This window comes from Kingella denitrificans ATCC 33394, assembly GCF_000190695.1.
GTDB lineage: Bacteria > Pseudomonadota > Gammaproteobacteria > Burkholderiales > Neisseriaceae > Kingella_A > Kingella_A denitrificans.
Map to the genome: position 1 here is coordinate 1,599,924 of NZ_GL870929.1, position 41,010 is coordinate 1,640,933.

Here is a 41,010-nt window from a genome sequence, read left to right on the forward strand (position 1 = left end):
GACAATCACTAGCTAATTATCCAGATATACAAGAGGCATTTAGTAAACAAAAACAGAAACTTAAAGAAAAAGCAAAAGCTAATCCAGAACCGAATGTAACAATGGATTATCTGCAAAAGCAAGTTAAGAATTTAAAAGCTCAAGTACAACGTTTGGAAGAAATTAATGAGCGATATAAACAGCAATTTATTGTATGGCAATATAATGCATATATGCATGGTATGACCCAAGTTACTTTAAATAAGCCTCTTATTGCTGTTAACCGTCAACGTAGGTAATTTATAGGATGTAAGGTAAATTATTTTTACTATAGTAGTCTCTACAAAAGATCGTCTGAAAATCAATTTTCAGACAATCTCTTCACACCTATTAAACTTCTTGATGGGTAGATATGCATGGAATGACGGAAGATAAGCTAAATAAGCCACTTATTGCAGTTAATAGACAACATCGGTAAACCGGATTGATTAAACATTTCATATATCATTTCCGCATCGCCCAAGATGAAATTTACAAAGTTTGATTATTGAGGCGTTTACCACCTAAAAACTGCTGATTACAGGTCAGGCATTTATACTACTGTTTCCCTGATTTCTAACCATTCTCTCTAATGTATTTTTTACCACAAAAAGCAGTTTTTTGATTCATCACTTTCAATCCACGCAAATGCATATAGTATATAGTTTTAAGGGATATTCCAGCCTAAATTTTGTCCATATACATCTATAAAAAACATAATCTTGTGAGTTTTTGTTAATCCATTATGCTTATTTAATTTGGGGCTGACGTAGATTAGCCCTAAATTCCACACCAATCCCGCAAGATTTTTAGCTGCCGGGACGGTGTGCCGAAGTTAAACCGAAATTCGCATTCTTTCAAGAACAGCGGGAAAGATTTGCGGTCGATTCCGTTGTATTTGCGCAAGACGCGTTTCGCCTGATTCCAAAAGTTTTCAATGCCGTTAATGTGGTTCTGGCGGTCTGCAAATTCCTTGGAATGGTTTATGCGGTGATAGATGAAACCGCTCATGTCCAACTTGTCGTAGCTGCTCAGACTATCGGTATAAACAATACTGTCCGGCATAATTTTCTGTTTGATAACAGGCATCAGAGTATCGGACTTAGCATTATCTACGACAACGGTATAGACCCGTCCGTTGCGTTTCAGGATGCCAAAGACAACTACTTTTCCTGCTGCACCGCGACCACGTCTGCCTTTACGCCGTCCGCCGAAATAGCTTTCGTCCAGCTCAACAGAGCCCTCAAAAACCTCATCGGCAATCAAGGCCAGATAATGGCTGATAACCATACGAATTTTGCGGTAAAACAGAATAGCGGAGTTGGACTGAATGCCCAAAATATCGGCAGCGGAACGGGCGGTAACTTGGAGTACAAAAAATTCAAGTAGTTTCTTTTGAACTCTCTTGCTTAATTTACAATTGGTTATCTGCATTTTCGTAGCCTAGCATAACCGCTAATCTACGTCAGCCCCTTTAATTTTGTTTGAGATCTTTAAATTGTAACTCCCTCCTAAAATCGCCCCGTACTACAAAACGCAATCATTCCACACAAAACGCCTCAAAATAGCCAATTTTAGAGGGGAGTTACAAAAGCGTTTTAAAGATAGGGTGTATTTAGCCGAGACCTTTGCAATAACATAGGTTACTAAAATTTTATGCTCAATCTCATTTTCAAAATGCAAAACCTTTCTGATTTTTCCTACTTTTTGCTCAATATTAGGAAGGTTTTAGTCAATTGAAGATTTTTTGGCGCATTTTTATGCGTCAAATTTCGTTAATAGACTATTTTTGCAAAGGTCTCAGCCATAAAAAATCTGCTCCTTAATTAGTTGGATTAGAGTCCAACTTTTGGGGAGCTGATCATTTAAACTACATTTTTCCGAAACAGAGAACGGACATAGATTCGATTCCCGATTGCATACTCGAGGGCGTTAAACAAACCTCAGTCTTCATCACTAACTCCTGTGATAACAATGGTGTTTGCTCCGGAGTCTCCCGTTAGGTACATCCGTAATGCGTATAGCAAGTCAGGTGTCTTGCGGAATATTTCTGGTTTATCAATTTGTAGGCTGATTCTGGATTTTAATTCAATATTGTTAGAGATCACTATCTTCGAAATTTTCTCTATCAAGGTTATGTACTTTTTAGTCAAATTATTACTCACGGCAAAAATTATTTTGCAGTTTTCATCATCCATTCCTCGGGTTCTCAGCAATGCAAGAAGAAGCTCCAAATGCTTACAGAGAGCCGCTATCTGATATCCTTTTCCATCCTTCTCAACCTTCTGAGAGTCGAACTTAAGGCAGCCATATAAGTTTTTGGATAAAGCCCCGAGCTCCTCTTTAGTCAATTTGTTGATCAGTGTTTTGGAACGCCAAAGAGCTATCGACAAAACCTCCATAGTAATGGATCTGGTCAGGACCTCATTATCAATGGGGTCGATGACATTCTCCAATAGCTCTTGTTGGTATGGCAGTTCGGCATTACCGATGGCGAAAGCAATATTCTTGTGGTACCTCTGCAAAAGCTTTTTATCCTTCACAGCACCAAGGAGCCGTGAATGAACAATCCCGGGGGCATCTTTATGTAGACAGCATAGAAAAAAGAAAAGCTCCTCTTTAAGGGTGTCCGGCATATTTTCTGACTCAATTATTGATATGATTTTTTGAGTACCTTCAAATATCGCGTTTCTAAAATGGTCAGGCACATCTGACTCTGAAAGAGAGTGGCCATGATTCCAGATGGTTAATGCTGGAAATCGGAGGCTGAAGATTCCTTTCTCAGCATACTCCATGGTTCTGGAAAGCTTCCGATTGGCGGTGTCTTTTGCCTTCTCTTGGAGCTGTGCAGGAAAGCGCTCTAAAAATGATATATTCGATCCGGAAGGACCTTTTTCATTAGTAAAAACATCCAGATAAACCGGGCATCCTTCATATAGGAAATTTTCATCAACAGCCTCAATAAATTGAGAACTGTGGCAAAACACACTCTCTCCATCAACATTGACTCGGCAATAGTATTTCCCGGTACGATCAGTGGTTCCCCATTCCAAATAGCCGACTTTTCTTTTATTCAGGATAGATTTAAATTCCTGTTCATAATCGAACGAGATCAGATCATTCAAGCCTGCAATTTTGGAGCAACACCAGTCCAGAAGGTCAGAGAAGCTTTTGCCGTCTTCTTTCGGGAATTGCTGAAAATCAGACCAGCTTTTACGGGCTGGAAAATCTGGAACCGGCAAATTCTCAAGATCGGCTGCCTCACACTCTGATGCTGAGCGCCATTCAACCCGAATAGATTTAAAACCTGTTTCCGCTGAATCCAACGGAATGAATTTTAATTCGTATGGATCATCCGCCCCATAGGTGTAGGTCATCTTCAGCTTGCAGGCCGTGGCCTTCTTCAAAGGGAATGCTGGTGATTTCAGGTACGCAACAAACTGAAGCTCTTTATTGCCTTCTCCCTGCTGCAAAGGAAAACTGTAATGCGTTTGTCCGGCTGGAAGAGTAAATGACTCTTCTACTGGTATATTCACAGTTCTGCCACGTTGCGGTGTTACTGTCGCATCTTTTACCAAATAGAAATTTTCAAAGTGTCCATCACGAACAATTTTGATCGACAGCTCTGGCAGATGATCTCGCCAAAGGGCAATGTCACCAACTTCCTCCTGCCATCTATTTAAAGTCTGGCAGCCTTTAATTGGTGACCATGCAGACCCTAGCCACTTGTAATCCATTCGCACATCAGATTTTCTGATTGTATCCTCAAGAGGTAGAATAAAGACTCCGACTTCTCGACAATCTTTATTTCTAGAGTTCAGGCAGTCACTGATAGCGTAGTTTGATAATATGTTGAGATCTAAATCATCTAAATCCTGAATCAGAGCCTCCCGAATAGAATCCGGTAAGTGATACCGGTGATCGTCTTTCACAAAGGACACTTTTCCGGAATCACTGGCTAAACCATCAAAACCGAACAAATGAAGAAGTTCTTCGGATGTCTGGCAGCCATTACGGTCAAGATTGCGGACCATGGCTGTATGAATACTGCTATTTGGCACAATAACCGTAGGGTGTCGTTCCCAACTCACACCTTGTGTTTCAGGCAATATTTCAGCCAGCTTTTGTTGATATATTGCCTGAACAGGGGTTATTGAAATGCCGCCGGCAAATGAATCAACCACCAGCACAAAATCATTCTCTCGGACTCTGTCCTGTACAAATTTCTTCGATGATTGCCATGCAAAGATAGCTGCTATGCTTTTGGGAAGCGGGGTCGACTCATCAAAATAAAAATTGACACTTTTTCTTATTCCTTCTAGATCAAAGTCATTACCCCAATCAGGAACAAGATAGGTGAGTTTGTCTGTCTGAATATAGTCACTCAACTTTTTAGTAAAAAACATCGATGCACTGCTTTTGGTGGCATCGGGCAGTGTTGATCTATGTGAAAAGAGGCTCCTCATGCTTACCGTTTCAACTTTTCCACTTAAAGTGATAGCTTTTGCTTCTCCGCAATCGACAACATGCTTGTTTCCATCTTGTAACGTCCAAATTTGCTGAAGTAACCTGAACGGCAGATGCGCCTGGGAGTCTGTATTGTTCGTGAACCTTGGACGGATAGAACACAGGTCAACAACAGTGCTATCCATCTGTATTGGACCACTTTGATTAGTAGCCGTAGCAGAGTGTTCAAACGGGGCATCCGTGACGAATGACAGTATCGCCTTTGGTATCTCTTTAAGAGTTTCTGACTCTATTTTTAATTTCTTTTTCCCGCTTGGAGCTTGCTCAATAACAAGATTACCGGAAACGATCTGTAATAAATACTCATCCTTACCGACTTGTATTTTCCATTTATCACCCGTCAAATTGAAATTGACAGGGATGATTCCTGCTGGAAGAGTTATGTCGTCAGCACATTCACCCTGTCGGTTGCTACCGATAACAAAAGAAACTTCATCTCCAGTAGATAATGAATCAAGCTTGAGCTTGCTTGACAGATTGTTTTGATGAAAAAATAAATCAACACCACTTTCTTGAGTTACAAAGCCAAACTTCTTTTCATAATTTATAGTTTTGATCTTCCCTTTGATCTTTGAGTCAACTGCAGGAAATAAATATCCCCGGACTGGCAATTCTGGGGAGATAGAAAAATTATCATAATCGAGACCGACCGGTTGCTGAACGATTCGAAAACGATCGCTATGGTTAAGCAAGCAGAGAGTATTCCAATAAATAGCACGGAGAATATCGCTATCGAGTCTTTTACTATCTCCTGCGATCTGCTCATCGATAGCTTGGAGCCAGAGCCAACCATCCCAGACTTTTCGATAACACTTATCCTGAAGAAGCGCGTTATTAGGCGGAAGGTTACCCCACACACCGATTTCAGCAGTATCTTCCGTTCTGAACCAGCGCTGGATGGCAACAAGCAACTCCTCACAAGTATCTTCTGCCACTGATGAAAAAACATTCTGTCTTTCAATTAGAATTTGTTCCAGACGGAACAGGAAAGCTCTCAAAAGTCGGTTTTCTGCCGTATCGACACTGGATCTCCGCCTGACAGCCTTCATATAAGGTTTACCGGAAAGCTTCTCGCGGAGTGTTCTTCCCGGCTGACGGCTGAGCCATTGAACACTGTTGCTGTCAATCTCTCTTGTCGCATGTATTGGCAGCATGGCATACTCTCGTAATATCTTATCCCGAGTATGCTCCATGATTGCCAGAACAGCTTCCTTCGTGTGCGACACAATTCGATAGATACGGTCTTTTATCTCACCCTCAGGTGACGCATCCTGCAACGATTTCGCCACAGCATCCAAAAAATCGACAATGCTGGTATGTAGGGCATGCCCGGAAACAGGGTCGAAGCTCGATACTTCCGTCAGCCAGTTGCGCAGCATCAATATTGAATCCGCCTTGACCTTTATCTCACCCTGAGAGTTTAATGCCTTATAAAAAGACTCGATAGAATCAATATCTAATGAGTCACTCATTCCTTATAGCTCCTTCGTTTGATTACATTTATCTTTTAGATCTTTGGCTTTTTTTGCATCACATGACATTATATTTTTAATCTCAGGTGTAGTTAACTGCCAAAGTTCTTTTCCTTCTGTTTTAGCGAATGCTTGTAAACGTTCTGGAATATCTGTGTTCATTGGTACAGAATTTATACTAACATCTACTTGTTGGATTACGTCAGTTTCCTTTAAGTCTTTGTCGTTGTTATCTATATTAGTATCCTTTAAATAATTAGCACTGTTCCAGATAAACTGACCGTAACCAAACTCACAAGCCAGATCGAAGTCTTCGATTATCGTATAGTCAGCGTTCACCAGTTGAGTTCGAATTTTATCAAGGCAGTCTGATTTGGATTTTCCTCTAGTTTCAATTCCTCGTAATTTAGGCATAACCTTCTGAACTAATTGATCTTCAAAGGCGATTTTCATTGCTTTTCTTAAGCCTTCATCATCGTTGTTTCTCTGGGCTTCCAACACATCGGGATAGTTGGACATGTAGTATTCGATGGATTGCCACACCCTGTGACCAAGAGCCCTACCAACCTTGGACAACGAGGTATTCATTCCTTCAATAAAAACCTTGAATGGTAAAATCTGATCGTCATTGAATTTACTTTCTTTGCACCACCAACTCTCCCACAGTTTACGAGACAGCAGAGGAGCTTGATCGCCCAACGGTTTCAGCTGACGGCGTCTTTCAAGGGTGGTCGGCCGGGGGAAGTTGATTACAATCCCTCGATCAAGAACCTTGTCTGAGAGGGATTTGGTTGTCTCGTCCTGATTCATTGTTCCAGCCCAGAGCACATTTCTTCCCAAGGGCAGATCATAGTGTTGGATACCTGCGCCCAGCTTGACTTCAAGGCTGGGCACCTCAGTAGCTTTGCGGCCTCGCCGCAGCTCAAGCTTGCTCAAGAATTCTGCAAAATAAAGCTCAACATGGGCAAGATTCATTTCATCCATCAATATGAGACTCATGACATCTTTAAGACCGAAAGGGTAGTCTTCAGACCGAGACTTTTGACTTTGCGCCAATAAACGCAGAACAGGCTGTGCATCAAACTTGTTATCGATAGAGTTGAAGAAACCAAGCATGGACTCCTGACTGTCCCAGTTCGGTTGCACGGACAGACTCAAAAAATTTATGCCGCCAAAATGTGAATATAGCCGTGGCAGCTCGGACTTTCCGGTCCCGCTCACGCCTGCCAGAACAACCATAGGAGACCACTCTGAAGTCTTTAGAGCGGTGTGGAATGCGTGTAAAATTCGCCGTGGGAATCTCAGCCCATAATCGATACAGGATTTACTGATCCCGTCCAGCCACTGAAGTTCATATTTGGCTTGCTCTTCATTTATGGGAAGCTTCGCACGAGGTAGTTCTTTTGAAATATAAGGAGCTTCAATATCACGTACTCTTGCATCCCGATCCTCTTCACGTTCGTAGGCAGACTGTAATCGCTTGATATCAGCCTGTAACATATTGTTGTGAGCCTCAATGTTATCACGCTGGTCTGAAAGTGTCTTATTTGCTCTTTCCAAAGAATCAATTCTCGCTTCTAGCTCATCTTGAGCTTGTTGAGCAGCAAATAGCTTTTGATAGTCGTCTTTATACTTGTCTTTTTCTCGATCAATTTGTTCCTTTTCAGAATTCAAGCGATCAAAGGCTTCCTGCATCTCCTGTGTTGGGCGTGTAGCGAGATCCTCCCGTAGCTTTTTGATTTCCTCTTCATAGGTTTTCAATTTCAGCAAAACAGCAGCCGGATCTTCATCTCCAAGTTTATGCTTCAGTTCTTCAAAGTTTGAAATGAGGGCACTGCTCGTTTTGATGGATTCTCTCAAACGGGCAATTTCCTCATTAAGCGCAGACTTCTCATTTTCGAAAGATTGCTTCCATTCAATAACCTTGGCATCCACCTCAACGTTCAAATTAGCTTCTCGTTCCTCAAGGCGATCTTTGCTGGATTGAAGGCGCTGTTTTTGGTACTCAAGTTCATCCTTGAGCTCATCAAGCTCAGCCTGTTCCTTCAGGAACGCATTTCTTTCTTGCTTGAGCTTATCCTTTTCCTGTTGAATCGCCACCTCATGAACTTTCAGTCTATCAGCTATCTCTTTCTCCAAGCTTGCTATTCTGGATGCCCTCTCCTCCGAAAGTTCTTTTTCAATGGCAGTCAGAGCGTTTACCCGTTTTGACTCCAGCTCCTTTTCCTGTTTTTTGCGTAGATTGAATAGCTCGTCATCAAGCTTTGCTCTGTCATCTGCATATCCTGTGTCTCTTTGTATTTCAGCCTTTTGCATTTCCAGTTCTCGCTGTCGCAATTCTTCACTTTTGCTTTGAATATGCTTCCATCTTTCAGTTGCGTTCTCTTCTCTTTCCTTTAATTGCTCTATCACCTCTGAAAACTTCTCTTTAAAAAGTTCAGGGAAACCATTTTTTGCCTGAAGCTCCATCTCTTCAAGCTGAATACGTTTGTCATTCAGCTCAGCTTCCTTTTTAGCTATTGCGTCTTTAGCGTTCTTTAGTGCTTGTTCCTTTTGAGCGATATAGGTCTCTTTTTGGCTCAGAGAATCTTCTAATTCTTTCAGTTCTTGTTGCTTATTCAGGAGGCTAGCCTCTGTTACGTTCATAGAATTATCAGCCTGTTCTGCCTGTTCATTACCTACAGAAGGCTGAGCGTTCTGCTTGTTCTTGTTGTCCATTAGAAGACCTCCGCTATTATATTGATTGCTTTGAATACATGTTTTTTCAACGACTCCAAGTCGTCTTGTGAAAAGTCAGATTGTTGTTTGTTGCCGTGTCCACGCAGCCGGATCAAATCTGCGACAAAATCAATGAATGCTGGATCTGATTTCTGAAGCTGAATCAGTTCCCTTTCTGATCCCAAAAGGAAAACGGCAAGAAGATGGGCTCCCAGTGTTGTGCTTGAGCCCTGAACGGTACGATAAAGTCGTTTGGTATTTACCGTACTGATTTGTTCGGGAATGACATCAGGTGTAGGATAAAACTCGGATTGAACAATTTTTTCAATCGCTTCGTCCCTTAGGTTTGTTCGGTTTTTGACTGATGATCTCCGGTCCTTGGCAACTTCAAATAACGACAACTGCATAATGGATGCTAGCAAATTTATGTAGAGCTGAAGCTGCTCATCATCCAGAGTCTCCCTCTGGCTTAAGATCGTTACTTTGACCAACTCTTCGCGTAACGACGGGGAAACAGCTTGAACAAATCCAAGCCCCAATGACTTGTCCAGTTCGATCCTTGCCTTCAATCTGACCTGATCAATGTCTCTTTTCTGCTTTGTTTTGGCAGTGTAGGTATCGTCAGTTATATCCGGTATTAGCGAATGGATGAGTCGAGTGGTTCTATCGCGATAGCCCTCAAGGGTTTCCAATGAAAGTTCGACATCTGTAGAGTTTCCATGGGATACTGGGTCCCTGACTTCTTTCAGTGTATTGATAAAAGAAAGACATCTTGAGTCTTCAATGGCCAGATTATTAAGCGGATGTTTGGGATCATTTATCGCCCCGGCTATTGCCAGAGCCAGTAGCGGCTGCATCTCGGAAACACCACGGTCAATAGCTCTAATTTTACCGGGTTGAACTTGAAGTAGGGCTTTCACATTGTCCGAAACATCAAATCCAATCTTGGTGGCAAACGAGCACAGTATCTTGTCATTTTCACGGTAGGACTGTGACGAGAATAAGCGTTCCCAGTGAGTCACCGGGTTATCAGATACAACAAATCGCAACGTCCACTCTATGGCTTCATACAAGGCAACTACCGCCAAGCCGGTCAAACGGACAAATTCCTGCTCATTATTAGATGAGTCGATCTTGATTTTTTCAGCAGCAGACAGATACCCTTGTGCGTGTCGAAGTGGGCGAGCTATCAGTGGATATTTCTTCGACCCGCCCGCCACTGAAGATTTATTTTCAGCCTCTTCATTGCTTGCATCTTGATTCAGCCAGTCGATAATGCCTTTTTTCTTCAAGTCTATGACCCACTGCCAGTCCTGAGAAGTAAGGTAATTAGCAAAGCTTTCAGAGAAGCCAAAGCCACATCCATCCGTCACCAGAAGGTCTGAGTTGCCTATCTGGATAAGGACATTGCAATGCAAGTAAACCAGTTCCGGATTCTCACGTAAGGATATGGCTTCGGCCATTGGAACCGGAGGCGGGTACTGATCAATAGCTTGGTTCAACAGAGCATACCGTCGATATTTCTTCTTAAACTCTCTTATAGCTCTGATGACATCGTTGGAGTCAGGAACCATTTTCCAGAAAGAGTCTTTTGCAGGGCGTATCTGTCTTGCACTTACCCTCGACTTCTCATTGGTTGGATTGATTAGAAAATCAATAAATCCGCTGTCACCAATCCTTGAGATTTTTTTATAGCTCAACTGATCCGTGCTGACATAGGGAAGAAGTTTCCCGGACAGCAGATCGATAAACACTGTACCCACGGTGTATTCCAGATTACCGTCTGATTTATTTTGCCACTCGTTCAGAAGTTCCTGTCCGATCTCAGATAACTCATACCGGTCATTCAAAAGGCCTAGATGGTTGAGACGATTCTGAATAAAGGCCACCAGTTCCTTTTCCAGACAAGTGAGCAGCGCAATCTTTTCTGTATCGCCAGATTCAATCTCTGTTATCTTTAAAACAGTTTCCTCAAATATATTGAGTCTACTTTGTTTCTTTTTCGGAATAGAAATACTGAAAGCATGGCATGGCCAAAGAATATCTTGTTTCGCTGCTATATTTAACCCATCTAATGTTTGATGGAAACTAATTATTTTAGGGCGATGATCTTTTAGTTTTGAACTCATAGGATTACTCCCTGTTCATAGCACAAATCATAGAAGTTTTTCAGAGCTGGAACAGCATCCATAGCTATCTGGGTGTTCGCAAGAGTGCTGTCTCCCACAATGGCTAAAACCTTCTTCTGACGGCTCATGCTGACGCAGAGGCGGTTTTCCGACATGAGATGGCCGAATAGCTTTTGCTGCTTCTTTTTGTAATCCTCCTCGTTGAGTATATGAGGCGGCAAGGCGTTCATATCCTGAGACCTCACCATGGAAAGAAACACAATATCGAATTCCATACCCTGGAAAGCATCGACAGTGCCGATACGGAGCCGCTCTTCACCACTTTCAAGAAAGCGGTATTCCTGACATATCTGCCATGTATCATCCTGTGCACGTTCCGTGATACCGAATTTTTTCAGGGCTTCATAAACAGCAAATACTTGTGCCTTATAAAAACTGATGACGCCAAAGCTCAGCCCAGAACCTTTTTCAGAGCCAATCCACTTATTCACATACTCTGCTATAACCTTGGCTTCAGATATTCTCTGCCTGCTTCGGCTAGGCAAAACATCTTCCTTTCCTTGACTATTAGGGACATTAATCCAAATAGCCGCTTTGTTTTCTATGCCCGGAAGGCGTTGCTCAAAGTGGCTCGCAGATAATGGAGACCGGTAACCCTCATTATATTTCCGATAGAAATTATTGCTGACAAAATCCCCCAACAGCGGGTGTGTTCGGTACTGAGCATCCAACGTTACTGTTCGTTTGACACGATCTTTCTCTTCCAGTTTTTTCAGGCGATTGAACAGATACTCAAACATGCTTTTCTTGACAAAATCGACATCAACTGGAGGACCGGATGAATCGTCACCTTCCAAAGCTCTCGCGACCTCCTCATCAATCAAATGAGGCAACTGTCTGTGGTCCCCGACTAGGATTATTCTTTTTTCAGCCTGAGACATCGGGATAAGCAGGTCTCGCGGGCTAGTTCTAGCGGCCTCGTCTATGATCACCGTATCGTACTTGACCATTTCCGTTCGCTGATCATATCGGACGTTTTTATTCTTTGAGCGGATGATGTCTTTCCCGACCGCCTGTTGAGTAGTTGCAGCATACACAAAGTTGTAGTCCTCTATGGCCTCACGAACGCCATCAGGATTGTCTTCAAGCTCATGTAAAAACTCAGCCAGAATTGCATCCCGTTTATTGGTTGAACTGAGTTTTTTCTCCAGAAGTTGAGATACCGTTGCCACCAATCTCAAAACATCCTCTCTTGGTTTTTCTGTCCTGAAGTCGGGCGAAGGCAGATATCTATAGAGTAGCGATTCTTTCAGCCCTCTCAGCTCTGAAAGAAAACTCAGCGACTTACCGCTGCGCCAACGGGCCGCTTTTTTAAGAACGCTTAAATCTAAATTGACTGATTCGTCTTCGATCTTATTCAGCAAATCGACCGCTCTTGCGGCTCCATCGTCTTCAAAGGCTGCTTCACTGACACGCAGAGCTCGAACGAGCCGCAAGGTAGAAGGATCATTCGACTTCAGTTCCGTTTTCAGGGAATTGATGATTTCCTCAGCCTCACTGGTGATATCCTCAGAAATCACGTCTCTGGGTAAACCGAGAATACGCTTCATTAAACTGACGGTGTTGCTCTTCGAGGGACACAATGAGTATGCGATAAACAGCTCTGCCAGTCTTACCTGCTCCTCAGTCTGAGCTATTTGAGGATTCTTGTTTCGAATACTCTCAGCGACACTGGAGCACCATTGGTTAATTTTTTCCGTGATAGCATCTACCGTAAACTCTGAATCACCGGACCTTTTGCCAAACTTAACTGCCGGAAGGGCATTAACGCTCAGCCTTGCAACTATATTCTCCACTGCATCATGTTGAAAACCTGAGACAAGTATCTGACCTCTTATCGATTTGGTTTTGTCATATTCCTCATTGAGCCTTTCAAGAATTGCTGTAACTACCGTTGTTTTTCCTGTACCCGGTGGCCCCTGAATAAGAGCGATGTCCGGGGTGTTTAATGCGACGTCGATGGCCTCTATCTGTTTAGGAGTTGGATCATGCTTGAAAATTTTCTCTCTCACAAAGGACGTTAAAGGCTTCAGTTTGGTGACACGCTGTATGTCCGGGAGTGTTCCTCCTTCTTCAATCAGCAGGCCAAGAAGCGGGTTAGCACAGCGTCCTTCCAGAATGGCTGAACGTGCCCGCATTCGTCTTTCAATCTGAATCTTGTCGCCATTGATGGACAGAATCAAAAACATCTGACCAGACGGAATTGACGGCAGATCCAATTCAATGCTGGTTTTTGAAATCTTAAGGATCGGGGCATAAACAGAAGCTGGCATTTCAGCATCGTTCTTTTTCTGATCCTTTTTGGTTGCGAATTCTTCTTCCAGAGCCTTGCTGTAGGCTTCCCATGTAAGATCAGGATTCTTGAGGTATAAAGGCTGCTCGGAGGTGATCTCTATCTCATCCCCTTCGGTAAGTTGATCCGGAATAGACGACACAAAGAACTTAACGCCTTTTGTTGTCTGCTCTGTGCCATGAAAATCTATTCGACCTACGGCTTTCGCCCTTGCCAGCAGCATTTCACCTTCAATTGCGCCGTACTCGTCCCACTGTTTCAAGTAACTCCCGGTCTCCTTGGTAAGTTGACTCATCGCTCCAGCGGCTAAAGCCCGAATGCGACCTGTCTTGGTGTAGTCAGAAAACAGGACCGCCCCCCTTGCCAGACGTAATGATCCTTCACTCTTCTGGTTATCCTTAAAGATCGCTTTAGTCGCAAAATAGATGTCCTTTGACTTATCGACATTGCGCCTTTCAACCGGGATACGAACTCTCTCTCCATAGATAGAGAATTCCCGGTACTTCTCCTGCACAACGGCTTGGGAGTCGGGCGAGTCTTCATCCTCAGGAATATCCGCTTCAAAGTCAGCCTTGGCGGATGGGCCGCTCATGAGTAGAAAGAAATCTTCGCCGCCAACGCTGATTTTGCATTTATCGTTTAATACGCTCCCCAGCTCTTCAGCTCCATTGAAGCGAATGCCATTTTTTTTAGCCGTTGATTCTATGCGCTCATCAATGCCGATCTCCACGTCGCCAATTTCAACGATTTCACCATTGAAAAAGATGATTTTAACAAGCGCACTTCCGTCCTTGGCAATCTGCATTACCTCGGCAAGATGCGCACAACCTCTTTTCAGATGAAAATTCAGATCCTTTCCGACCGAGGGATCACGAAGCTGCACGCTCCACTGCTGGCCATCGATTCTCAATCTGTATGCCTGTCCGGTACTGTTGGATGCGATATATCCAATACCAATGGTTGGAGTCTCTACGGACAGTTCCGGTTTCAACCATAATTCAAAGGTAATTTCAGCATTTATGTCTTTCAGTTTCATTTGCCACCTCCGCTGATTATGCATTTAACCAGCCGAGGACTATTCAAATGTGCGAACATCCAGAACTGAACATCCGGCGTTACCCGGTCTATTTTCATCTGTGAATAGAGTTTCTGAAAACCTCTTTGCGGGTGACTGTCAGCAGCAACGGACAAATCGGCTTTTCCGTGGTCTGCCTTTTTAATCAGAATGTCATTATCGCTTGAAGAAATAAGTACCTCTGCTGTATCCGAATCAAGCATTGCAAATTCATCAAAGACTCGCCTCGGTACAGTCAGTTCTGCCCCCTGCGAGGTCTCACGTACATAGCGCCAGCATGGTGAGTTTAGGGGCTTGTCAGGTCCATTCCATCGATATGACTCAAGGATAAACACCTGCGGCCTCTGCGTTTTACAGTAAGGACAATTGTGACCCTCTGTTTCCGGGTGAATGAAATCATAGTAATAGTTCATCAAGCAGCCTGGGCATGTGACGGTCATATCCGCTGCCTGAGCGAGAGCTTCAGGCCAGTGATAGATTGTCGGCCGCAACAAAGGGGATGTCCTTCCCTGTCCGAATGTGCCCTCAAACAAAGCGGTCAGCTTCTCTGTAAGAAGAAGGGATCTGGGTAGGCCGCTGTCGGAAGAGTTGGAATCATCATCTTGGTCATCAACCCAAGGGAACAATCCGGCATAAGCTTTATCTTCAATATCCTCGTCATCATTTTCTTCATCAGCCCAGTCGCCTTCATCCGTTCCATCCACTTTTTTCCCAACAAAAGGATGAATCAGCGAGAGCAGGTAGAAAGCCACCACCGCAAACGCATGGCAATCGCTTGATGGTCTTCCACCATCTTTGCCCTGAACCAGCTCCGGGGCTCCGTATTTTGGTGTGTAAACAACACTTCCTCCTGCGGTGATTTCAAATCGAATATTGTCGGCATCAATCAGCCAGACTGATGAGTCATCAATTCCTTCTGAAATAAAGATATTGTTGGGGGATATGTCGCCATAGACCATGCCGTTACCATGGAGGCGTGCCAATAATGACGCGCACTTGTAGAGCGCATGAAGTCTGCGCCTTAGCCCTCCAGTTTTATAGTAATGGACAATCTTTTTAGCTTCATTCTCTGGGATTGCCGAAAGCCATATCGGAATATCGCCTGGCCCAATTTTTTCTGCGGACTTACCATCTATCCAGAAATGGCTGAACGGAACCATCTCACTCAAAAGCTGCATCACATAACCGGCATTGTTCTGAAGCAGTGCTGCTGGTACGGATATATTCAGACTTTCCGGCAGAGGCAGAAGCCGGACGCGCTTAAAGCGCTTTGAATACCGTTCCACTGACTCTTCATTGGTGACAGGATTCCCGCTTTCATCTGTAACAAGCTTAATCGCCAGATCAGGATCCTTGGTACGGAAAACAACGCCTTGGCCACCTTGACCGAGAACCTTGTCCTGAATGTGTACATTTTGATATTCATCTACGTACTCGTTGAATCTTTGGCTCATTGGGAACCTCCTTTCTTAAACAGACAGGCAATCGTCTTGTCATCGGTGTGTCCTAGTACAGGCCATTCATTGAGCCACCGTTTGAGATCTCTTTTTCTTTTTTCCGACTCCATGTCTGCATAAGTTGAGTAGAGTTCCTGTGCAAAGATCATCTGTTTTTCGGGTAACAGATCATCGGATATGCCATCTGTGCATAGCACAACTGCATTGCATACGGTGCTTTTAATCGTCGCTGTTTCCCACTGATCGGGTTTAAACTCCTGCTGAAGGCTATTTGTATAGTTCGAGAAGGAATCCTGTTTGTTATCACTGAGAATAAGGTGATTTTCTTCAGTTTCTCCAAGGGCGGCAATCATTCCGTCACCGAGGCGACCAAGAGTGATAATTTCTTCAATCTGGATGGCGAAAAGGCATGTGGCCGAACAATCTGAGGAAGAGTACGGGGCTATTTTCACCAGCCAGTTGGCATGAATGAGCCTTAAAATATCAACAATATTGGCATCAGGTGTATTCTGATAGCTTTTGGCTGCCTCAAAAACTGCAAGACAAGCAGCTTTTGAACCATGATCGGAATATGCCTTACTGCCTAAGCCATCCGATACAACAACGACATTTCCCCATTTATACCGACGTGCCATCCATGAATCCTGATTAGGAATCCCAGTTTTAACATGTAAGGGACCGATTACTGTGGCCCCCCAGCTTTTCCAAAGTTGATCAAGCATCCCAATCCTCCTCTGGATCTTCTGTTTCAACCGGTTTGGATTGCAGAATCCGGGCTGTGGGTACTGGCGCAATTAACGGCTCATCAAAACCAAAGATTGTGCTGTCAATTGCGGAGGAAATGTTCTCTGAAAGATGAACACTCTTGTTTGTGGATATTTTCTTTAACTTCAGCAAGTCGGCGTCAGCACCGACTGCAACAGTCCGGATGATTAGCTCAGGAAATTTGCTTAATTGGTTCTGAAAGCTTACGATGTCTGAATTGGAAAAATTACCGTCAGATAGAATGAGAATCCTCGCACTTCCGCTATCATTCAGATGCTGGGATAGGAAATCATAGAGGTCACACAGGTTCGAGGAGCCCTCAGCGTTTAAACCAGGAATATCCCCGTCGGTTTGAATGGTGATTTTTAAAATATCCTGTGCCCATTGATAAAAACGGATGTCTAAATCTGCATATTTTTGCTGATCAATGCCCCGCAGTTGAGCAGCGTAACGACACAAATTCCGCTGTAGATGGATTTTCCCCATCTCATTCATACTGCCGGAAACATCAACGATAATATAGAGGGCTTCTTTCATCGATGATACCCTCTGGGTTGAATCATTTCTTCCAGCCGCCTGAAGAGGTTGTTACCTGATACGGACAGGAGGTTTTTTGAGTCGTCGATCTTTTTTCTTACGACTTTGTTTTTCGGGTAAAAACATGAAGCTAAAATAGCTCTGCCTTCAATTCCGCCAAAATAACGGACGATATTCTGGAGCTTCATGACGTGCTCGCTGTTCACATTGCCAGCTTTGCACTCAATGACATAGAGACGTCGTCCATCCGTGAAGGTAATATCAAGCTCCTGATAAGTATCCCCAAACAGGTTGCTCAGCTGTGCGCTAAAGCTTGATGAACTCTTGTCGGCATCATCCTCTTTGAATGAGACTTCAAGGCCGATGCGCATATCCTTGATCAAACCGGCATCAACAAGTGGCTGAAGTTTCATGAAGGTGAATTCTTCAAACCATCCGCCAGAGAGGTATTTGGCAAAATCAGGCCACTCCTTGAACTCAAAGTGTTTAGGACCGATACTTATCTTCGCACTTTTATCCTTGGAGAGCTTTGCGTAGATATCCCCATTGTGCAGTTCAAACGGCTGAAAGCTGTCGTTGTAACGGGAAAGCTCTCTGTAGAGCCGTGAGATTTTAGAACGCGCCTGCCAGAGCTCATTGGTCAGACTTTTCCGGTCAGAAGATTCAATGCCGGGGATATCAGCCCAATGGCCAGCTTTCGAGATAAACAGATTATTACTGTTGAGCTGGATAAAGGTTTCTACCGATGGAATCAGCTTTGTTTCAACGGTTTTAAAGTCATTGAGATAAACCATCTGATTGTTACGGCTATTGAAATAGAATGGCGTTGCATTCACCTTGCGACAGGCAGCAAGAGCCCCTGCATACATCAACTTTGTTCCGCCCGTTAGGTTGAAGCCGACCTTTGCATCGGCAGGCATTTTCGCGATCAGATCCAGAATTGTGGAACGGACATTTTCAGGATCATACGGATCCACCGCAATTTCACCGTATTCAGCTTCTCCAAGAAACTGTTTCATGATATCGGCAGGGAACTGTGCGGAATTCACAAAGATATGTTTTCTGCTAGAAAACTGGATCACGCCAAGCAGATTAGGCACCCGCTGTTCGCCGAACAAGTGAAAAATGGCATCATACTGCTCAGAATCAGCATCCGTTGTTCGAACCTGTCTTCCATGCCATTCCAGCCATTCGCTCGGTAGGACGATTCTTTCCGGAGGTCTTTCGGGCTGAGAAGATGCGATAAGGCGTTTCTTCAGAGTCGGGTGCCTCAGGGCCGCAAAAGCCCATACGAAAGCCATCACCGGAGTTCCAGGACTCAGGTAGAGTGTAACCAGCTTTTCACCTTCCAATGCCGCAACCGCATTCAGAGACTGAGTCGCTGCATCGTATATACCTTCGGTATCATTGAGGTGCTTCAGGCCCACAGGGTGAAAACTCACATTAACCTTTTTACCGGCATCCCGAAGCTGCTTTTCCAGCCATTGAGTAAAGTGGTTGTGCGCCTCTGTTGTATTTGAAAACAAATCAAGAAACTGCTTCGTAATTGCAGGATCAGAGCCTTCGATCTCTGCTGTTTTTTGCTGAAATTCAACAGCTCTGTTTTCGGTTTTATCCGGGTGCGTAAAACCAAGGATGATCACGTCGGTGTAATCTTCCGCAAGCAAAGCTCCTAGAACGGGGCCGGTTGTCTGTTCAAGTCCGAGCGAAGCCCTGAAATCAGTCATTCCGTACCATGTCATTAAATATTTATTCATAAACTTTCCCCATTTATATATGGACGGAACCAACTAACCTGATTTTTCAAGCGATTGACAAAGACAGCGCGATTGTCTGTTTCAAGTCCTTTAAATTTTCCTATTGCCCCACTGACGAACGAGCCAGCATCATCTTCATTCATGCAGAATCCGACGCGCATCTCAAAGAATCCCAGCAGGTCCTTGCACGATGAATTACAGCGTTTCCAGTTATCCGCAAAGGCAATAACGAATGTCCCTTGTAGCGGACCGTCTTCGAGAATTTTCTTCAGACTCTCTTGTGGTGAAGGTGGCTCATCTTTCTTCACTGGTCTAAAACTCGCCGGTCCGTAGTGAAATTCTTTGGTTGAATCCAGCCCGTCAATAATCACGATTCTTTTTGATTGTTTTAATTCCTCGGAAATCTCGGTCAGATTCAGTGTGGGAACACTCTCGTGTTTGGAAACGGTTTTTTCCCCAGAACCATCGAGATATTTTGATGCCCCCACCGGTATGATGGAGCGCCCATTAAAGTAGATGATCTCATCAATGCCATCCTGAGAATCCAAGCTTTGAAGGATGGAGGCGAGCAGTCCGTCATGGATTACGTCGTTATAGCCGGATATCAGCAAATTTGATAACGGCCGGTTAACAAGAGCCAGCGAGAGCGGTTCGGCTTCAAAACTCAATCTATCACCAAGGTGCAGCTGTATCGTCTCGTGTTTTTTTGAGTTGAACCAATCAACTGTGGGCATTTCAGGCAGTCGGGAGCCGTTAAATACTTTTGTAGAACCACAGTAACCACGCTGGTCGGCTACCTGAGTAATCTTGGCAATATGATCTTTGCACAATTCTCGATCGGCAAACGGTATCAAAAACCGTTGATTTGCCGATTTTTCCCCGTTGAAATTGTTGATGATTCCCTCCGGCGGACTACTTAGCTTGGAAGCCTCCCAGTTGCTGTTGCCAAGGATCATAGCGGAATCTTCCTCGCTGCAGGCGAGAGCAATCCGACAACCGATCTGGCTTATTAGCTGGCCCATGGAAAGAGACTGAATTCCTTTCAGTGTCTGGGTAGCCAGCAGCACATGTATGCCGTAGGCCCGTCCTTGTCTCAGTAGCTGGTTCAACATTTTCTCTGCGGGTTCAGCCACTTGGCGTCCCTCAGAAAACAGAATCTGAAACTCATCAATAATTAGTAGGATACGCGGGAGTTTGGCCGTTGAAAATTCCCTGTATTCATAAAAGTCGCGGACAGACCGATGTTTGAATTCCCGAGCCCGTTTTTCAAGTTCCTCGGTCAAATGTGCCAGAACAGTTACGCCATATTCGGGATCACTCTCTGTGGCCACGAGTTTTGCCTGAGGAAGCGGAGGTGAAGCATAAACACTGAATTCCGTGCCCTGTTTGTAATCCAGTAGGTAGATATTCAACTCCGATGCTGAATATGTATGGCAGAGGCTATGAATCAGAACATGGAGCAGGTTTGATTTTCCGGAGCCTGAACGCCCCGCCAGAAGAACATGGTGCTGTGTATTCACCCCGCCGATAGAGAAAGGAACGACCTCGCCTTTTGAAGTCCAGCCGATCGGCACCTGTATGCCCTGAACAGCGTCGTGACCCCAGTAGTCCGAATTGCACCAGAGATCCGTTAGACTCTTACTGAATTTTGAGCTCTGTTCATATCGGTCCGATATGGATGCCAGAAAGTCGGTCAGCTCAGAACGTCCGGGCCAGAACTCCTGTTCCTCCACAACACTGATTTCAGAGACATGCTTGGTCAGTATCTCTGCCGGAACAATGGAATCCATTCTCTTGGAATATTTGTCTATCGCGGTGCGCAACCCCGTAAACTTGCGGTCCTCCAACCGACTTTCATCAATGGTCAACACCGGAAGCACGCCGCAGGCAGGTCCATGTTCCAGAAGGCGGCCAAGGTACCAGAAGCTTTTGTCCGTCAACTGTTCCGGCACTCCAAAAATGAGCAACAGTTTATATGGTATGGGATTGCTGCTGTTTGCCTCGTTGTAAGCAGACCAGCTCTTGATCTCTCCCTTGAATTTATTCTGAAGCAGATCCTCAACATAGTCCGTTAACTGTGCCAGGGTATTTTCCAGTTCGTCCGACCGTGTCAGCAATCGCTGCTTGGGAAAGAGCCGTTTTACTTTCAACAGAGAAAGGAACGGATCCAGAGACGTGCCCAGTCTCAGCGGATCTGCAGCGGTAATTTCAACATTGCCGACCGGCATGCAGTGCATCAGCCGAAGCATCAGCTGGTGAATTAACCGGTGTCCTGCAGTCTGGTCAGGCAGCCAGAGCGATTTCTTAAAAGGGAAAGGGATCAGCCGTGGGATATAACCTTTCCAGTTCTGATAGGTAAGATACATGCGCCCGAATGCCAGGGCGTCAGGGAAACGAGTGCCCGTGTTGATATTTTTGACTGTTAACTCATTCAGATGCGGCTGGCGCTGGCGGACCTTTTTGCATAGTTCATCAAGATGTTTCAGGGCCGAAACCCATTCCTTCTCAAACTCCTGATTGACAGTGGCAAGCCGCTGTTTTCTGGTGTTGTAAGCTTCCGTTTTGAGTTTTTCGCCCGGGTAGTCTTTCTCAATGCGGTCAACCTTTTGAGCCCTTTGAGCAACGGTATGATTCAATGCACCAACTGCATCGAACAGACGTTTAAGCATGGACTCCCTGTTATTCGGACTCTTACTCATGAGCCATGCTTCCTATCAATTGCAGTTCACCTGTTAGCTGATCAATCTCGGCGGCTCGAGTCTGAAACAATTCTCCCATTTGCTGAAGGCCGGAGATGTCCTGCAAAATGGGCTCGAAAACGTCTGAGACAATAGACTGGCCAAACTCGTCTCTGACGGTGTCGGAAAATTTGCCCATCTGCTGTAAAGTCACATTAAATAGATCATCAAACATCGGCATCCTCCTCTTCAAACGGTAGCTGGAGGACAACACCATCAGCCTTTAATGCCTGCTCAATAACCACTGAAACATCCGCAAATGCTTCAGCCACACCGGCTGTAATAATCTTCTCGAGTTGTGGTTTGGCCATGATGTAGTCAGACTTGAAATCGTTATCAGAGTTTCTGACCTTTTCAATCAGCCGGTGCCAGTATTCTTCCGGTAAGGACAGGGAATACTCGCTATCTGTTAGCGAGACCAGTTCTTCCGTGAGTTGGTCAACAGCACTCATTTCACCTGCCTCCATAGCGTTCTGAAGCTTGGAGGAAAGATCCTGAGCTTTGTTGGTGTGTTCACTTGGTATAAGAGCGATTTTAATTTTCATGAGCTCCTCCGTTATTTGCATTAGAACCGGTCACCATGTCCCAGCAGGCTTTGTCGATCTCGTCTTTTGTCGGGAGCATTCCTATTAATGGCGATCCGGCACTCCGAAGGGCTTCACGCAGCTCTTCTTCCTGTTCTGGAGTTAAATCCTTGATGTCGCGTGAACATATCGTCATCGACGCATTGGCTTCCTGATGTCCACCGGACTGGAATACCATGTGGTCTTTCTGAGAATAGAGATACGAAGCTCGGCCGCATTTCACTTCAATGGCGATAGAGCCTCCAGCCGGAGCACTCATGCCTTCACCACGACCGAGAATAACCGGCACTTTCAGATCTTCGATGATCAGGTCGGTTTTTGTGAATCTGCCGTCCTCAAATGTGGTTCGGGCCTGCGTGTCCGCTTTATGTCCGAGCGGACTCAGCGCCTGTTCCACAATTTTCTCGCCACAGTAGCCGCTCAGGTTTCGACGTATCTTAAGCTGCACGGCGTGCCTTTCAGCAGGACCGTTGGCGGCTTCGAGCTGGCTTCTGTAGTCGGCAATCTTGGCCCTGAACGCAGGATCACGATCAGCGAGGTATTCAAAATAATAGCGCTGCTGTTCAACTGAGAGATTCAGGCGCGAGTGCAGCTCTTTCGGAGTAACCGGCTTGCCGGGGGCCGGAGACCATTTCAGCCATGAATAAAACTCCGCTGCAGGCGGGCGCGTATCAAGATAGGCATTCAGGGCCGCTTTTGCGCTTTCCAGCCGGACTCTGCCTGTCTCAAGGTGAGCCGCCGCATTGGCAAGCCGGGTCGCACACTCCGTCTGAACGGTTTCCGCCAGCTGCGTTGCTATATCAAGACACTGCCGAGCCATTTCATTTCGCTGCTCCATCTGCATGCGATGGTCTTTCGCAGCTTCCAAAGCTTCCTCAGCAGCCGCAACAGCGGATTCCGCTTCTGCAACGGCTGATTCTGCGGCGGCTACATCTCCCTCTTCAGATGAACAGTTGGGCGGTTCATAGCTGCCGTCCTCATCATAGCTGCCACTCGCTTCGCAGCCGGATAGAGATGAACAAGCGGAACTTAACTGCTCATTGGCTGAAGCAAGCTGCTCATTAGCCTGTTCCAGCTGCTGCCCGGCCTCCATTTCGGCTTCCATCGCAGCATCCAGCAGTTGAGCGCTGTTGTCGGCCTCCTGCTGTGCTTCGGCCAACTTGGTTTCAGCCGCAGCAATTTGGGCCTGACAGGCACTCTCCATGGAGCCATAGGCCGACTGAAGTCCGGCTATTGCTTCCTCGAGGTTCTCAACTTGTCCAACTGATACGTACGCCATTCCCCACCTTAACTCTGTATATATTCTCTTAAACGTGAAGCCAGCGCGTGAAGATATGGGACCTGTTCCGATGCGTTCGCTTCAAAATGAGAAAGTTGCTGCACCAGCGCGTTATAGTCCTCTTCAAAACTCGCCCGCTTTTCGTCCTGCCAGGTATCCCCGAGGGCACCAAAGCTATGATTCAAACCGTTAACCGCTTCATTCAACGTGTCGATGAACTGCGTCAGAGACTGTGCGAAACGATCAAGTTCATCAGGATCGCCAATTGCCTGTGGCATGATTTACCTCCAAATTTTTGTTTACCAGTAACCTTCATCGTCGGATGAAGCAGCTGCATTTCCAGCTGTAGCCGACTTAACGCTGCCACCGTCCAGCTTGATCTCTGACGGAGCCGGTACCACGTTCGGGTTCTTGGACTGGGTACGCATGGTCACCGACATGGTCACACGCTGGAAAAACTCATGGAGCTGCCCGGCGTTTTCTGCATAGAAAAGATCATGGGCCGTGCCCTCGATAAAACGCTTCAGAACCGTCTCATCCGCATCATGCCCGATAGCCATTGCCATGCGATCGCACTTGGAAGAGCGACCTTCGGAGATGAAGTCAGCCATAGCTTGCTTCCAAATGTTGCCGTCAGTTGGCTGCCCATCTGAAACAAGTACGATAGTTGGGCGGTAGGCACGGGAAGGCGTAGTCTCTTTGTCCTCGATCATGGCCTTGGCCATCTTGAGGGCTGTGCCCATGGGTGTATCTCCATTTACCTGAAGGCCATGCCACTGAACTTGTGACGCCTTGGTAAAGGGAACATGCAGATCTACCTTACCGCCGAAAGTGATGACGGAAACAAGTATCTCCGTTTCCATCTTTTCTTCCTGAGCAAAGGTATCCAGCATATTCTCGACAGCCTTGTTAAGGTTATCGATTTTATCTCCGGACATACTGGAGCTGACATCCAGAAGCAGAACTACGGGAAGCGGTTTGGCGGTCGGGGTGGTGAACTTTTTGGGATCAAACATGGATCATCTTCCTGATTAATTAGCTGGTTTCAATTTCATACAATTCTCAATACTCGGGAAAAAACTCAGCAAGGTTTCTGCTCCCGATAAACACTTCGCAGACCAATCGACCCCGATCCACTTTGTAAGCGGTCCTGAGTTCAACCTGCTGCCCATTGATAAGCTTTGACAAAGCATCCTTCGATTTCTGACCTTTGGTGGTGTGCAATCCCCGCGTATTGTAACCAACGGGACGGACTCTGGTTCCGGTCTCACCGTTCCATTTCCAATCCGATGATGCCTCTAAGGTATTTTCATAGATAATTGAAGTGACTCTGAATGCTGACATCGTTGCTCCTTTTGCTTTTTCAACCAATTGCGTTTCTTTCTGAACTTGGTCTTTAGCAATCAGCATGTCAAATAATTCAAAATTCCATAACATGCTGATATTGAACGTATTTAAAATCAGGTCGATGCATTTTATACCTCAGTTTAAAGTTTTCGTTTTGTCTGATTTAAAAACTTGATTTCATCCACTGATAACCAGCGATCATCTATATCTGTGCCATGTCTCATACTCCTTTGGGGGGTATTGCGTTTTGCCATGATCTCAACAGAGACAGGTAATGAATGCTTCAAATATAAAAACACCCAGTCTAATTTATTTTTAAAATACATTGAAATGAATACCAGATGTCAAATATTTTTTGTAGCGATCAACTAATTCAACAGTCCCCAATAGGTTGTTTTTGTTAAAACAGGTGGCAAACCTTGATTGTAACGATGTGGGCGAACAAAATTGTAATACATCACATAATCTCTAACATCACCTACAGCGTGGTTTAACATCAAATACCCGCCCTTTCATCCGCTCATATTTAAATCTGCGAAACCAGCGCTCCATCCGAGCATTATCCCGATGGCTCAGAGTCGGTTTCCAACCTACCACTTGTTTCTTGTAGAGATTCATCACCACCGTTAAATAGCACCAAATCCCATTGACTTTAAGATAGGTTGTATCGCCACAAAGCACCGTTGTTTTATCAGCATTTGGTGTAAACTCACGGTTCAAATGATTGGCAAAAATCTGTCCATTCTCTTTATTTCGAGGCTGCTTGCTGAATAATCCCTGCTGTTTCATTAATTTTCTGACCAAATATAGCCCAACAAAGATGCCTTTCCGTTTCAATAAATCTCTCAATGTCCGCTTGCCTGCCGAGCCTCGACTTTCGACAAATAGCGATTTGATTTCTACCGAAAGTGCGGTGTGTTTTTGTGGCATTTTTACCGCTTTACATTGGGCATAATAAGTACTTTCGGACACCTCAAACAGCGCACAAAGTCGTTTGATTCCGCGCGATTTTAACGTCGTGACGGCTTGGTATTTCGCCTCTCGAGAGACATTAAAATCGCGGTAGCCTTTTTTAGAATGAGCTTATCTTCTTCCAATTCTTTGATGCGTTTTTCCAACTTGTAAATGCGCTGTTATTCGGGGGAAATCGGTTTGCTGCCGGGTAAGATATAACCTTGATTCCCCGCGTCAACTTGGCTTATCCAACGACGCAATGCTGTTTCACCGATGCCTAATTCTCGGCAGGCTTGCGAAACCGAATAACCACGTTCTTGAATTAACCTAACCGCTTCAGCTTTGAACTCCGGGCTGAAAAAACGTCTTGCTCTTTTCATTATAAAATCCTCTTGTTGATGATAGTTTACCACCTATTGAGGACTGCGGGATTAGTGTACCACTACAGTTCATGAGGGTGTATAATAAATGACATCTTATGATAAAAAAAGAGTTAAAGAAAATAAACTTGACACACCCTCAATTTGTTGTTTTAGCTTCTCTTGCTTATCTATCGCAAAATGATAATGAAGTTACACAAGTTATGATTTCAAAACTTTCAGAGATAGATGTCGTGACGGTGTCTCAAATATTGAGCTTATTGGAAAAACATGATTTTGTGAAAAGAAAAGAACATTCAAGAGATACAAGAGCAAAAGTTGTTATTTTAAACAAAAAAGGAGAAGAGATATTACAAACAGCTGTTCTGTTAATTGAGCAAATTGATGAGTTATTTTTCGGAAAGTTGGATAACAACGAAGAACAATTTAAGCATTTTCTTGTTAGATTAAACAAAGAATAAGAATATTATTTATGGAGTTGTCAATTTTGATAGCTCCATACTACATTTGAAACTCAAAAATAGAGCATAGCTATAGAACAGAAATTTATTCAAGAGAATTATTTACACCAAAATATAGAAGTCCTCTGTTTTATTTTCAAAAAGTAAAACAGAGAACATAAATGGTTGGCTCTTGAAAGCAATGTGTAAAAATTTTACGTTAATATTGTAAAATATAATGATATAATTACTCTGTTATCGGGGTTATTTTTACGTATTTTTAAGAAAGTCATCAATATTTGATTGCAACAAGTTGAAATAATTAGATTTTTATTTTTTCATTCTTTCCTTATATAGAAACAACCGTTCTGACGTTTTGTCGCCGAATAAAGCCATAAAAGCAGCCTGCACTTTTCCAATGTTGAAAGTGCAGGCTGCTTTTTATCGCGGCTCAATGCTTATTTGGCTTTTTTTGCTGCTTGCTGTTCCAGCGATGTGAAACGTGCGGCCAGATATTCGTGTAGCAGGTCGCGTTTTTCCCAGAAGAATTTTTCAAATTTCGCCAGAGAATAAATCTTCTGTACCATTTTGGGGAAACCGGTGTGCAGGATGGCGGCCAGTTCGCGGCTTTGCTGTTCGTTGTCCATGGCGTTGCGCAGCGTGGTTTCATGGTCGGCCAGATATTGGTCGATTTGCTTTTTTACATAGTTGCTGATTTGAAATTGGTTGATGTTCATCGTTATTCCTTTGGGTTGAATCGATTGGCATGGTTGAAATAAGCCAGTTGTGTGCCAGTTTATCCAAAAAGCAGCCTGCATTCAAATTCGATACCTTTAATATTAAGGTGTGCAGGCTGCTTTCTCCGTTTATTTCTGTTCCACGCGTTTCAGCTCGCGCACACGCCAGCCCAGCAGATGTAGCGTGGCAAAATACAGCAGCACTGCCAAGCTGATAAACGCCGCTAAAATCCCGGCACGGTGATAGCCGCGCAGGCTGCCCCAGTCCACGGGGAAAAAAGACTGTGCGGCATAAAGTCCGCCCGCCATCACGCATAAGGCAATGCCGATGCGGAGCAGATAGCGCCGCCAGCCGGCACGGGGCGTGTAAAGTTCGCGGATACGTAGCATACTCAGCAGCAGCAGGGCGTTCACCCATGCACCCAATGCGGTGGCCAATGCCAGGCCGATGTGCTTCAAATTCCAGACCAGTATCAGATTGAACAACTGTGTGCATGCCAGCGAAATCAGTGCGATTTTGGTCGGTGTTTTCACATTTTTCTGCGCATAAAAGCCGGAAGCCAGAATGCGCGGCAGAATCATGGCGGGCAGCCCCACCGAATAGGCCAGCAGCGCGTAATGCGTCATTTGTGCATCGTGCACGCTGAATTGGCGGTACATAAACAGCGTTGCCACCAGCGGGAAACCCAGCACGGCCAGCCCCACCGCGGCAGGAAGAATCAGCAGCAGGCACAGGCGCAATCCCCAGTCGAGCAGGGCGGAAAATTCCGCTTGGCTGTTGGCGGAGGCATGTTTGGAAAGATTGGGCAGCAGGATGGTGGCCAACGCTGCGCCGATAACGCCGGAAGGCAGCTCCATCAAGCGGTCGGCATAATACATCCACGACACGCTGCCCACCGCCAAATAAGAAGCGAAAATCGTGTTAATCACCAGCGAAATCTGCGCCGCAGAAGAGCCGATAATGGAAGGCACCATTTGTTTTAAAATGCGGTTCACGGCGGCATCGCGGAAATCCAGCTTCGGCATTTTCAGAAAACCCAGCTTGAACAGCCAGGGCAGCTGGAACGACAACTGCAACACGCCGCCCGCCAGCACCGCCCAGCCCAGCGCCATAATGGGCGGGTCGAAATACGGCACCAAAAATACGGCAAAGACGATAAATGAAATATTCAGCAGAACCGGCGTGAACGCAGGAATGGAAAATTGGCTGTATGTATTCAGAATGCTGCCCACAAAAGACGACAGCGAAATGAGCAGGATATAAGGAAACACCACGCGCAGCAGCGATACGGCCAAATCAAAGCGTGTGCCGTCGTTCAGGCCGCTGGCCGTCAGCCAAATCACAACCGGCGCGGCCAAAACTCCAATCGCCGTCACAATGCACAGGACAAACGACAGCATCCCCGCCACATGCTGCACCAACCGCTGCGTATTTTCGGGCGACTGGTTTTGCCGATATTCCGCCAGCACCGGCACAAATGCCTGTGAGAACGCACCTTCGGCAAAAATGCGGCGCAAAAGATTGGGCAGGCGGAAAGCCACCACAAAAGCATCCATTGCCGCGCCCGCGCCGAAAACGCGCGCCACCACCGCATCACGGATAAAGCCCAACACGCGCGAAAGCATCGTCATGCTGCTCAGCCGCGCCAAAACCGCCAGTAAATTCATGGTCTGCCTGTCCAAATATAAAGGCGCGAAGTTTAACATGAAAAGATACGGCCGATTAAATCAGTCTCAGGATTTCGATGGTTGGTTTCTTATATTATAGGTGGGCACGAGAAAGTGCAGGCTGCCTTGGTTGGCGGGATAAAATTGAGGGCAAGGGTATTTATTGTTGCGGCAGGAAGTTTTATATCTGCTAAAATTGCCGTAACAAGGCCATAAAAAGCAGCCTGCACCTTAATTATGTGTCAAAAAAACAACACAAAATACGCTGCCAAAGAAAACTGTATTATTTTTGCAACATATAATAAAGAGCAGATAAAACATTGGTTTACGTTAAAATAAAATACCAAAAAAAGTAAATCCAACGTAAATGCCCGTTGCAAACACTTGTGTAACCCACATGAATATCGCTATATTACACCCACAACGCCAGACCCAGTTGTTTGGCAAGTGAAGTAAGTTTTTACAACAGTTGGCGAAAGCCAATCCCTTTTTCAACAAGTAAAAGGAACTTGAACATGAAAAAAACCTTAATTGCAGTAGCATTGGCTACTTTGTCTGCAACTTCAATGGCAGACGTAATCCTGTACGGCCAAATCAAAGGCGGTGTAGAATTTTCTAAAATCAAAGATGTTGACGGTACTGTAACTCAAATCGTTGACTACGGTTCACGTATCGGTTTCAAAGGTCACGAAGACTTGGGCAATGGCCTGCAAGCTATCTGGCAATTGGAACAAAAAGTGAACATTGGTGGTGGTAATGGTTCTCAAACAATTACTCTGCCTGGTGGTGCTGGTACAGTAAACGCTTCTACAGCGAGCGGCTTCGGTACTCGTGACTCTTTCATCGGTTTGCGCGGTAACTTTGGTCAAGTAACTGTTGGTTACCAACACAACGCCATTGGCTACACTAACGACAAACTGGACATTTGGGAATATAACAATGAATATGCCGGTTTGGGTGTGTTCACTCGCGCAACTGCATTGAACAAACGTTCTACCAGCGTTCGTTATGTCAGCCCAGACTTCGGTGGTTTCACAGTTGAAGGTTCCGTAACTCCTAGCGACAACAACAATGGTGCGGATGCTAGCAATCCTGATACTTACTCTAACGCCAGCAAATCCATCTACTCTTTGGGCTTGCACTACAAAAATGCTGGTTTCTTTGCTGACGTAGCTGGTGGTTATGCTAACAAAGCTGCAACAACTACGAATGGTACTAAACCTGGTCATCAAATCGTTGCCCAAGTGGGTTACGATGCACAACCTTGGTTCGCAGGTGTTGCTTACCAAAACACTAAACGTGCAGAACTTGCAGACAGCGTATTTGCAGATGCGAAAACTGTAAACGAAGTAGCTGGTACTGTTGCATACAATGTAACTGAACCACTGCGTGTTAAAGCTTCTGTTGGTTACGGCTTCGGTATCAAAGAAGAAGACGGCACTAAATTGTTCGGTAACGGTCGCTACATCCAAGGTGTAGTAGGTGCTGACTACGCATTGTCTAAACGTACTCAAGCAAATGCTCAAGTTGGTTACGTTCAAGCTGGTAGCGGTGATGAGAAATTCCGCGCTGGTACTTTAAGCGTTGGCTTGAAACACAAATTCTAATTTAGCATTTAGCTAATCTAATCCCACCAAGTTTTGCTTGGTGGGATTTTTCATTTACTCATTCCCCATTGCCATCAATCTCTAAAAAGCAGCCTGCAAATTTGAATTCGCCAATATGTTAGAATAGCGTTTTGGATTCAAAAGCAGCCTGCACTTTCATGAACGCTATTCCCTACATCCCTCTTCGCGCCCATTCCGAGTTTTCCATCACAGACGGCATTATCCGCGTTGGAGAACTGGCAAAAACCGCCGCTGAATACGGCTATCCTGCCGTGGCATTGACCGATTTAATGAACACGTTCGGCCTGCTCAAGTTTTACAAGGCCTGCCGCAAAGCCGGGGTGAAGCCGATTTTGGGTGCGGAAGTCCGTATTGCCAATCCAAAGCAGCCTGCACAGCCGTTCCGTGCCTTGCTGTTGATTCGCAACCATTCGGGATACGTGCGTTTGGGCGAGTTGCTGACATTGGCGCATACTGACGAATACCGCGATTTGATAGCACCGCAGTTGCAGGAAGAATGGCTGGCGGAAGGCGACAATTCGGGTTTGATTTGCCTGTCGGGCGCGCAGTGGGGTGAAATCGGCCAGGCATTGCTGGCGGGGCATGAAGAGCAGGCATTGCAGGCTGCACAAAAATATGCGGCGTGGTTTGAACAGGCGTTTTATTTGGAAGTGCAGCGTTTGCCGGATAAGCCGGAATGGGAAACGGTGGTGGCGGGCAGCGTGCGCTTGGCGGAGCAGCTGGATTTGCCGGTGGTGGCGACCCATGCGACCCAGTTTTTGCAGCGCGAAGACTTCACGGCGCACGATGCCCGGGTGTGCATTGCCGGCGGCTGGGTGCTGGCGGACGACAAGCGGCCGCATGATTTTTCCGACAGCCAGTATTTCGCGCACCCTGAAGAAATGGCGGAGCGTTTTGCCGATTTGCCGGCTGCATTGGCCAATTCGCTGGAAATTGCCAAACGCTGCAATGTGGAATTGGAATTGGGCAAGAATTTCCTGCCGGATTTCCCCACGCCAGAAGGCATGCCGCTGAATGATTATTTGTGCGTGCTGGCCAATCAGGGTTTGCGCGAACGCATGGAAGTGCTGTATCCCGACGAAGCGGAGCGTAATGCGAAAATGCCCGAATATCAGGCACGGCTGGATTTCGAGTTACAGACGATTATCCAGATGGGTTTCCCGGGCTACTTCCTGATTGTGCAGGACTTTATCAACTGGGCGAAGCAGAACGGCTGCCCTGTGGGGCCGGGCCGCGGTTCGGGCGCGGGCTCACTGGTGGCGTATGCATTGAAGATTACCGACCTTGACCCGTTGAAATACGCGCTGCTGTTCGAGCGTTTCCTGAACCCCGAACGCGTTTCCATGCCCGACTTCGATATCGATTTCTGCCAAGCCAACCGCGGCCGCGTGATTGAATATGTACGCGAAAAATACGGTAAAGAAGCGGTCAGCCAAATCGTGACGTTCGGCACGCTGTCGTCCAAAGCGGTGATTCGCGATGTGGGGCGCGTGCTGCAATTACCGTTCGGCCTGTGCGACCGTTTGTCCAAACTGGTGCCTGTGGAAGCCAACAAACCGCTAGGGTTGCAGGCTGCTTTGGAAGCCGAACCCGAAATCCGCACGTTGATTGAAGCGGAAGAAGCCGAAGAATTATTGACGCTGGCGCTGAAACTGGAAGATTTGACGCGCAATTTGGGCATGCACGCGGGCGGCGTATTGATTGCGCCGGGGCGGATTGCCGATTTCTGCGGCGTGTATCAGGCGGATGAGCATTCGTCGCCCGTTTCGATGTACGACAAAGGCGACGTGGAAGAAATCGGCTTGGTCAAATTTGACTTTTTGGGTCTGCGCAACCTGACCATTATCGAAATGGCGCAGCAATTCATCCGCCAAACGCGTGGCGAAGACATTGACGTGAACCGCATTGCGCTGGACGACCAGGCGGCGTACCAAATTTTCCGCGATGCCAACACCACCGCCGTCTTCCAGTTCGAATCCAGCGGCATGAAGCAGATGCTGAAAACGGCGCACACCACGAAATTTGAAGAGCTGATTGCGTTTGTATCGCTATACCGCCCCGGTCCGATGGAGAACATTCCCGATTTTGTGGCGCGGATGAAAGGCGCGAAATTCGAATATATGCACCCGTTGCTCGAACCCGTGCTGGAACCGACCTACGGCATTATGGTGTATCAAGAACAGGTCATGCAGGCTGCACAGGTGATTGGCGGCTATTCGCTGGGTGGTGCGGACTTGCTGCGCCGTGCCATGGGTAAGAAAAAACCCGAAGAAATGGTGAAGCACCGCGAGATTTTTGCCGAAGGGGCGGCCAAACAGAATATCGACCGCGCCAAAGCCGATGAAATTTTCGATTACATGGAAAAATTTGCGGGATACGGCTTCAACAAATCGCACGCGGCGGCTTATGCGTATGTGTCGTACCAAACCGCGTGGCTCAAAGCGCATTATCCGGCCGAATTCATGGCGGCTACCATGTCCAGCGAATTGGACAATACCGACCAGCTCAAAGTCTTTTTTGACGATGCACAGCGCCCCGTGAACGGCATCCGCTTCCTGCCGCCCGACATCAACCAGTCCTTCTACCGCTTCATCCCGAATGCGAACAACGAAATCCGCTACGCATTGGGCGCGATTAAAGGCACGGGCGAGGCGGTGGTGAACCAGATTGTGGCCGAGCGCGAAGCAAACGGCGCGTTCACGGGCTTGCTGGATTTTTGCGAACGCATGGGCAAGCACATCAACCGCCGTTCGGTGGAAGCCCTGATTCGCGGCGGCGCATTCGACGCGCTCGAACCCAACCGCGCCATGCTGCTGGCCAATGTGGATTTGGCGCTGCAAAACGCCGAGCAGAAACACCAATCGGCCAACCAAGGCGGCTTGTTCGATATGTTTGACGATGTGATTGACGACATCCAAATGCAGCCTGCACCCGCTTGGAGCGAAGCCGTGCAGCTGGCCGAAGAAAAAACCGCCATCGGCTTTTATTTGAGCGGACACCCGTTCTCGCCATACCGCGAAGAAGTGCGCCGTGTTGCCCCCGTATCGTTGGCAAAATTGAGCGAACAGGACGGCACGCAGCGTGTTGCCGGTTTCGCCACCTCCATCCGCAGCATCATGACCAAGCGCGGCAAAATGCTCGCCATCATGCTGGAAGACGACGAAGCCAAACAGGAAGTGTTGGTGCAGGGCGACATTTTGGCCGAATTGCCGCGCGAAGTGTTGCAGGCCGACCAAATCCTGATTTGCGACTGCCGCGTGTACCGCAACGAATCCGGCGAACTGCGGCTCAATGCCAATACTGTGCGCACGCTGAACCAGGCACGCGTCGCATACGCAGACTGCTTAACGCTGACATTGCAGCCTGCACACGATATCGATGCGCTGGCACAGCTATTGCTGCCGCATACCCAGATGGAAGAAGAACGCCGTATCGGGCTGCGCTTCCGTTATCAAAACGAACGCGCATACGGCGAACTACTGCCCGCGCCGCAATGGAGAATCGCACTGACCGAACCGCTGCTGGCGGCCTTGGCACATTTGCTGGGCGATAAAGCCATCAGCATCGATTGATGGTTTTTATGCCCTAAAAAGCAGCCTGCATCCCTTTTGCGCCTATTCCGAGTCCAGTATTTCCCAGTCTTGTTCTCTGATTTCAATGTCTTGAGGAAATATCTGGCCGCGCGTTTGTTTGCTGTCGAACACGCGCAGGAATTCCGCCATTTCCTCCGGCGTTATCGGGCTGTGGCTCAAATCATCGGGTGAAAAGCCTGGCGCATAAGGTTCGGCCGCTGCAAAAGCAGCCTGCACAAACAAATCGGCGCGTTCCTGTTGGAATTTTTGCCATGATTCAAACAGCAAAGTTACCAACGCGGGATTGTGTTCGCAAAAGGCAGAAAGCTGCTGCGGCGAGGCTTGCAGCAGCCAGGACAAAGGTGTTGGAGTATTCATAAAACCACCGTGTTAAATTTTGGAAAATCGCAACAAAAATCAAGCAAAATTGTAAGAGTTTGTATGTAAAGCTGTTGATTGTGTAGATATGATGTTAAACTCACAAATTATTATATGTCGCCTTCCGGGCAACAATATCATAATAAGGAAGAAAACAGAATGAAAAAATCGTTTGATTTTTGTGTGAAGGGGGTTGTATGGATGACCCGATAATGTTGGGACTGATTGCCATTTTGGTGATTGCAGTCGGCGTTGTTGCGATAATGGCCAGCCGAAAAAAAGCCGGTGCCGCCCAGTCGAACGACAAAACAAAACGCACTTCATCGAAAGCCAGAAGAGCGGCGGCCGTTGAAGCGGAAGATGACGAAGACCAGGAAGAGCAGGAAAATCTGGACTGGGGTGTCGTTAAGAGCGCAAACGTGGTGGATGACACCAAGGTTTCTGTGCAGGACGTTGATGCCTTAACGGAATTTAATGTATACAAACAATTCGGCTATTATGAGAAAGCAGCCGAATCGCTGTCGGACTATCTGGAGAAAACCAAAAAAGCAGATACGTCTTTGGTTTCGGAATTGGTCGGCCTGTGGATTGAGGCCAAAAATCCCGATGCCGTTAACGATGCGTTGATGAAATACCAATCGCTGTTGAATAGAGAACAGATGGAAGGCTTTATTAAAGCCGGTTTGGCATTGGATCCGAACCATCTGGGCTTACGTGTGTTGGCGGAAAACAGCTTGGGTTGGAACGTGAAAAAAACCGCCGAGGAGATTGGCGAAAAAACGATTTCCCAAGCGCCGGAAGTTCCCAAAAAACAAGCACCTTCGTTCAAGAAGAAAACCCGCGATATTGCGCAAGATACAGCACCGCATCAACCGTTGGTTTTGGGCAATGCTGCGCTTAAAGGCATCAACAATGATGAAAAAGGTGCGGTTTTGGCCTTTATGGAGCCGGAGCAGGGTGTGAAATTGCTTAAAGATTCTTTGAGTTATGATGCGGCAACCAAATATTTGAACATGGCGATTCGCCGGTCAAGAAAACCTGCGTCTTTGCTGATTGATGCACTGACTTTGGATTATCGTGCCAAAAACATCAACGGCTTTGCTGGCCATCTGTGGAATTTGTATTACAGCCTTGGTCAATATGGTCGTCAGGTTAAGGAAAGAATGCTGGGTTGGGGGTATAGCCTTGGCCAGCATCCGGTGTTTGAACAGCTGGAATCCAACCCTAATGAACTTGCCTTAAAAGAAATAGGGATGCAGCAGGGATTTCTGGATGGCGGTAGTTTGAAGAAAGCTCGCTATCAGGCACTGGTTTCAGAGAAAGTTGAAGTCAATAAAGAACCGCGTACAGCAGTTGAGCGTATTCTGAAAGAAGTAGATTCGTTGCTGATGTACGGACAATTGGAAAGCGCGATGGAGTTGCTGGAGCAATCCATTACAGAACATCCGCAAGAATCGCAGTTGTATATTGTATTGTTTGATTTGTATGAGCGCGCCGAAGAATGGGGTCGTTTGGAGGATATGTTGGTAGACTTGCGTTCACAAGTACAAACATTGCCAGAGGAAGTGGTGTTGGCTATGAGCCAATTGCTGCAACGGTTTAATAATGGTTCATTTGGACATTGAAAATAATGATAAATAATAATTTACCACAAGTGAAAACGGTGAAGTTGTTGTTTGTTGCAGTAGATGAACAACAGCAAGCTATGTTCAATATGGCGTTCAAGATGCACAACACGACCAACTATCAGGTGGTGGATGCTGCATCTGGCGAGAAACCCGAATTGGTAATTGTTGATGGTGATACATCGGCAGGTGTTACAGCTTGGCATAAGGCCAAAGGTGTTTATGAGGGTAGTGTGGTTGTGTTTTTCTCAAAATCACCACCTCCTGTAACCGCGCCATATTTGTCTAAACCTATCAAATTCGATACGCTGTTCTTAAGTTTGCGTAACTTGATGCAGGGCAATGGTGTGTGGGTTGTTAATTCTTCCAGTTCATCCGCCCATTCATCTACCACACCTGCTGCGCGAACAGCTGGAACGGCGACTACTCATAGTCCTGTTTCGCATCACCGCGCGAGTGAAATCACGATTCCACGTTTTGATCCAAACGTGGGTTTGTTGGGGGCGTTTAGAGAAGTGCTTGCCCAACAACGCAACGCCGCTATTTTGATCGATGACAAACCGGTTTTGGCTGTTTTTTCCAATATCCAGCAAGTTTGGGTTGCGGTAGATTCCGAGCAATTAAAAGCATACTGCCGACAAGGTCATGTCAATGTTAAAATTAAACAAATTCCTGATGACAGTAATGTTCAGGAACGCGTTAATGCAACAGTTACGTCATGCATGTGGCAAGTTGGCCTTTGGACTGCGAACGGTCGTTTGGTTCAGCCGATTAACCCAAATACGGTATTTAAATTAAAAAGCTGGCCCAATTTGACACGATTGGCCCCAGTGCCGGAGTCTATGCGGTTGTCTGCTTTCTTGACCAAAACAGCAGTCAGCTTAAATATGCTGTATAAATTGATGCCATTAGAGATGGCTGATATTTTGAATTATATTGCGGCTACTTATTTGACAGATTACTTGGAAATTACGCAACAGGTGAAAGAAGATACGGCAAACGGACATTCTGCCACTCAAGCAACTGTGAGTACGCATACTCACGCTGCCCAGCGTTCCGAACAAGAGCAGGCTGCACAACCTCAGCAAGCGCAAAAATCAGGTGGCTTACTTGGTCGCTTAATGAAGAAACTGTTGAATAAATAATGAAATAAGGTGTTTGCTATTATGATAGAAAATAAAATTATTTTTACGGGGCCTGTGGGCGTTGGTAAAACAACGGCGATTGCCGCGCTGTCTGATGAACCGCCGGTACAAACTGATGCTAGCGCATCTGATATGACGGCTGTGCGTAAAGGTTATACCACGGTAGCGATGGATTATGGTCTTATTCAATTGGATGAAAATACAAAAATCCACCTTTACGGTACCCCTGGACAAGAGCGTTTTGACTTCATGTGGGATATTTTGAGTCAGGGCAGTATGGGTTTGATTTTGCTGCTGGATAATACGCGTGGCAATCCATTGAAAGACTTGAAATTCTTCTTGGATTCATTTGCGGACTTGCTGAAAACAGCTCCCGTAGTTGTCGGCGTTACGAAAATGGATATTCGTGCGGTGCCTGGTGTTGAAGTGTATCAAAAGTATTTGGCACAGCATGGCTTGAATGTTCCTGTTTTCGAAATTGATGCGCGTAACGAAGATGATGTAAAACAATTGGTAACAGCAATGCTGTTCCAGATTGACCCACGCCTAGAGGTATAATATGGAATCGACTCTTTCCTTACAAACCAATTTATATCCACATATCACACCTGCGGGCGCATTTTATGCCATTGCAAATAAAAGCAGCAGCGCCAGCCGAACTCTATTGGCCAATATTCTGAGTTCTGGACGCAGTGAGCCGATTACGCCGGAAAAATTGCTGCAATGGGCGGAAACTGATGATTTGGATACTGCGCTGAATTTGTTGTACCGCCTTCAGCGATTGGAGTTTTTGTATGGTGCTGAAACACCTGTGGAATTTCCAAAATTGGACGATGATACGTTGGTTAATCTGCTGTCGCATATGTCGGATAGCCAAAAAGCATTGCTGATTGACCAAGATGGTTTCTATTTTGCTAACTCTGGTTTTAATCACGAAGCGGCAGAAGAGGTGGCTATTTTGGCGAGTGAAGCGATTCGGTTGTCTGAACGTCATGCGCTTTTGATTAAAAACAATTTGAATATTTATCAAAATGCATGGGGTTTGTGTGACCCCACTGGCCAGAGCGAACTAACATTCTTCCCGATTTATATCAATGATGCCAAGTATATTTTGGTGACGGGTGGAACGCCGCAGTTGCATAAAGAGGCTTTCGTTTCTTTGGTTTACGCGCTCTATCAAACGGCGGATGCTGCCGCGAGCTTAGGCACAACATTTTAAAAAATAGGAAATAGAAAAAATGCATGAACAACTTTTAACTTCTGTACTCAGTGATTTAAATCGCTCATCTATAGATATTACCGCTTCTGCCGTAATTTCCACCGATGGTCTGCCTATTGCCCACATCTTGCCCAATAATGTTGATGCCGACCGCGTTGGTGCGATGTCTGCCGCTTTGTTGGCGTTGGGTAACCGGACGATTCATGAATTGTTGTGCGGCGAATTGGAACAGGTTATCGTGAAAGGCACGGCCGGTTATACTTTGCTTATCCAAGCGGGTGGCTCTCACGTTCTGTGCTTAACTGCAAAAGAAAGTGCGAAACTGGGCTTGATTTTGTTGGATGCCCGTCGCGCGGCACGCAGCGTTGTGGATATCACTAAATAATATTTGACGGTATTCTGAAAACGTGGTTTAATCGCCAACTCATTTGGCCAGATAGCTCAGTTGGTAGAGCAACGGATTGAAAATCCGTGTGTCGGCAGTTCGATCCTGCCTCTGGCCACCAGACAACAGCCCAAGCATTTATTTTGCTTGGGCTGATTTTTATGCGCAGACATTACAAATATCAAGGTGCAGGCTGCTTTTCGATGTCAAACTGGTCGTTAAAAAGCAGCCTGCACTTCATGTAACCGGCTCCCAATAATCTACATATAGTTGCAATTCTTCGTTGCCGCGCCACTCGTTCACCGTTGGCCGGTACACGATATGGATTTTCTCCGGCAAAGAGACATCGCACCGCCAAAACATCGCTTCAAATTCGCGGCCTTCTTTGCGTAGCCATGCTTTGGTGTGCTTCTTGTCCGCACCCATCGGCTGTTGGCGCAGCACGGAAAACTCATCGTGAAACGAAGGAGCAGGGAAACCTTGCCCCCAAACCTGTCCGTTCAGTAAATGTGCGTGTTCCAGTGTAATATCGCTGGCGTGCAGGTTGCCATCGGTCAAATAGGTCTGCGCCAAAGTGTCTTCATCCACCCATTCACGTACCACCTGCTCGAAAATCGTACAAAATTCTTCAAACCGATGTGCATGCATGGTCAGGCCGGCTGCCATCGCATGGCCGCCAAATTTGATAATCATATCGGGGCAGCGTTTGGCGACGCTGTCCAGCACATCGCGCAAATGCACGCCGGTAATCGAACGGCCTGAGCCACGGATTTCGCCGTCATCCGAAGGCGCAAAGACAAATGTCGGGCGATAAAAGCGCTCTTTCAGGCGGCTGGCGACAATGCCGACCACGCCTTGGTGGAAATCTTCGTGAAAGACCGCCAGTGTGGTTTGCTGCTCCGGCAATTCGCTCGGACATAAGGCCAACACGTTTTGCAGCATATCCTGTTCGATTTCTTGGCGGGTTTGGTTTAATTGATTGAGTTCATGAGCCATTTGCTGTGCGCTGTCCAAATTGTCGGACAAGAGGCAATGAATCCCCAGGCTCATGTCGTCCAAACGGCCGGCCGCGTTAATGCGTGGTCCCAACGCGAAACCCATATCGAATGGCTGTGCTTTGCGTGCGTCGCGCCGAGCCTCTTGGAACAGGGCCTGTATGCCGAACGACATTTTGCCTGCGCGGATGCGTTTCAGCCCTTGCGACACCAAAATCCGATTGTTGTGGTCGAGCGGCACGACATCGGCCACCGTACCTAACGCCACCAAGTCCAATAGCAAATCCAGTTTGGGTTCCGGCAATCCTGCATGAAACCAGCCGCGCTGGCGCAATTCGGCACGCAGGGCAATCAGCACGTAAAAGATTACGCCGACACCCGCCAGATTTTTACTGGGAAAGGTACAACCGCGCTGGTTGGGGTTCACAATCAAACAGTTGGGCACATGAGAACCAGCGTGGTGGTGGTCGGTCACAATGGTGTCGATGCCCCATTGCCGTGCACGCTCCACGCCGTCGTGGCTGGAAATGCCGTTATCCACGGTCAGAATCAGTTGTGCACCCAAATCATGCGCGATGTCTGCCAATTCGGGTGTCAGCCCGTAGCCGTGTTCGAAGCGGTTGGGCACAAAAAAATCAACCGTTGCGCCCATGCTTTGCAAACCTTTGATGCCGACAGAGCAGGCGGTTGCACCATCGGCATCATAATCGGCAATAATCAGGATTTTTTCATTCTGTTCGATAGCCTGGGCCAAACGTTGGGCGGCGGCGACACAGTTGGTTAGCTGGGTGTAGGGGATGAGACGGTTCAGGGCATCATCCAGTTCATCAGCGGAATGCACCTGGCGGGACGCATAAAGTTGCGCCAATAAGGGCGGCGCCCCTTTTTCCTGAAGAGCTTGTTGAATAGCGTTATCAATCTCGCGTGTTGCAATATGTTTGACCAAAGCCATAGTTTAAAAAGCAGCCTGTACAATAAAAATCACGATATTCGCACCGACAAAAGCGAAATGCAAGTGTTTAAACATCATGAATTCAATGTGCAGGCTGCTTTTTTGTATATCAAATCAATGTGGGCATTTATAATCCGACAAAAAACGTCAGTCCATCCGTCGAAATGCCCCAAAAC

Annotated in this window: 31 protein-coding genes and 1 tRNA gene; 10 read left to right on the top strand and 22 right to left on the bottom strand. The window is 46.3% G+C overall.

Annotated features, from left to right (window positions below; all coding sequences use genetic code 11):
• Window positions 1–278, top strand: a 278-nt coding sequence (locus tag HMPREF9098_RS08065) for a hypothetical protein (RefSeq protein WP_003783751.1), incomplete at its 5' end; no start/stop codon positions are given.
• Between the two features lie 520 nt (window positions 279–798).
• Here the strand turns inward: HMPREF9098_RS08065 and HMPREF9098_RS08070 are convergent.
• From HMPREF9098_RS08070 to HMPREF9098_RS11525, 18 genes are all read right to left on the bottom strand, one after another.
• A complete protein-coding gene (locus tag HMPREF9098_RS08070) occupies window positions 799–1,452 on the bottom strand; it encodes an IS1595 family transposase (protein WP_003783752.1) in 654 nt (217 codons plus the stop codon).
• Window positions 1,453–1,961: 509 nt separating this feature from the next.
• Entirely contained in the window at window positions 1,962–6,017 is a 4,056-nt protein-coding gene (locus HMPREF9098_RS08075) for a DUF2357 domain-containing protein (protein ID WP_003783755.1), read from the bottom strand.
• 3 nt (window positions 6,018–6,020) lie between these two features.
• A complete protein-coding gene (locus HMPREF9098_RS08080; protein ID WP_003783758.1) occupies window positions 6,021–8,735 on the bottom strand; it encodes a DUF8727 domain-containing protein in 2,715 nt (904 codons plus the stop codon).
• Window positions 8,735–10,864, bottom strand: a complete 2,130-nt coding sequence (locus HMPREF9098_RS08085; protein WP_003783761.1) for a hypothetical protein — start codon at window positions 10,862–10,864, stop codon at window positions 8,735–8,737. Before HMPREF9098_RS08085 ends, HMPREF9098_RS08080 begins: the two co-directional genes overlap by 1 nt.
• Complete coding sequence (locus tag HMPREF9098_RS08090; RefSeq protein ID WP_003783763.1) at window positions 10,861–14,253, bottom strand: DEAD/DEAH box helicase; 3,393 nt, start codon at window positions 14,251–14,253, stop codon at window positions 10,861–10,863. The genes HMPREF9098_RS08085 and HMPREF9098_RS08090 overlap by 4 nt, the downstream gene beginning before the upstream one ends.
• On the bottom strand, window positions 14,250–15,746 hold the full coding sequence (locus tag HMPREF9098_RS08095; RefSeq protein WP_003783765.1) for a protein kinase domain-containing protein: 1,497 nt from the start codon (window positions 15,744–15,746) through the stop codon (window positions 14,250–14,252). The genes HMPREF9098_RS08090 and HMPREF9098_RS08095 overlap by 4 nt, the downstream gene beginning before the upstream one ends.
• On the bottom strand, window positions 15,743–16,471 hold the full coding sequence (locus tag HMPREF9098_RS08100) for a PP2C family serine/threonine-protein phosphatase (protein ID WP_003783766.1): 729 nt from the start codon (window positions 16,469–16,471) through the stop codon (window positions 15,743–15,745). Before HMPREF9098_RS08100 ends, HMPREF9098_RS08095 begins: the two co-directional genes overlap by 4 nt.
• On the bottom strand, window positions 16,464–17,051 hold the full coding sequence (locus tag HMPREF9098_RS08105; protein WP_003783768.1) for a vWA domain-containing protein: 588 nt from the start codon (window positions 17,049–17,051) through the stop codon (window positions 16,464–16,466). Before HMPREF9098_RS08105 ends, HMPREF9098_RS08100 begins: the two co-directional genes overlap by 8 nt.
• A complete protein-coding gene (locus tag HMPREF9098_RS08110) occupies window positions 17,048–18,808 on the bottom strand; it encodes a Card1-like endonuclease domain-containing protein (protein ID WP_003783769.1) in 1,761 nt (586 codons plus the stop codon). Before HMPREF9098_RS08110 ends, HMPREF9098_RS08105 begins: the two co-directional genes overlap by 4 nt.
• Window positions 18,805–21,507 carry an FtsK/SpoIIIE domain-containing protein gene (locus tag HMPREF9098_RS08115; protein WP_003783771.1) on the bottom strand — a complete coding sequence of 901 codons (2,703 nt, stop codon included), beginning with the start codon at window positions 21,505–21,507 and terminating at the stop codon, window positions 18,805–18,807. The genes HMPREF9098_RS08110 and HMPREF9098_RS08115 overlap by 4 nt, the downstream gene beginning before the upstream one ends.
• Window positions 21,500–21,721, bottom strand: coding sequence for a hypothetical protein (locus tag HMPREF9098_RS08120; protein ID WP_003783773.1), 222 nt, complete (start codon window positions 21,719–21,721; stop codon window positions 21,500–21,502). Before HMPREF9098_RS08120 ends, HMPREF9098_RS08115 begins: the two co-directional genes overlap by 8 nt.
• Window positions 21,714–22,091 carry a hypothetical protein gene (locus HMPREF9098_RS08125; RefSeq protein WP_115324773.1) on the bottom strand — a complete coding sequence of 126 codons (378 nt, stop codon included), beginning with the start codon at window positions 22,089–22,091 and terminating at the stop codon, window positions 21,714–21,716. The genes HMPREF9098_RS08120 and HMPREF9098_RS08125 overlap by 8 nt, the downstream gene beginning before the upstream one ends.
• A complete protein-coding gene (locus tag HMPREF9098_RS08130) occupies window positions 22,081–23,409 on the bottom strand; it encodes a hypothetical protein (protein WP_003783777.1) in 1,329 nt (442 codons plus the stop codon). Before HMPREF9098_RS08130 ends, HMPREF9098_RS08125 begins: the two co-directional genes overlap by 11 nt.
• 8 nt (window positions 23,410–23,417) lie before the next feature.
• Window positions 23,418–23,687, bottom strand: coding sequence for a WXG100 family type VII secretion target (locus tag HMPREF9098_RS08135; RefSeq protein WP_003783778.1), 270 nt, complete (start codon window positions 23,685–23,687; stop codon window positions 23,418–23,420).
• 21 nt (window positions 23,688–23,708) lie between these two features.
• Entirely contained in the window at window positions 23,709–24,425 is a 717-nt protein-coding gene (locus HMPREF9098_RS08140; RefSeq protein ID WP_003783780.1) for a vWA domain-containing protein, read from the bottom strand.
• A 46-nt stretch (window positions 24,426–24,471) separates the two neighbouring features.
• Window positions 24,472–24,819: a thermonuclease family protein gene (locus HMPREF9098_RS08145; protein ID WP_198489558.1), complete on the bottom strand. Its 348-nt coding sequence runs from the start codon at window positions 24,817–24,819 to the stop codon at window positions 24,472–24,474.
• Window positions 24,820–25,230: 411 nt separating this feature from the next.
• A complete protein-coding gene (locus HMPREF9098_RS08150) occupies window positions 25,231–25,686 on the bottom strand; it encodes an IS3 family transposase (protein ID WP_003783785.1) in 456 nt (151 codons plus the stop codon).
• A gap of 203 nt (window positions 25,687–25,889) precedes the next feature.
• A complete protein-coding gene (locus HMPREF9098_RS11525) occupies window positions 25,890–26,090 on the bottom strand; it encodes an IS3 family transposase (protein WP_003783788.1) in 201 nt (66 codons plus the stop codon).
• Window positions 26,091–26,188: 98 nt separating this feature from the next.
• Between HMPREF9098_RS11525 and HMPREF9098_RS08155 the strand changes: the two genes are divergently transcribed.
• Window positions 26,189–26,551: a MarR family winged helix-turn-helix transcriptional regulator gene (locus tag HMPREF9098_RS08155; RefSeq protein ID WP_003783789.1), complete on the top strand. Its 363-nt coding sequence runs from the start codon at window positions 26,189–26,191 to the stop codon at window positions 26,549–26,551.
• 437 nt (window positions 26,552–26,988) lie between these two features.
• On the opposite strand, the gene HMPREF9098_RS08160 is transcribed toward HMPREF9098_RS08155, so the two are convergent.
• Complete coding sequence (locus HMPREF9098_RS08160; RefSeq protein WP_040564378.1) at window positions 26,989–27,267, bottom strand: hypothetical protein; 279 nt, start codon at window positions 27,265–27,267, stop codon at window positions 26,989–26,991.
• Window positions 27,268–27,396: 129 nt separating this feature from the next.
• Complete coding sequence (murJ, locus tag HMPREF9098_RS08165) at window positions 27,397–28,935, bottom strand: murein biosynthesis integral membrane protein MurJ (protein ID WP_040564871.1); 1,539 nt, start codon at window positions 28,933–28,935, stop codon at window positions 27,397–27,399.
• Window positions 28,936–29,450: 515 nt separating this feature from the next.
• Here murJ and HMPREF9098_RS08170 point away from each other — a divergent pair.
• Both HMPREF9098_RS08170 and dnaE read left to right on the top strand, forming a co-directional pair.
• On the top strand, window positions 29,451–30,542 hold the full coding sequence (locus tag HMPREF9098_RS08170; protein ID WP_040564379.1) for a porin: 1,092 nt from the start codon (window positions 29,451–29,453) through the stop codon (window positions 30,540–30,542).
• Between the two features lie 158 nt (window positions 30,543–30,700).
• Window positions 30,701–34,135: a DNA polymerase III subunit alpha gene (gene dnaE, locus HMPREF9098_RS08175; RefSeq protein ID WP_040564380.1), complete on the top strand. Its 3,435-nt coding sequence runs from the start codon at window positions 30,701–30,703 to the stop codon at window positions 34,133–34,135.
• 42 nt (window positions 34,136–34,177) lie between these two features.
• On the opposite strand, the gene HMPREF9098_RS08180 is transcribed toward dnaE, so the two are convergent.
• Complete coding sequence (locus HMPREF9098_RS08180) at window positions 34,178–34,513, bottom strand: hypothetical protein (RefSeq protein ID WP_003783797.1); 336 nt, start codon at window positions 34,511–34,513, stop codon at window positions 34,178–34,180.
• A gap of 197 nt (window positions 34,514–34,710) precedes the next feature.
• Here HMPREF9098_RS08180 and HMPREF9098_RS08185 point away from each other — a divergent pair, with 197 nt between their 5' ends.
• From HMPREF9098_RS08185 to HMPREF9098_RS08210, 6 genes are all read left to right on the top strand, one after another.
• Window positions 34,711–36,138, top strand: coding sequence for a hypothetical protein (locus HMPREF9098_RS08185; RefSeq protein WP_003783798.1), 1,428 nt, complete (start codon window positions 34,711–34,713; stop codon window positions 36,136–36,138).
• Between the two features lie 8 nt (window positions 36,139–36,146).
• On the top strand, window positions 36,147–37,283 hold the full coding sequence (locus HMPREF9098_RS08190) for a hypothetical protein (RefSeq protein ID WP_040564873.1): 1,137 nt from the start codon (window positions 36,147–36,149) through the stop codon (window positions 37,281–37,283).
• Window positions 37,284–37,304: 21 nt separating this feature from the next.
• On the top strand, window positions 37,305–37,841 hold the full coding sequence (locus tag HMPREF9098_RS08195; RefSeq protein WP_003783800.1) for a GTP-binding protein: 537 nt from the start codon (window positions 37,305–37,307) through the stop codon (window positions 37,839–37,841).
• Between the two features lies 1 nt (window position 37,842).
• Entirely contained in the window at window positions 37,843–38,502 is a 660-nt protein-coding gene (locus HMPREF9098_RS08200) for a hypothetical protein (protein ID WP_003783801.1), read from the top strand.
• A 19-nt stretch (window positions 38,503–38,521) separates the two neighbouring features.
• Window positions 38,522–38,887, top strand: coding sequence for a roadblock/LC7 domain-containing protein (locus HMPREF9098_RS08205; RefSeq protein WP_003783802.1), 366 nt, complete (start codon window positions 38,522–38,524; stop codon window positions 38,885–38,887).
• Between the two features lie 45 nt (window positions 38,888–38,932).
• A tRNA-Phe gene (locus HMPREF9098_RS08210) sits at window positions 38,933–39,008 on the top strand.
• Window positions 39,009–39,124: 116 nt separating this feature from the next.
• Here the strand turns inward: HMPREF9098_RS08210 and recJ are convergent.
• Window positions 39,125–40,834 (bottom strand): single-stranded-DNA-specific exonuclease RecJ, encoded by a 1,710-nt coding sequence (recJ, locus tag HMPREF9098_RS08215; RefSeq protein ID WP_003783803.1) that lies wholly within the window; start codon window positions 40,832–40,834, stop codon window positions 39,125–39,127.
• Window positions 40,835–41,010 lie beyond the last annotated feature (176 nt).

Excerpts from the sequence above, each read along its gene's own strand:
- HMPREF9098_RS08195 (WP_003783800.1), top strand. The coding sequence starts at position 37,305 with ATGATAGAAAATAAAATTATTTTTACGGGGCCTGTGGGCGTTGGTAAA.
- HMPREF9098_RS08185 (WP_003783798.1), top strand. The coding sequence starts at position 34,711 with ATGGATGACCCGATAATGTTGGGACTGATTGCCATTTTGGTGATTGCA.
- HMPREF9098_RS08130 (WP_003783777.1), bottom strand. The coding sequence starts at position 23,409 with ATGGCGTACGTATCAGTTGGACAAGTTGAGAACCTCGAGGAAGCAATA.
- HMPREF9098_RS08105 (WP_003783768.1), bottom strand. The coding sequence starts at position 17,051 with ATGAAAGAAGCCCTCTATATTATCGTTGATGTTTCCGGCAGTATGAAT.
- HMPREF9098_RS08200 (WP_003783801.1), top strand. The coding sequence starts at position 37,843 with ATGGAATCGACTCTTTCCTTACAAACCAATTTATATCCACATATCACA.
- HMPREF9098_RS08150 (WP_003783785.1), bottom strand. The coding sequence starts at position 25,686 with ATGCCACAAAAACACACCGCACTTTCGGTAGAAATCAAATCGCTATTT.
- HMPREF9098_RS08205 (WP_003783802.1), top strand. The coding sequence starts at position 38,522 with ATGCATGAACAACTTTTAACTTCTGTACTCAGTGATTTAAATCGCTCA.
- HMPREF9098_RS08085 (WP_003783761.1), bottom strand. The coding sequence starts at position 10,864 with ATGAGTTCAAAACTAAAAGATCATCGCCCTAAAATAATTAGTTTCCAT.
- HMPREF9098_RS08170 (WP_040564379.1), top strand. The coding sequence starts at position 29,451 with ATGAAAAAAACCTTAATTGCAGTAGCATTGGCTACTTTGTCTGCAACT.
- HMPREF9098_RS08090 (WP_003783763.1), bottom strand. The coding sequence starts at position 14,253 with ATGAAACTGAAAGACATAAATGCTGAAATTACCTTTGAATTATGGTTG.
- HMPREF9098_RS08155 (WP_003783789.1), top strand. The coding sequence starts at position 26,189 with ATGATAAAAAAAGAGTTAAAGAAAATAAACTTGACACACCCTCAATTT.
- recJ (WP_003783803.1), bottom strand. The coding sequence starts at position 40,834 with ATGGCTTTGGTCAAACATATTGCAACACGCGAGATTGATAACGCTATT.
- HMPREF9098_RS08100 (WP_003783766.1), bottom strand. The coding sequence starts at position 16,471 with ATGCTTGATCAACTTTGGAAAAGCTGGGGGGCCACAGTAATCGGTCCC.
- HMPREF9098_RS08120 (WP_003783773.1), bottom strand. The coding sequence starts at position 21,721 with ATGTTTGATGATCTATTTAATGTGACTTTACAGCAGATGGGCAAATTT.
- HMPREF9098_RS08080 (WP_003783758.1), bottom strand. The coding sequence starts at position 8,735 with ATGGACAACAAGAACAAGCAGAACGCTCAGCCTTCTGTAGGTAATGAA.
- murJ (WP_040564871.1), bottom strand. The coding sequence starts at position 28,935 with ATGAATTTACTGGCGGTTTTGGCGCGGCTGAGCAGCATGACGATGCTT.
- HMPREF9098_RS08140 (WP_003783780.1), bottom strand. The coding sequence starts at position 24,425 with ATGTTTGATCCCAAAAAGTTCACCACCCCGACCGCCAAACCGCTTCCC.
- HMPREF9098_RS08135 (WP_003783778.1), bottom strand. The coding sequence starts at position 23,687 with ATGCCACAGGCAATTGGCGATCCTGATGAACTTGATCGTTTCGCACAG.
- HMPREF9098_RS11525 (WP_003783788.1), bottom strand. The coding sequence starts at position 26,090 with ATGAAAAGAGCAAGACGTTTTTTCAGCCCGGAGTTCAAAGCTGAAGCG.
- HMPREF9098_RS08110 (WP_003783769.1), bottom strand. The coding sequence starts at position 18,808 with ATGAATAAATATTTAATGACATGGTACGGAATGACTGATTTCAGGGCT.
- HMPREF9098_RS08180 (WP_003783797.1), bottom strand. The coding sequence starts at position 34,513 with ATGAATACTCCAACACCTTTGTCCTGGCTGCTGCAAGCCTCGCCGCAG.
- HMPREF9098_RS08070 (WP_003783752.1), bottom strand. The coding sequence starts at position 1,452 with ATGCAGATAACCAATTGTAAATTAAGCAAGAGAGTTCAAAAGAAACTA.
- HMPREF9098_RS08115 (WP_003783771.1), bottom strand. The coding sequence starts at position 21,507 with ATGAGTAAGAGTCCGAATAACAGGGAGTCCATGCTTAAACGTCTGTTC.
- dnaE (WP_040564380.1), top strand. The coding sequence starts at position 30,701 with ATGAACGCTATTCCCTACATCCCTCTTCGCGCCCATTCCGAGTTTTCC.
- HMPREF9098_RS08145 (WP_198489558.1), bottom strand. The coding sequence starts at position 24,819 with ATGCTGATTGCTAAAGACCAAGTTCAGAAAGAAACGCAATTGGTTGAA.
- HMPREF9098_RS08125 (WP_115324773.1), bottom strand. The coding sequence starts at position 22,091 with ATGAAAATTAAAATCGCTCTTATACCAAGTGAACACACCAACAAAGCT.
- HMPREF9098_RS08095 (WP_003783765.1), bottom strand. The coding sequence starts at position 15,746 with ATGAGCCAAAGATTCAACGAGTACGTAGATGAATATCAAAATGTACAC.
- HMPREF9098_RS08160 (WP_040564378.1), bottom strand. The coding sequence starts at position 27,267 with ATGAACATCAACCAATTTCAAATCAGCAACTATGTAAAAAAGCAAATC.
- HMPREF9098_RS08075 (WP_003783755.1), bottom strand. The coding sequence starts at position 6,017 with ATGAGTGACTCATTAGATATTGATTCTATCGAGTCTTTTTATAAGGCA.